This is a genomic window from Zavarzinia compransoris, from assembly GCF_003173055.1.
Taxonomy (GTDB): domain Bacteria; phylum Pseudomonadota; class Alphaproteobacteria; order Zavarziniales; family Zavarziniaceae; genus Zavarzinia; species Zavarzinia compransoris.
The window spans coordinates 1-56,455 of record NZ_QGLF01000003.1 but is presented as its reverse complement, the minus strand read 5'-3'; the positions used below and the strand labels follow the sequence as shown (position 1 = coordinate 56,455).

Genomic DNA, 56,455 nt, shown 5'->3' with positions numbered 1-56,455 from the left:
CAGCATGAACAGCTTGTTCGGCGTGCCATAGGGTTCTTCCGGCAGGGCGACCTTCACCCCCTTGGGCCGGCCGGTGGTGCCGGAGGAATAGAGCATGTCCGCCCCTTCCGACGGATCGGCCAGCGCCGTCCGCGGCTGTTCCGCCACCGCGGCCTCATAGGCGGCGAAATCGGGCGCGGTCCCGTCCAGCATCAGGCGGTGGCGCAGCTTCGGCGCCTGCGCCGCCACCCTGGTGGCGAGATCCGCCATATAGCGCGAGGTGACCAGCACCTTGGCGCCGCAATCGTCGACGATATAGGCGGCTTCGGCCGCGGTCAGGCGGGTCGAGATCGCGGTGTAATAGAGCCCGGCGCGGAGCGCGGCCCAGGCGATCTCGAAGAAGCGCGGATGATTTTCGAGGATCAGGGCGATGCTGTCGCCGCGCACGAGGCCGAGCGAACGGAACAGATGGGCGCAGGCATTGGCCCGCGCCTCCAGTTCGGCATAGGTGACGGCGATGCCGCTGCCCGCCATCCGATAGGCGATCTTGTCCGGCGTGTTGGCGGCATGGATACCCGGGTGCATCTGTCTACTCCCTCTGCGCGGCCGGTTTTGCCCGGTCCTTACTGTTGTCGTCTGTTCTGGCGCTTATCGTTATGATGGGAGCCTAACCCAATGTTGACGCCTTCGTCATCCGGATAGCAGGGACCATGCCCGAGAAGCCCGCCCCCCCCAAGACCGATGCCGACATCAAGGCCGAGCGCCTGGCCCAGGCGCTGCGCGACAATCTGAAGAAGCGGAAAGCCCAGGCCCGCGGCCGCGAGGCCGAGGACAAGGAGCGGGGCTGATCACTCGACCTTGCGCGGGCGGTTGCGCACGGCCCAGCGCAGCAGCAGGCCGAGGCTGGCCAGGATCAGGATGCCCTTGATCCATAGATCGGCGGTCACGGCGGCGCCGGTGACGTCGAGGATATAGAGCAGGAAGGCGAAGGCGATGACGACCAGCCCCAGCTGCCCCAGGTAGGACGGCCAGGTCATGCCGGCCTGGAGGCCGGCCTTGGGGTTGGCGGCCCGCACCAGATCGGTCAGGGCGGCGGCGAAAGGGTAGAAACTGCTGCCCCGGTCCTCGAAATCGGCGAAGCCCCGGTAATGGGTCGAGGGGATGGCGATGCGCCAGCCGCCCTTCGCCCGGATCACCAGATGGTGGCGCTCGGCATCGATGCGGGTCGGATCGAAGCGGACCTGGATCCCCGTGATCTCGGCATAGGGCAGGCAGCGCGGCAGGTGCTCGCGCTTCGGGCCGCTTTCCGGGGCCTCCGACGCGAGCAGCAGGGCGTCGGGCCCGAGGGACCAGCGGCGCAAGGGATCAAGCACGCTGTTGCGCACCGCATGGGTGATCGTCGGCTGTTCGTCCATGGCGGTCCTCAGGCGCCCCAGCGGCGCAATTGGCCGCGCGCCAGCTCGCGCAGCCGGTCGCGGCCGAAGCTGGGGTCGTGGCCGGCGTGGACGATGCTGACCGGCAGCTCCAGCAGCCGTTCCATGGTGCGGATATAGTCGGCGACATTGGAATGGGGCAGGGTGTCCAGCAGGGGCCCGTCATAGACCGCATCGCCGGAGAACAGGGTCCCGCTCGCCTGTTCGTAAAGGCCGATGCTGCCCGGGGAATGGCCGGGCAGGTGGAAGACCTGGAACTGCCGGTCGCCCAGGTCGATGATGTCGCCGTCCTCGACCAGGCTCAGGTTGCGGGCCGGGCGGATGCGGTATTCGGCCAGATCGAAGCCGGCGTGCGGGAGGGCGGTGACCATGGCGCCGTCCAGGTCGTAGCCGCCGATCTGGTCCGCCAGCGTCGACAGGTCGGCGGGGTCGAAACGCCCGCCCGCCAGGGTCGAGGCCGGCGCCGCCTCGGCCAGGCCCGGCGCTTCCAGCCGGTGGCACAGGCAATGGTCGAATTCGTGATGCCCGCCGATATGATCGAGATGGGCATGGGTGGCGACGGCGCTGACCGCGCCGCCCAGGATGTCGCGGGCGAAATCGCGCAAGGGTGCCAGCCCCATGCCGGTATCGACGACGAGATCGCGCTCCCGCCCCTTCACATGCCAGATGTTGCAGCGGAGAAACGGCACCACATGGGGTTCCCAGATCAGGGTGATGGCGGCATCCACCCTGCGCCGTTCGAACCAGCGATCCGCGATCTTGAAGCCCATGCCACCGTTCTCCGCCTGCCGTCGTAACGCTATGGTGCCCCGTGCCGCGCCGCCGGGAAAGACTGCCGCCGTTCGCGGTTGATCGGGGGCCGGCGACAGGGCTTTATGGACGGGCAACCGACCGGAGCCCTGCCCCCCATGTTCGCCCGCCTGCTGTTTGCCCGCCTGCTGTTCGCCAGCCTGCTGTTCGCCGCCCCCGCCCTGGCGGAAGAGACCAAGCCCGACGCCGAAACCAGCACCTTCGGCACCTGGACCATGCGCTGCATCGCCCCGGCGCGGGAAGACCTGCCGCCCTGCGACATCCTGCAGACCGTGACCAACCGGGACAACGGCCAGACCATCATGCAGGCATCCTTCGCCTATTCCCCGCCGCAGGACAAATATGCGGTGCAGCTGGTCCTGCCCCTCGGCTTTCTCATTCCCGCCGGCGTCCTGGTCCGGGTCGAGGGCGGCAAGGATATCACCGACTGGCCGGTGACCCGCTGCGAAGCCGTCGGCTGCCTGGTCGAGCGCCTGCTGACCGCGGCCGATTTCCAGGAATTCCGCAGCCACGACAAGGGCATGGTGGTCGTCCTCGATCCCCAGGGCAAGCCGCTGGCGCTGCCCCTCGAATTCAAGGGGTTCGCCGCGGCGCTGGATGCCATGACCGCGCGCAACAAGGCCGCCCACAAGCCGAAATGAGCGGCAGAATTCACCTTAAAAACCATGTAAATAATATATTTCAACCATCCTTCATTGACAATATAAGGTAATCAGCGATAGACCGGTGAGTATGAGATCGTCGGGGTTCATAGGGGTTGTTCATGTTCGGAGCAAGAGGGGCCTTGGTGCCGGGGCCAAGCCTTTCCGAAGGGGCAAGGCATTGCCCCGGCCCCGCCCGGTTTCCTGACGGCCGGGGGCGGTGATGGCGCGCGGCATTTCGCGGCTGCGGGCCCATAGCGTCATTCCCGGCTTCGGGCTGACGCTCGGCTATACGCTGATCTATCTCGCGGTGATCGTGCTCATCCCGCTGGCCGCCCTGTTTCTCAAGGCGTTCGAGATCGGCCTCGGCGGCATCTGGACCATTGCCACCACGCCGCAGGTGGTCGCCGCCCTGAAGCTGTCGTTCGGGGCGTCCTTCATCGCCGCCGTGATCAACGGGGTCTTCGGCCTGCTGCTCGCCTGGGTCCTGGTCCGCTACGAATTTCCGGGCAAGCGGGTGGTCGATGCCATCGTCGACCTGCCCTTCGCCCTGCCCACCGCGGTGGCCGGCATCGTGCTGGCGACGCTCTACGCCAAGAACGGCTGGATCGGCGCGCTGTTCGGGCCCGAGACCTGGGTCGGCGGCTGGTTCGGGCCGAAGGGCCTGCTGATCGCCTATACCCCGCTCGGCGTCGTCGTCGCGCTCACTTTCGTCGGCCTGCCCTTCGTCGTGCGCACGGTGCAGCCGGTGCTCGAGGATTTCGACGCCGAGACGGAAGAGGCGGCGGCCAGCCTCGGCGCCTCGCGCTTCGCCACCTTCTCGCGGGTGATCCTGCCGGCGATCCTGCCCTCGCTGGTCACCGGCTTCACCCTGGCCTTCGCCCGGGCGGTCGGGGAATACGGCTCGGTCATCTTCATCGCCGGCAATATCCCGATGGTGTCGGAAATCGCGCCGCTGCTGATCGTGACCAAGCTCGAGGAATTCAACTACGCGGGGGCTGCCGCGATCGCCGTGGTGATGCTGGTGATTTCCTTCGCGCTGCTGCTCGTCATCAACCTGCTCCAGCGCTGGAACCACGCGCGGAAGCAGGCCTGACCGGAGGGACGGAACGATGGATGGCGCACCCCGCAGCAACGACGCGGTGACCGAAAGCCCCTTCACCCGCTTCGGCCTCTCGGCCCTCGGCCTGTTCTACCTCGTGCTGTTCCTGGTCCTGCCGCTGGCGACCGTGTTCATCGAGGCGTTCGCCAAGGGCTGGGGCACCTATTTCTCGTCGCTGGCCGAGCGTGACGCCCTGGCCGCCGTGCGCCTGACCCTGACGGTCGCGGCCATCGCGGTGCCGCTGAACATCGTCTTCGGCCTGGCCGCGTCCTGGGCCATCGCGAAATACGAATTCTGGGGCAAGAGCTTCCTGATCACCCTGATCGACCTGCCGTTCTCGGTCTCGCCGGTCATCTCGGGCCTCGTCTACGTCCTGCTGTTCGGGGCCCAGGGCTATCTGGGGCCCTGGCTGGCGGAACACGACCTCAAGGTCATCTTCGCCGTGCCGGGCATCACGCTCGCCACCATCTTCGTGACCTTCCCCTTCATCGCCCGGGAACTCATTCCCCTGATGCAGGAACAGGGCACCTCGGAGGAAGAGGCGGCGCTTTCGCTCGGCGCTTCCGGCTGGCAGACCTTCTGGCATGTCACCCTGCCCAACATCCGCTGGGGCCTGCTCTACGGCGTCCTGCTGTGCAATGCCCGGGCGATGGGGGAATTCGGCGCGGTTTCGGTCGTCTCGGGTCACATCCGCGGCCTGACCAACACCATGCCGCTGCATGTCGAGATCCTCTACAACGAATATAATTTCACCGCCTCTTTCGCGGTGGCGTCGCTGCTTGCGCTGCTGGCGCTGCTCACCCTGGTCGTCAAGGCGCTGCTCGAATGGCGCTATGGCGACGAACTTTCCTCGGCGAAGCGCCACTGACAGTCTCGGGATGTCTCGGATGGGTATCGAAGTCAGCTCCGTCACCAAGCGCTTCAAGGATTTCACCGCGCTCGACGATGTCAGCCTGAATGTCCAGCAGGGCGAGTTCCTCGCCCTGCTCGGGCCGTCCGGCTCGGGCAAGACCACCTTGCTGCGCATCATCGCCGGCCTCGAATTCCCGAATGCGGGGCGGATCCTGTTCCAGGGCCAGGATGTCTCGGACCGTTCGGTACGCGAGCGCCACGTCGGCTTCGTGTTCCAGCATTACGCCCTGTTCAAGCACATGACCGTGGCGCGCAACATCGCCTTCGGCCTCAGCGTGCGGCCGGCGCGGCGCCGCCCCGCCCGCGCCGAGATCGAGAAGCGGGTCGACAGCCTGCTGCACCTCGTCCAGCTCGGCGGGCTCGGCGGGCGCTACCCGTCCCAGCTTTCGGGCGGGCAGCGGCAGCGCGTGGCGCTGGCCCGGGCCCTGGCGATCGAGCCCCGGGTGCTGCTGCTCGACGAACCCTTCGGTGCCCTGGACGCCAAGGTGCGCAAGGAATTGCGCCGCTGGCTGCGCAAGCTGCACGACGACATGGGCATCACCACCGTCTTCGTCACCCACGACCAGGAAGAGGCGCTGGAAATCGCCGACCGCGTGGTGGTGATGAACAAGGGCCTGATCGAACAGGTGGGCCCGGCGCAGGAGGTTTACGACGCCCCCGCCACGCCCTTCGTCTACGACTTCCTCGGCAATACCAACCGCCTGCCGGCCGCGGTGCGCGGCGGCGTCGCCAATGTCGTCGGCCTCCTGGTGCCGGCGCCGGACGTGCCCGACGGCGCGGGCGTCGCCTTCGTCCGGCCCCATGAATTCGAGCTTCGCCCCTCGGGCGCCCATGGCGGCATCGAGGGCACCATCGCCCATGTCTTCGCCAGCGGCCCGATCCTGCGCATCGAGGTCAATGTCCCGGCGGTGGAACTGGCCATCGGCCTGCAGATCGAGGTCGAGGCCATGCGCCAGGTCCTCGACGGCATCATCCTGGAACGCGGCGCCCGCGTCGCCCTGGCGCCGCGCAATATCAAGGTCTTCAAAAAGCAGGATTGAGCCGCCCCTCCGCCGGCCCTGCCCGGCCGGCCCGGGGTTCCCTTCACGGTTGAAGGTGCCGGGCCGTATCGTCGCACAATAGGCAGCCGTTTCCTTATCTTGGAATGCGGCCGCTTCGTCCGGCGCCGCCGTCGATCTCAGGCGACAGTATTTGTCGGCGACAGCATCGGGCGGCGATGATCTTCGCTCTCCTCTTCGGACTAGTTCAGTTGTAGCCTTGTTAAGGTTTCACGTGGCTATAATGGGTGATTCGTCGTCCCCGACGGCGTTCCCCGCCGGGTGAAGTTTCGAGACGCGGAAGGACTGAATGGCCAGCTCCGATGAGACATCCCGCCTGTTCAAGGCCGTCGGTCTCGGCGATGCCGGGGACGGCTACAAGACGCTCGGGGTGCTGGCCCATCAACAATCGCCGGAAGATCTGCCGCCCCTGATGGCGGCGGTCGACCGCTCGCTGGCCCGGCGGGCCGCGGTTCCGGGGGCGCCCGCCGCCCCGGCCCCGCCGCCGGCCGCCGTTCAGCCGCCGCCGTCCTTCCTGTCGGCCGATCGCCGCCTCCAGGCGCCGGCTTCGCAGCTTCCCGTGTTTCAGGCCCCGCCTCCCCAGGCGCCGGTCCATCCGGCGGCCCCGTTCCCCCCGGCCCCGTTCTCCCCGGCCTATGCGCCCGCCGTGCCGGTGCAGCCAGCCCCGGTTTCGCCAGCCCTCGTTCCCCCAGCCCTTGTTCCGGCGCCTGCGGTTCCGGCGCCCGGCCCGGCCCAGGGGCTCGGGCGGATGTTCCAGCGCCTGCATCAGCCGGAAGCTGCCCGGGACGCCGCCGACCCCGGCCGGGAGACGAGGTTGCGGCCCCTGTTCGACAGGCTGCGTTGATGCCTGTGGTGGCATTCTCATCGCCCAAGGGGGGCGTCGGGAAGACGACCCTGGCCGCCCATGTCGCCATCGGGCTGCACGGCCTCGGCTGGGGTGTGGTCGCCATGGATTTCGACAGCCAGAACAGCCTGCGCCTGCCCTTCGGCGTCGCCCTCGAAGACGGGCACGGCTATGTCGCCGCCTGGGACCGGCCCGAAACCTGGCCGAGCCTGGCCCGCCAGACCGGGAGCGGCGCCCATATCCTGCCCTATGGCGACGTCGGCGAGGCGGAGCGGATGCAGTTCGAGCGCTGCCTGCTGGAAGAACCGCATTATCTCGCTGCCGGCCTCGGCCCGATCCTGGAACAGCCGGACTGGGTCATCGTCGCCGACCTGCCGCCCGGCCCCGCGCCGGCGCTGCGGGCCCTCGACCGGGTAAGCGCCCTGCATGTCGCCGTGCTGCTGGCCGATGCGACTTCGCTGTCGCTGCTGCCCCAGGTCGAGCGCGGCGCGCTCTATGGCGAGCATCCGCCCTTCGTCGTCCTCAACCAGGTCGATCCGCGGCGGCGCCTGTCCCGCTCGGTCAGCGAATTCGTCGCCAGCCGCGTCCCGGACCAGCTGATCGGCCAGATCTGCCGCGACGAGGCGGTGGCCGAGGCGGTGGGCTGGCAGCGGCCGGTCTACGACCATGCCCCCGCCAGCGCCGCGGCGCGCGATTTCCGCGCGCTTGCCGAACGCATTTCCGACCTCCTGCGGCAGAGCGCCCTGGCCGGCCAGGCCGGCGCCCGGGGAGGCGAGGCATGAGGCCGCCGCCGAAGGGGCGCCCCGCCCCCGGGATCGACCTCTCGGCGGCCGATGCGCCCGGCTTCCGCCGCTGGCTCGGCACGCTCGAGGCGCTGCCGGCCTGGGGCGTCTGGGCGCTGCTGCTGCTCGGGGTCCTGACCCTGTTTCCGGTCGTCGTCGCGCCGCTCGATCTCTATTGGCAGATCGGCTTCGGCGTCCTGATCTATGCCGTCGCGATGGTGCTGAACCGGTCGGCGTCGCCGGTGGTCACGGTCGTTCTCTGCGTGCTCTCGGTGGTCGCCTCCACCCGCTATCTCTACTGGCGGATGACCGAGACCCTGGTCTTCGACAATCTGCCCGGCGCCGTGCTGGGCCTCGGCCTGCTGCTGGCCGAGATCTATGCCTGGTTGATCCTGGTGCTCGGCTATTTCCAGACCGCCGCCCCCCTCGACCGGCCGGCGACGCCCCTGCCCGAGGACGGCAGCCTGTGGCCGACGGTCGACGTCTATATCCCGACCTACAACGAAAGCCTGGAGATCGTCGCCGATACGATCCTCGCCGCCGCCAACCTGGACTATCCGGCGGACAAGCTGCGCGTCTACGTGCTGGACGACGGGCGGCGCCAGGAATTCCGCGAATTCTGCGAAAAGGCCGGGATCGGCTATATCATCCGCCCGGACAATGCCCATGCCAAGGCGGGCAACCTGAACCATGCCCTGACCAAGACCGACGGCGAACTGATCTGCGTCTTCGATGCGGACCACGTCTCGACCCGGGCCTTCCTGCAGGTGACGGTGGGCGGCTTCCTGGTCGATCCCCGCCTCGCCCTGGTGCAGACCCCGCACCATTTCTTCACCCCCGATCCCTTCGAGCGGAACATCAGCGGCGGCCAGCGGATCCCGAACGAGGGCGAACTGTTCTACGGCCCGGTGCAGAAGGGCAACGACTTCTGGAATGCCGCCTTCTTCTGTGGCTCCTGCGCCGTGATCCGGCGCGCCGCGGTCGAGGACGTGGGCGGCTTCGCGGTCGAGACCGTGACCGAGGACGCCCATACCGCGCTGAAGATGCAGAAGAAGGGCTGGAACACGTCCTATCTGGACGTGCCCCTGGCGGCCGGCCGGGCGACGGAGCGCTTCGTGCTCCACGTCGGCCAGCGGGTGCGCTGGGCGCGCGGCATGACCCAGATCCTGCGCCGCGACAATCCCCTGATCGGCGGCAAGCTGACCCTGGCGCAGCGGCTCTGCTACCTGAATGCGATGCTGCATTTCCAGTTCGCCCTGCCGCGCATCGTGTTCCTGACCGCGCCGATCGCCTTCCTGATCCTGGACCAGAACATCATCGCCTCGACCGCGTCGATGGTCCTCGCCTATGCCGGGCCTCACCTCGTGCATGCGACCTTGACCAATGCCCGCATCCACGGGCAGCACCGCCTGAACTTCTGGGGCGAGCTTTATGAAACCGCCCTGTCCTTCCATCTCGTCTGGCCCGTGATGGCGACCATGATCAATCCCCGCCTCGGCAAGTTCAACGTGACGGACAAGGGCGGCCTGCTCGACCGTGACTATTTCGATTTCCGCATCGCCCGGTTTCACCTGCTGACCCTGTTCCTGATCCTCGTCGCCTGCGGCATCGGCTTCTATCGCCTGGTCTTCAACTGGGACGATGCCAGCCTGCGCGGGGTTCTGGTGATGAACATCGGCTGGGCGATCTATAATTCCATCGTTCTGCTCGGCGCCATGGCGGCGGCTTTCGAGACCCGGCAGATCCGCCGCACCGTGCGCCTGCCGATCACCCTGCCGGTCACGGTCTATGCCGGGACCGGCCATGTCGTCTGCGGCGAGACCGCCAATATTTCCACCGGCGGCGCCTTGATCCGCCTGCCCGAAGACGCCGAAGTCAATGCCGAGGATGTCGAAGTGATCGAATTGCCGGCGGCCGGGCGGTCGCACCTGTTCCCGGTCACGGGGATCGAGGTGAAGGGCGGGATCATGCGTGTGCGTTTCGGCGAAATGCCCGTCGAGGATTACCGCTATCTGATCGATATCGTGTTCGGGCGCCTCGATGCCTGGGTCGATCGCGGCCATGCGGAAAACGAGCCGCGGCCCTCGGCCCTGCTGTCGCTGCTGCGCGCGGCGGCGGGCCTGTTCCTGCGCCCCCGCCGGGCCGCCGGGCCCCCGGCACCGGCCGCCGCCCCGGCCGAGACGGCCAAGCCCGAGGATCTGCGGGCCCTGGTGCCCGGCGCCCGGCCGACGGCGACGACCATCGTCGCCCTCGGCCTGCTGGCCGGCCTCGGCGCCGGATTCGTCGGCACCGGCGGGGCCCATGCCCAGGCCATGCCGGAACCGCCCGCGGCCGTCGCGCCGGCCCCCGTGCCCAGCCCCTTGCCCGTGCCCAGCCCCTTGCCCGTGCCGGCGATGCCTGCGCCCGAGGCGCCGGCCCCCGCCTTTCCCGGGGTCTCGGCCGTGCCCGCGGCGCCTGCGCTGCCCGCCGCCCCCCTGCCGCCCGGCACGCGCGCCCTGGCCATCAGCCTCAAGGATCTCGGCGCGCGGGAAGCGCTGCGGCTGATGGGCACCGAGGCCGAGGTCGGCTTTCCCGTCGACATCCGCCAGGACGAGGTGGTGACGGCGGCCAAGATCACCCTGACCCTGGCCTATTCGCCGTCGCTGCTGTCCGAATTGTCCCATCTGTCCGCCCTGGTCAACGGCGAGGTGGTGGGGACGCTGCGTCTCGAACCCAACAATGCCGGCGGCCTGACGGTGGAGATCCCGGTCAATCCGGCGCTCTTCGTCCGCTTCAACCGAATCGGCGTCCGGCTGTCCCAGCACTATACCCGCGAATGCGAGGACCCGCTGCACAGCAGCCTCTGGACCATCCTCAGCAACCAGTCGTCCCTGCAACTCACCCTGCAATCGGTGCCGTCGCGGACGGACCTCGGCGCCCTGCCCGCGCCCTTCTTCGATTCCGCCGACCGGGAAAAGCCGTCGGTCCAGGTCGCCCTGCCGCCCAATCCGACCCCCGGCCTGCTGCATGCGGCCGCGATCGCGACGGCCTATTTCGCGACCGAGGCTTCCTATCGCGGCATCGATTTTCCGGTCAGCCTGGGCCAGCTGCCGGCCGGCAACGCCGTGGTGCTGGCGACGCCGACCGCGCTGCCCGCCGGCCTGACCCTGCCCACCCTGGCCGGGCCGTCACTGATCACCGCCGCCAATCCGGCGGGCGGGCGGCTTCTGGTGATCGCCGGCCGGAACGAGGAGGAGTTGCGCGCGGCCGCGACCACCCTGGCACTGGGCGCCGCCACCCTGTCGGGGGCGAGCATGACCGTGGGTGCGCCGGTGGTGCCGGTGCGCCAGCCCTATGACGCGCCGCGCTGGATTCCGAGCGACCGGCCGGTGCGCTTCGGCGAACTGGTGGATGCGGATGCCTTGCAGGGCGTCGGCCTCATCGCCGGGGCGATCGCCGTGCCCTTCCGCACCGCCCCCGACCTGTTTCTCTGGGGCGACCGGGGGGTGCCGGTCGACGTCCGCTACCGCTATCCGCGCGGGGACTGGCTCGATCTGGACGAATCCCGCCTCGATGTGGCGATCAACAGCCGCTATCTGAAGACCCTGCCGATCCGCCATCCCAATGTGGTCGACGAAGTGCGCGATTTCGTCGCCAGCGATTTCGGCCTGGCCGCGGGCGCGGTGAAAGTGCCGCCCTATGCGGTCTTCGGCAAGAACCAGCTCGAATTCTCGTTCAGCCTGCGGCCGAAGGGCATGAATTACTGCCAGGGCGGCGTGCCGGGGACGGTGCGGGTCGCGGTCGACCCGGATTCGACCATCGACCTTTCCAGCGTCGAGCGCTTCGCGGTGCTGCCCAATCTCGGCCATGTCGTCGGCGCGGGCTTCCCCTTCACCCGTCTCGCCGATCTCGGCGAGACCGCGGTCGTCCTGCCCCAGCGCCCCAATGCCCAGGAAATCCAGGCCTTCCTGGCGCTGCTCGGGCGCTTCTCGGAATTCACCGGGTTTCCGCCCCTGCGCCTGCTGGTCCTGCACGGCACCGAAAACCTGCCGGCCGGCGCCGGCCGCGACCTTCTCGTCATCGGCACGCTGGACGACCGGTTGCAGGCGGCCCGGCTGATGGCGGACGGGCCGGTCCAGGCCGCGGGCGGCCGTCTCGCCATCCGCCAGGGCGACCTGATCGAACGCGCCTTCGCCGTGTTCGACGGCCTGGGCAACGGCGAGGACCGCAGCCAGGCGGCGCAGATCCTGCTTACCGGCGGCGATTTCGCCGGCATGGTCGGCCAGCGCCTGCCGGATGCGGGCGGCGACCGCTCGCTGGTGCTGGTGCTTGCGACCAAGTCGGAACAATTGCCGAAACTCGTGGCCAGCCTGGACGAACTGGCGATCAGCGCCGCGGTCAAGGGCGACCTCGCCATCTTCGGCGAGGACCGCGCCACCAGTTTCCGTGTCGGGCCGACCTATACGGCCGGGGAACTGTCGCCCTACAGCCGCCTGCGGTGGGAATTCCGGGCTCATCCCTGGATGTTGGTCGGCAGCGTCCTGCTTGGCGCCTTCGTTCTGGCCACGATCTTCTATATGCTGCTGAAGCGTCGGACCAAGGCGAGACTGCGCCACCAGAAGGGGGCGTGACATGAGGCATGCGGATTGGCGATCCCCGGTTTCCCGCGCGGCCCTGGCGGCCGTGCTCGGGACCTTCGGCCTGTCCGCCGCCGAGGCCCAGCAGGCACCGGCGGGCGGCCCGGCGCCGCAGGCCGTGGCGGGCCAGGGGGCAACGGGCGTCCATGCCCTGCTCGAACAGGCCGTGTTCTGGCACGAGCGCGGCCGCACCGATCTCGCCGCCCAGTCGATGCAGCGGGCCTATGCCATCGCGCCGAACGATCCGGACGTGATCTTCCGTCTCGGGCTTTTCGCCGTGCAGGACGGCAAGACGGCGACGGCGGAAGCCTGGCTTCAGCAGTTGCGCCGGGTCACCGCGCCCGGCGACCAGCGCCTGGCGCGGCTGGAGCAGGCGGCGCGCCAGGGTGCCATTCCGGCCGACGGCATCGCGGCGGCCCGGGCCCTGGCCCAGGCCGGCCGCACGGCCGAGGCGGTGGCCACCTATCGCCGCCTGTTCGGCGCAGCACCGCCGCCGGACAGCTATGCCCTCGAATATTACCAGACCCTGGCCGGCCAGCCGGAAAGCCTGAACGAGGCGCTTGCCGGCCTGGCCCAATTGGCCCAGCGCGACCCCATGGGCCCGGCGGCCGTCGCCTACGGCAAGGCGCTGACCTATAACGAACAGTCGCGCCGCCAGGGCATCGCCCTGCTCGCCGCCCGCGGCGCGGAACCGGACGCCCGCGCCGCCTGGCGCCAGGCCCTGCTGTGGCTGGGGGCGACGGCGGCGGACAAGCCGCTCTACGATGCCTATCTCGCCGCCTATCCGGACGATCAGGCAGTGCTGGCCCGGTTCCGCGAAGGCACCCAGCCCCAGGCGCGGACGGACGGTTTCGCCGCCCTCGACGGCGGCGACAGCCGCCTGGCCGAACAGCGCTTCCGCCAGCGCCTCCAGGAACGGCCGGACGATGCCGAGGCGCTTGGTGGGCTCGGCATCCTGCGCCTGCGCGCCGGCGACCATGCCGGCGCCCGCGACTATCTCGAACGGGCGACCAGGGCCGATCCCGCCCGCCGCGGCCAATGGGCCGAGGCGCTGGCCAGCGCCCGCTTCCTGGGCGAGATGGCGGCGGCGCGCCGGGCGCGCGACGCCGGCCGCCTGCAGGAAGCGGAAACCAAGGCCCGGGCCCTGGCCGGCGGCGCCGGGCAGCGGGGGCGCGACGCCCGCCTGCTGCTGGCCGACATCCTGGTCCGCCGGGGCCAGGCGGCAGCGGCAGAAGCGGAATACCGCGCCGTCCTGGCCGCCGAACCGGCCAACGGCCCCGCCCTGTCCGGCCTTTACGAACTTCTGGTGCGCCAGCGGCGCACGGGCGAGGCGGAAGCCCTGGCCGCCCGCCTGCCGCCCGGCCGGACCCGCAGCCTTGAGGGCCTGCACCGGGCGGAAAGCGATGCCCTGCGCGCCCGCGCCAAGGATTCGCTGGCGGCCGGCGACGTGCTCTCGGCCCGGGCCGACCTCGAAACCGCTCTGGCCGGCGATCCGAACAATGCCTGGCTGCGCCTCGATCTCGCCCGGCTGCTGGCCGGCCAGGGCGAGGGCGAGCGTGCCCGCGCCCTGATCGACGGCATGACCGCGCCCGCCAATGCCGGCGCCGAGGCGCTGCATGCCGGCGCTCTCTTCGCCGGCGAACAGGGCCGCTACGATGTCGCCGCCGCCCTGATCGAGCGGATCCCGGCGCGGGCCCGCACGCCCGAAATGCGCGCCCTGTCCACCCGCTCGGCGACCGAAGCGGCGGTCGGCCGGGCCCGCACCGCGCTGGCCGGCGGCGATGCCGCCGGGGCCCAGGGCATCCTGCGCGGGCTCTATGCCTCGGCCGCATCGCTGTCGATCGCGGAGCGGGGCACGATCGCCGCCGCCCTGGTCGATGCCGGGGATCCGGCCCTGGCCCTGTCCCTCGTCCGCCAGGACCTGGAGGCGGTGCCGAAGCCGCCCGCCGCCCGCTATGCCGGCCACCTGAACATTCTCGCCGGTCTCGGCATGGATGCGGAGGCGCAGAGCTTCCTGGCCCGCCTGGCCCAGGTCCGGGGCGTCGACGGCGGCGAATTGGCCGGCCTCGGCGCCCGCTTCGCCTCCGGCCGCGGCGACCGCCTGCGCGAAGCCGGCCAATATGCCGATGCCTATGACGTCCTGGCCCTGGCGCTGGCCCAGTCGCCGGGGGATATCGGCCTGATCAACGCGCTCGGCCGGCTCTACGACAGCGGCGGCATGCCCGATCAGGCGCTGGCGGCCTTCCGCCGGGCGCTGGCCCTCGACCCCGGCAACCGGGAGGCGACCCGGGGCGCGATCGGTGCCGCCATCGCCGCCGGCGATACGGAGACCGCGGACCGCCTGCTGCGGTCGGCCCTGGCTGGCGCGCCGGGCGATGTCGACCTGCATGTCATGGCCGCCAATCTGGCCCGGGCGCGCGGCGATACCCGCGCCGCGGTCGAGGCGCTGGAAACGGCGCAAAGCCTGCGCGCCCAGCAATTGGGCACGGCCGCGGCCCTGCCGCCGGCCGCTGCCACCACCTTGCCGGGGCGGACGGTGCCGGCCGGCGTGCCGGGCAACCCGTTCCGGCGCTCATCGACCGGCGGCGCGCCGGCGATCTCGACCGCCCTGCCCGAGACGGCGCGCCCCTATGCCGAGGCGCTGCCGGTCCCGCACGACATGGTCCCGCACGACATGGCCCCGCGCGATATGGCCATGCTCTCCGCCGCCTCGGGCGAGACGGCGGGGGATATCTATCTGCCGGGCGGCCGGCCGCTCGAAATCCTGCCCCGGGCCTATGACGCGCCGACGGTGATCACCCCCCGGACGGAGACGCTGCAGCCGCCCGCGACCGTGACCCCGGCAAGGCCGATCCCGATCCCGCCGGCCCCGGTGCTGACGATGCCGCCGACCCCGGTTCCGACCGCCCCCACCCTGGTTACCCCGACCCTGACCGCGCCGGCCCCGGCCCCGGCTGCCCCGGCGCCGGTGCGCTATCCGTCGCCGTCCCGGCCGCGCCCGGCGCTGCCGGTCGGCCCGGCGGTGGCCGACAGCAGCCTGCTGGTGCCGGCGCTGCCGTCCGCGGCCCTGGCGGGGGACCCGATGTCCCAGGAAATCGCCCGCCAGCTGGCCGAGCTGAAGGATCAGGCGGCCGGTTTCGTCCGCGGCGACATTTCGATCCGCAACCGCAGCGGCGACGAGGGCTTGAGCGCCCTGACCGAGGTCGGCGCCAATGTCGGCGTCTCGGTCTCGCCGCTCGGCACCGGCCGGCTGACGGTGACGGCCAATCCGGTCAACGTGAATGCCGGCACGCCCAGCGGCGACGCTTCGCGCCGGTTCGGCGCCAATCCGCTGATCCCGACCACGGTCACCAGCAGCAACTACCAGGAACTGGCGGCGATCGTCCGTGAGAACGACGGCGTCTGGTCGCTGCTGACGCCGGCGCAGCGAACCATCCTCGGCGCGGCCGTCACCACGCCGACGCCGACCCTGCTGGCCGAATTCGTCACCGCCAATCCGGCCCTGGTGGCGGGCCTGCCGACGGAAATCCGCACCAATATCCAGGCTGCGGCGACGGGCACCCTGCTCAGCGCCTTCGTCGGCGCCAATCCGACCATCTGGAACGGCCTGACCGCGGCCCAGCAATCCCTGCTCGGGGCGGCGCTGGCGTCCGACACCTATAGTTTCGACACCACCCGCATGGCGGCGCTGCGCCGTTCGCCCAAGCAGGAAACCTCCGGCGTCGGGCTGAGCGCCGCCTATGAACTCGGCAGCTTCAAGGCGGATGTCGGCACCACCCCGCTCGGCTTCGAGGTGACCAATCTGGTCGGCGGCGTGACCTGGCGGCCGCGGCTGGGCAACGACACCGAATTGTCGGTGACCGGCGAGCGGCGCGCGGTGACCGACAGCATGCTGTCCTATGCCGGCACGGTCGAGCCCTTCTCGGGGCAGAGCTGGGGCGGCGTCACCCGGACCGGCGGCCGGGTCATGCTCTCGACCGACGACGGCGCGGTCGGCCTTTACGGCGGTGGCGGCTATTACCGGCTCGAAGGCGAGAATGTCGCCGACAACAGCCAGATCGAGGCGACGGTCGGGGCCTATTTCCGCCCCTACCGCACCGAGCGGTCCGAGCTGAAGGCGGGCATCAACCTGTCCTATATGGCCTTCGACGAGAATCTCGGCGAATTCTCCTTCGGCCACGGCGGCTATTTCAGCCCGCAGACCTTCTATTCCGTCGCCTTCCCGGTCGAATACACGGGCACCAGCGAAAGCGGGAAATGGAAGTATAATGTCGGCGGCGCGGTCGGCTACCAGAGTTACGACAAGGATGCCGCGCCCTATTTCCCGACCGATCCGGAAATGCAGGCGATCCTCGACCGCGAGTCGGCCAGCGGCCTGATCGCCACGTCCTTCTATCCCGCGAGCAGCGCCAACGGCTTCGGCGCCAGCCTGAAGGGCAGCGTGGACTATAGTTTCGATCGCCTGACCACGGTGGGGGCGGCCGCGTCCTACAACGGCTTCGGCGATTATTCCGAAACCTCGGCCTTGATCTACATGAAGCGTGCGCTGGAGTTGGAACCGTGATTTTGCCCGGCCGTGCCGCCGCCCCTGCCGCCGAAGGGCCCGAAGCGCGCTATCGCGACGCCTTGTTCACCGAAGGCGCGCTCGATCCCTTCTTCGCCGCCCTGGCGGACGAGGTTCTGGTCCTGGCCGGGACCGAGGATGCGGTCGCCTTCATGCGCCAGGTCGGGCGCCGGCTGGCCTCGGTCATGCCGCTCGGCCCCTGCGATACGCTGGAGGCGCTGGAGACGGCGGCCAACCAGGCCCTGCGCGGCCGGCGCTGGGGCTGGGTCCGCCTGGCCGAGGTCGAGGCCGGCATCCGCATTTCCCACGGCGCCCTGCCGGTCGTGGTGACGATCCGCACCCAATCGGCGCTTGCGGCCCTCCTCGAAGGGCTTTACAGCACCTGGATGCACCGGGCGGGCGGGGCCGATCACCTCCAGGCCCGGCATATCGCCCCGGGCGAGGCCGGCACCATCGATCTCCTTTACGGGCGTTGAGCCCATGGCCCGGGTGCTGGCGTTCCTGCTCGGCCTGATGCTGCTGCCGGGCTTGGCCCCGGCGCAGGCGACGGGCATTTCGCCCTGGGACGATTTCAAGGCCCGCTTCCTGGCGGACGACGGCCGGGTGATCGACACCGGCAACGACAATGTCAGCCATTCGGAAGGCCAGGGCTATGCCATGCTGCTGGCCGTGATCGCCGGCGACCGCCCGGCCTTCGACCGGCTGTGGACCTGGACCCAGGCCAACCTCCGGCGCAAGAACGATGCCCTGTTCGTCTGGCGCTACAAGGCGGGCGCCGCCGATCCGGTGGCCGACAAGAACAATGCGACCGACGGCGATATTTTCATCGCCTGGGCCCTGCTGCGGGCGGCCGAACTGTGGCGCGAGCCGGCGTTTGCCGCCGCCGCCGCCGAGATCCGCGCGGCGGTCCGCGACAAGCTGACGGTCGAACAGGGCGGGCGCCTGCTGCTCCTGCCCGGGGTCGAAGGCTTCCGCCGCCCGGCCGGGACCGAGGGGGCGGCGGCAGATTATGTCGTCAACCTGTCCTATCTCGTGCTGCCGGCGTTTCGCGCCTTCGCCGCCGCCGCCCCGGGCGAAGGCTGGGACCGGCTGGCGGCGGACAGTCTCGCCCTGCTGCGCGATGCCCGCTTCGGCCGCTACGGCCTGCCGCCGGACTGGCTGCTGGTGACGGCGGACGGCCGGCTCGCCCCGGCCGGGGGCTGGCCGCCGCGCTTCGGCTTCGATGCCCTGCGCGTGCCGCTCTATCTCGCCTGGGGGCGGGCGGGGGCGGACCAGTTCGATGCCCTGCACCGCTATTTCGCGGCCTTCGCCGCCGGCCTGCCGGCCTGGGTCGACCTCAGCACCGGGGCGGTGGCGGATTTCGCCGGCCGCCGCTCGCTCTATGCCATTGCCGGCCTGGTGCTCGGGGCCCGCAACCCCCTGCTCGAAGTGCCGCGGCCGGACGACGACTATTATACCGCCATCGTCGCCCTGCTGGCCGGCGCGGCCTGGACGGACCTGCAGGCTCCCTGATGCTTGAGCCCTCCTGACGTCGGAGGGTGCCGTATTTCGTGATCCGGGTTCTGCAACTGGCGCTGAACGGGGGCGGCCCGTTCAGCCTTTCGTGCATCGGGGCCTGTTCTGGTGACCGGGCGATTGTCCGCCCGGCGGCGCGGGGCCAGGGTGAGGCGGTTTTCGAGGTCCGGGGGGCAAGGCGCCGGGCGGGGGATGGGCATGGTCAGGTTGAACGAGATCCGCCTCAATGAAGTGGCGGTCGACGCGCCGGCCCCGGTCGATGCCGGGCTGGTCTTCATCGGCCGGATCCGCACGCCCTGGACTTCGCGGCTGGAGTGCCCGCGCCAGGGCCGGGCCGACGGCCCGCTGTGCCGGATCGAGGTGGCGCCGCCCTGGGACGCCGCGCTCGACGGGATCGAGGCCTTCGAGCGGATCGAGGTGCTTTACTGGCTGCACCAGTCGCGCCGCGACCTCGTGCGCCAAAGCCCGGCGGACGACGGCGCGACCAGGGGCACTTTCGCCATCCGCTCTCCCGTCCGGCCCAATCCGATCGGCACGTCGATCGCGAGCCTTGCCGGGCGCGAGGGGTCCGTCCTTCTGGTCCGGGGGCTCGACTGCCTCGACGGCACGCCGCTTCTCGACCTGAAGCCCGACCGGTGTCTGTTCACGCCGATCGCCCCGCCCCAGCCCGGCGATTTCGAGACGGGCTGAGGCGCAACCAAAGCAAACAGGAGACTTGAATGAGAATCAGCGCCCGCAACTTGCTGAAAGGCAAGATCGTCGAGATCGTGAAGGGGGCGACGACGGCCCATGTCCGGCTCGATGTTGCCGGCACCGTCGTCACCGCCTCGATCACCAACCAGGCGGTGGACGAGCTTGGCCTCGTCGTCGGCGCCGAGGCCTACGGCGTGGTCAAGGCCTCGGACGTGATGATCGCCGTCGACTGAGCGGCAAGACACAGCCTGCGCCCGGCGACCTCGACCACCCTGACCGGGGTGCCGTAGAGTTCGCCGAGCGCAGCCTCGCTCAGGACGTCGCCGACCGGGCCCTGGCCGATCAGGCGGCCGTCCCGCAGCAGGGCGGCGCGGTCGGCGACGGCGAAGGCATGGTCGGGGTGATGGGTGGTGAAGACGACCGCCAGCCCGTCGTGCTTCAGCCCGGCGATGACGGCGAGCACCCGTTCCTGGTTGGCGAAATCGAGGCTGGCGGTCGGCTCGTCCAGAAGGATGGCGTCGGCTTCCTGGGCCAGGGCCCGGGCGATCAGCACCAATTGCCGCTCGCCGCCGCTGAGGCCGGTGAAGGCGCGGCCGGCCAGCGCCGCGATGCCCAGCCGTTCGAGCGCCCGGGCGGCCAGCGCCCGGTCGTGCGTGCCCGGATGGCCGAACGGGCCGAGCCGCGCCGTCCGCCCCATCAGCACCATGTCGAGCACGGAAAAGGCGAAGCCGTCCGGGGCGCTTTGGGGCACATGGGCCAGGGCGCGGGCCCGGCGCGCCGGCGGCCAGCCGCGGGCATCCTCGCCGCCGATCAGGACCCGGCCGGCCAGGGGCGGCAGCAGGCCGAGCACGGTCTTCAGCAGGCTGGTCTTGCCGCTGCCGTTCGGCCCCAGCAGGCACAGGACCTCGCCGGCGGCCAGCGACAGGGCGATGCCGGTGCCGACGGCGCGGCCGCCATGGCCGAAGGCGAGGCCGTCGAGGGCGATCAGGGCCATGGGCGTCACGCCTCCGCCGAGCGCGCGGCCAGCAGCCAGACGAAGATCGGCGTGCCGACCAGCGCGGTCAGGATGCCGAGCGGGATCTCGACGTCGGCGGCGCTGCGGGCAAGCGTATCGACGGCGAGAAGGAAGCCCGCCCCGATCGCGGCCGAAGCCGGGCCGAGCCGGGCGAAGCGCGGCCCGACCGCCAGGCGGGCGAGATGGGGCACCACCAGCCCGACCCAGCCGATGATGCCGCTGAAGGCGACCGCCGCCGCGGTCAGCAGGGTGGCGGCGGCGATGACGGCCAGGCGCAGCCGCCCGGTGGCGACGCCGAGCGCCCGCGCCTCGTCCTCGCCCAAGGTCATGACGTCGATGCGCCAATGCAGGACGAGAAGCACGGCCATGCCGGCCAGCGCCGCCGGCAGCAGCAGCAGAACCTCGTCGGCGCGGATCCCGGCAAGGCTGCCCAGCAGCCAGAAGGTGATCGCCGGCAACTGGTTGTAGGGATCGGCCAGCACTTTCAGGATGGACAGGCCGGCGCCGAACAGGGTGCCGATGACGATCCCCGCCAGCACCAGCACCAGCAGGGGATCGCGCGCCGCGACCGCCCGCGCCAGAAGATAGACGAGGCCGACGGCGACGAGCCCCCCGGCGAAGGAAAGCCCCTGGATGCCCGCCGCCGGCAGCGACAGGAAAATGCCGAGCACGGCGCCCAGTGCCGCCCCGGCCGAGACGCCGAGCAGGTCGGGCGAGACCAGCGGGTTGCGGAACAGGCTCTGATAGGCGGCGCCGGCCAGCGACAGGCCGGCGCCGATCAGCAGGGCGGCGGCAATGCGCGGGCCCCGGATGCCCTCGATCACCGAAACGACGGCCGGCGGCGGCGGCGGCCCGTCGCCGAGCCGCCACCACAGCCATTGCAGCATCTCGCCCGGCACCACCGGATAGGCGCCGAAGGCCAGCGCCCCCGCCGCCAGGACGAGCAGGATCACCGGGACCAGGGACCAGGGCAGGGCGCGCATCAGGGCCAGGCGGCGGCGGCGAGCAGCGCGTCCAATTCGGTCTCGCTCGGCGTGCGGTGGTAGAACAGGCGGTGGAAATCCCGCACCTCGGCCCGCAGGTCCTCGGGGAAGAGATCCGGGTGGAACAGGGCGGCCAGCCACAGCACGCCCAGCACCCGGTTCACGGACGGCGGATAATCGACCCAGGGGAAAGGCGATTGGGGCGCCAGCACCGCCCGTCCCACGCCGACGGCGCGCAATTGGCGCCACAGGGGATCGCCGTTCAGGGCGGCATGAAAGGCGGGCTCCATGGCGATGATGATATCGGGGTCGAAGGCCAGCACCTGTTCGAGCGACACGGTGACGAGACTGCCGCCGCCCAGCGCCTCGCCCGCGACATTGCGCCCGCCGGCATAATCGATCGCCTCGACGTTGATCGAGCCCGCCCGCGCCGTCTCCAGGCCCTCGGGCCCGCGGGCGAAATAGACGCGCGGCCGCCGCTCGGGCGGCAGGTCGCGCAGCCGGTCGCGCACGCGGGCAAGGCGGCTCTCGATCCAGGCGGCCCGGATCTCGGCCTCGGCCGCAAGGCCGAGGATCCCGCCCAGCCGGCGGTAGGTGGCGGCCAGCGCGTCGAGCCGGCCGTCGAACAGCAGGACCGGCACGCCGGTCTGCTCCTGCACCCGCGTCGCCAGCGAGACATAGGTGGGGCCGATGCTGCCGACATCGACGATCAGATCGGGCTTCAGCTTCAGGATGGTTTCGAGGTTGGCTTCGTCGCCCTTGCCGGTCAGCCGGCCATAGGCGGGCTTTGCCGCATCCGCCGGCAACAGGGCCAGGCTTTCCGGCGCCAGCGGCCGGGGCCAGCCCAGCAGGCGGTCCGGCGCCAGGGAGTAGAGGATCAGGCCGGCCGGCGGCCCGGCGGCAAAGACGCGGGCGACGGTATCGGGGACGGCAAGGATACGCCCCGTCGCATCCCCCGTATCGCGGGCCACGGCGGGCGGCCCGGCCAGCGCCAGCACCAGCGCCGAGGCGAAACCGAGCAGGCGCAGTATCGTCATTTCGATGATTTCCTTCCCTCCCCACGTGCGGAATGACTTGCGCCACCCGCCCACACGATATATTCGGAAAAACATATCGTCGACCGGATAAGGTCGGGAACGGGCATGGACAGGGGGGAACCGGCATGCGCTATATCCATACGAATATTACGATGGCCGCCTTGGCGGCCGCCCTGGGCGGTGGCACCGCCCTTGCCCAATCCGCCGACGAGCCCGGCCGCGTGTTCGAATTGGGCGAGATCGTCGTGATCGGCGAGGCCCCCGGCGGCCAGACCGCCGGCGAAGCCCCGTCGCAGGACGCGATCGGCGACGAGGAGATCTATCGCTTCAACCGCAATTCGCTGGATGATGCCCTGACCCTGGTCCCGGGCGTCCATGTCGACGGCTTCGGCGGTAGCCGCAACGAGAAGATCGCCTTCGTGCGCGGCTTCGACCTGTTCCAGGTGCCGTTGTCGATCGACGGCGTCCGGGTCTATCTGCCCTATGACAACCGTCTCGACCTCGGCCGCTTCCTCACCCCCGACCTTGCCGAGGTGCAGGTGCAGAAGGGCTATGTCTCGGTGCTGAACGGGCCGGGCGGCATGGGCGGCGCCATCAACCTGGTGACGCGGAAGCCGGCCAAGGATTTCGAGGGCGACGCCCGCTTCGGCATCGAGATGGGCAATACCGGCTCGGTGACCAGTTTCACCAGCGCCGGCTCGATCGGCGTGCTGCGCGAGCGTTTCTATCTCCAGGCCGGCGCCGCCGTGCGCGACAGCGACGGCTGGTACCTGCCCGACTCCTACCGCGCGCCGGCGGTCGGCAACGGCCCGCCGGTCGAGGACGGGGGCCTGCGCGACCATTCGGCGACGGTGGATTGGCGCATGAACCTGAAGGCCGGTTTCACGCCGAATGCGACCGACGAATATTCGCTCAGCTTCACCCATCAGGAAGGCGAGAAGGAAGCGCCGCTGGACGTGACGCAGCGCGTTCGCGGCATCACCCCGACCATCGGCGCCGGCCAGGCCCAGCGCCTGTGGACATGGCCGACCTGGGATTATGAAAGCATCTACTTCCTGTCGCACACGGCGCTCGGCGCCAAGTCCTATGTCGACACCAAGCTGTTCTACAACGAACTCAGCAATCTCCTGAGTTCCTTCGACGACGCCACCTATTCGACCCAGGCCCGCACCGGCAATCCCTTCGCCTTCGACAGCTATTACGACGAATACGGTTACGGCGGCAGCATCGAGGTGGGCACCGAACTGATCGAGCGCAACCTCCTGAAGGCGGCGGTGCACTACCGCCGCGATGCGCATGAGAGCCGCAATATCGACGCGCCGGGCGCTGCCGGCGCCGCCTTCGATCCGACCATCCGGCAGGTCGAGGACGTCTGGTCCTTCGGCCTCGAGAATACCTTCCATGTGACCGACCGGCTCGATTTCGTCGCCGGCCTTTCCTACGACCGGCGCAGCCTCGAGAAGGCCGAGGATTTCAACGGCGTCGGCGTCTTCACCTATCCGCTGACGACGGACGATGCGATCAACTGGCAGGGGGCGCTGCTCTACGATCTCGGCGCCCAGGGCCGGCTGCATGCCAGCGTTTCCAGCCGCACCCGGTTCCCGACCCTGTGGGAGCGTTTCAGCACCCGCTTCAGCACCTCGCAGCCGAATCCGGATCTTCAGGCCGAGCGCGCGACCAATTACGAGATCGGCTGGTCGGGCAGCGTCGGCGGTACCCTCGATGTCGGCGCCTCGATCTTCTACAGCGACGTCGAGGACGTCATCCAGGCGATCGCGCTGACCACGGCGCCAGTGCTGTGGCAGAATCAGAATGTCGGCGACGGCGAATATTACGGCGCCGAACTGAAGCTCGAATGGGCGGCGCTGGAAAGCCTGCGCCTCGGCGCCAACTACACGTTCCTGGAGCGCGAGGTCAACGCGCCCTCGTTCCCCGGGCTGAAGCCGGTGGGCACGCCGCGCCACTATGCCTTCGTCTATGCCGACTGGCAGCCTTGCGAGGAGTTCACCCTGACCCCCAGCGCCGAACTGTCGAGCAGCCGCTATTCGAGCAGCCGCTTCGAGGATGCGGTGTTCCGGCAGGACGGCTTCGCCCTGGTCAATCTCGCCGCCGAATATCGGCTGAACGCCAATGTCAGCCTGCTGGCCGGGGCGCGCAACCTCTTCGATGAAACCTATCAGGTGCAGGAAGGCTATCCCGAGGCCGGGCGCAGCTTCTACATGACCGGCCGCATCAGCTTCTGAGGTCTTTGCCCTAGCCGGCGGGCTCGCGCCGCCGGTACGACAGGGCTTCGGCGACGTCGATGCGGGCGACGCCGGCCCGGCCGGCGAGGTCGGCGACGGTGCGCGCCACCCGCAGCACCCGGTGATAGCCGCGGGCGGACAGGCGCAGGCGCTGGGCCGCCTCGATCAGCAGGGCGCGGCCGGCGGCGTCGGGCGTCGCATGGCGGTCGAGGACCTCGCCCTCCATTTCCGCATTGGTCGCGATCCCGGTGCCGGTGAAGCGGGCGGCCTGGGCGGCGCGGGCCGCCGCCACCCGCGCCGCGACCTCGGCACTGCCCTCCGCCGGCGGCGGCAGGGCGAGGTCGCCGACCGACACCGCCGGCACCTCGACCGCGAGATCGAAACGGTCGAGCAGGGGGCCGGACAGGCGGCTCTGATAGTCGGCGGCGCATTTGGGGGCCTTGGCGCAGGCCAGCCCCGCATCCGCGAGATGGCCGCAGCGGCAGGGGTTCATGGCCGCCACCAGTTGGAAGCGGGCGGGATAGGCGACATGGGCATTGGCGCGGGCGACCACCGCGCGCCCGGTCTCGACCGGCTGGCGCAGCGCGTCCAGGGCGCCGCGCTGGAATTCCGGCAATTCGTCGAGGAAGAGCACGCCGCGATGGGCCAGGCTGACCTCGCCCGGCTTCGCCCGCTGGCCGCCGCCGACCAGGGCGGCTTGGCTGGCCGAATGATGGGGATCGCGAAAGGGCCGGCGGCGGCTGACGGTGCCCCCGGCCAATTGCCCGGCGACCGACTGGATGAGCGAAAGCTCCAGCGCCTCGGCCGGTTCGAGCGGCGGCAGCAGGCCGGGCAGGCGCGCCGCCAGCATCGATTTACCCGAGCCCGGCGGCCCGATCATCAAGAGGTGATGACCGCCGGCGGCCGCGATCTCGAGCGCGCGTTTGGCGCTTTCCTGGCCCTTGACGTCGCGAAGGTCGGGGCCCTGTCCGGCTGCGGCGGGCGGCCGGGCCCGCGGCGGGGCCAGGATCTGGGTGCCCTTGAAATGATTGACCAGGGCGATCAGCGAGGCCGGGGCCAGGATTTCCAGCCCGCCGGCCCAGGCCGCCTCGGGGCCCGAGACTTCGGGGCAGATCAGGCCCCGGTCGTCGCCGGCGGCGAAGACGGCGGCATTCAGCACCCCGGCCACCGGGTTGACCCGCCCGTCCAGCGACAATTCGCCGAGTGCGACATAGCCGTCCAACTCATCGACCGGCAGCACGGCCATGGCCGCCATCAGGCCGAGGGCGATGGCGAGATCGAAATGGCTGCCTTCCTTCGGCAGGTCGGCGGGCGAGAGATTGACCGTGATCCGCTTCGGCGGCAGGCCGAGGCCGATGGCGCCGATCGCCGCCCGCACCCGTTCCCGGCTTTCCGCCACCGCCTTGTCCGGCAGGCCGACGATGGTGAAGGCCGGCAGGCCCGAGGTCAGGGCAACCTCGACATCGACGGGAACGACTTCGATCCCCTCGAAGGCGACGGTGTGGATACGGACAACCATAAGGCCCCGGGCAAGCTGATCTTTCGTCCGCCGAAGGTAGACCGGCGGCCGGGAACAAGGCCAGGGTTGTTTTGTGGCGATGGATCAGTCGAAGACGGCGAGCACGACCACGGCGGCGGCGAGGGCGATCACCGCCCACCACAGGCGGCGCTGGGTGACGGCCTGGCCTTCGGCGATGGCGCGGGCGGTTTCGGGGTGCAGGCGGAGGCCGTTCTCGGTCACCTGGGCGCCCAGCCGGTCGAGCTTGTCGATAAGGCCGGGCAGGCGGCGCATGATGCCGGCGGCGCCTTCCGCCGCATCGAGCAGGCGGTGTTCGGGCGAGAAGGTGGCGACCAGCCATTTCTCGACCACGGGGCGCGAGACTTCCCAGATGTTCATGTCCGGATCGAGGGTGCCGCACACGCCCTCGACCACCACCATGGTCTTCTGCAGCAGGAGCAGGTCCGGCTGGGTTTCCATGGCGAAGGTTTCGGTGACCATGAACAATTGCTGGAGCAGGCGGGCGATCGAAATGTCCCGCGTCGACTTGCCGAGAATGGGTTCGCCGATCGAGCGCAGGGCCTGGGCGAAGAGTTCGACCGATTTCGAGGCAGGCAGGATCCCCGCCTCGGCATGGACCCGGGCGACGCGCAGGTAGTCGGCGGTGATGAAGCCGATCAGGGTTTCCGCCATGAAGCGGCGCATGGCCTTGGACAGCCGGCCCATGATGCCGAAGTCGATGACGACGATCGCCCCGTCTTCCCCGACGAAGAGATTGCCCTGGTGCAGGTCGGCGTGGAAGAAGCCGTGGCCCAGCGCCTGGTCCAGGAAGCTCTGCATCAGCCGTGTCGCCAATGCCTTGGGGTCGTGGCCGGCGGCGACCAGGGCGGCGCGGTCGCCGATCGGCAGGCCCGTCACCCGGTCGACGGTGAGCACCCGGCGCGCGGTGCGGGTCCAGTCGACCGCGGGCGCCCGCACCTTGCCGTCCCCGGGCAGGGAGAGGGCGAGTTCGGACGCCGCCGCCGCCTCGAGCCGGAGATCCATCTCGAGGAAGGAAACTTCGGCCAGCGTGCGCACCACGTCCCGCGGGCGCAGGCGTTTCAGGGGCGGGATGTGCCGGTCGGCAAAGCCGGCGGCCCAGGCCAGCGCATCGAGGTCGCGGCGGAAGGCGGCCTCGATCCCCGGGCGCAGCACCTTGACCGCCACGGCCTTGCCCTCGCGGGTCACGGCGAAATGGACCTGGGCGATGGAGGCGGCGGCGACGGGGACATCGTCGATCGACTGGAACATCTCGCCGAGCGGATGCATCAGTTCGTATTCGATGATGCGTTTCGCCTCCTCGGCCGGGAAGGGCGGGACGCGGTCCTGCAATTGGGCCAGCGCCCGGGCCACCGGCTCGCCCACCAGGTCGGGGCGGGCGGCCAGGCTCTGGCCGAGCTTGATATAGGTCGGGCCCAGGCTGCCGAGGGCCAGCGCCAGGCGTTCCCCCGGGCTCTTGCCCTCCAGTTCCGGGCGGCGGCGGGGCAGCAGCTGGAGCGCCATCAGGCGCCGGCCCAGGCGCGCGAAGGCGGGCAGTTCGGCTTCGATATCGGCGGGGAACAGGGCGTCGTGGACGGCCAGCCGGCGGGCGACCCGGAACAGGCGGAAACCGTGACGCAGGGCTTCGAACATGCCCTAGAGCCGCCAGCCGCTGTGGATGGCGGCCACGCCCCCGGTGAGATTGCGGTATTGCACCTGTTCGAAGCCGGCCTCGCGCAGCATGGCGGCGAACGTATCCTGGTCGGGGAAGCGGCGGATGCTTTCGACCAGATAGCGGTAGGCATCCGCATTGCCGGCGACGAGGCCGCCGATGCGCGGGATGACCTTGAAGGAATAATCCTCGTAGACCCGGTCCATGCCCGGCACCACGACCTTCGAGAATTCGAGGCACATGAAGCGCCCGCCCGGCTTCAGCACCCGGCGCATGTCCTTCAGCGCCACCGGGATGCGGGTGACGTTGCGGATGCCGAAGGCGATGGTCACATAGTCGAAGCTGCGGTCCGCGAAGGGCAGGCGCTCGGCATCGCCCACGGTCCAGTCCAGCGCCAGGCGGCCCTGGTCGAGAGCGCGGTCGCGGCCGACCACGATCATTTCCGCATTGATGTCGGCGACGGTGACATGGGCGCCGTCGCCCGCCTTGTCGAGAAAGCGGAAGGCGATGTCGCCGGTGCCGCCCGCGACGTCCAGCAGGCGGCTGCGCGGGGCGGGGTTCAGCCAGTCGATCATGGCCGTCTTCCACAGCCGGTGGACGCCGCCCGACATGAAATCGTTCATCACGTCGTAGCGCTTGGCGACCGCGTCGAAGACGCCGCGCACGCGGCGCGCCTTGTCCTGCTCGGCGACGGTCTCGAAGCCGAAATGGGTGGTGGAATCGGCCCCGGCGGGGTGCTGGCTGTCCTGGCTCATGGCGCGACACCATAGCGCCCCGCGTGGCGACCCGCTAGGCTTCGCGCATGCCTGAGCTACCTGAAGTCGAAACCGTCTGCCGCGGCCTCGCCCGCGCCCTCGAAGGCCGCCGCCTGAGCCGGGTCGAGCTGCGCCGGCCCGACCTGCGCGTGCCCTTCTCCCCCCGATTCGCCGAGCGCCTGACCGGGCGGCGTATCGTCGCGATCCGCCGGCGGGCGAAATACATGCTGTGGGAAATGGACGACGGCACGGTGCTGATCGGCCATCTCGGCATGTCGGGGCGGATGAACATCGGCGCGGGGGAGCCGGGGCCGGCGGGCCGCCACGACCATGTCCTGTTCGTCACCGAGGACGGGCCCCATGTCGTCTTCAACGACCATCGCCGCTTCGGGCTGATGGTGCTCGACCATGTCGAGACGCTGGCGGCGCATCCGCTGATCGCCGGCATCGGGCCGGAACCGCTCGGCAATGAATTCGACGGGCCGACGCTCAGCCGTGCCCTGGACGGCCGGCGGACGCCGATCAAGGCGGCGCTGCTGGATCAGAAGGTCGTCGCCGGCCTCGGCAATATCTATGTCTCGGAAGCGCTGTTCCGGGCGCAGATCTCGCCCGAGCGGGCGGCGGCGACGGTGGCTGGCGCCCGGGCCGAGCGCCTGGTGCCGGCGATCCGCGACGTCCTGGCCGAGGCGATCGCCGCCGGCGGCTCGACCTTGCGGGACTATGTCCAGGCGGACGGCGAACTCGGCTATTTCCAGCATAATTTCAAGGTCTACGACCGGGCGGACCAGCCCTGCCCGGCTTGCGGCAAGGGCGTGATCCGGCGCATCGTGCAAAGCAACCGTTCGACCTATTTCTGTCCCCGCTGCCAGAAATGACGTCTATCATGCCCGCCATGCGCGGTTTCCTCGCCCTCATCCTGGTGCTTGCCGTCGCCCCGGCCCTGGCGGGGGCGACCCGCTTTCTCACCGGCTCGGAGGATGTCCCCCTGATGGAGGGGCTGACCGAGCGGGGCGAGACTCGGACCGTGTTCGACACCCCGGGCGGGCGCATCGTCGATGTCGAGACCGAAGGCGGCGTCAGCGCCGAGGCGGTGCGCCGCTATTACGAGGCCAGCCTGCCGGCGCTCGGCTGGCGGCGCGATCCGGCCGGGCCGGCGGACGGCACGGCCTGGCGCCGGGCGTCGGAAGTCCTGGTCATCACCATTCGGCCGGGGCATGGGGGCGGCGCAAATGTGCGCTTCAACCTGCGGCCGGTTTCGCTCTAACCTCCCCCCGCTAAACAACCATCAACGGAAACGTACCGGAGTGCGCCATGGCCTATGCCACCATCCTGACCGAGATCCGCGGCGCGGTCGGCCTCATCACCCTGAACCGGCCCCAGGCGCTGAACGCCCTGAATGCCGAACTGCTCGGCGAGCTTTGCAGCGCGCTCGAAGCCTTTGACGGCGACGAGGCGGTCGGCTGCATCGTCGTCACCGGCAGCACCAAGGCGTTCGCCGCCGGCGCCGACATCAAGGAAATGGCGCCCCAGTCCTATATGGATATGTATAAGGCCGATTTCTTCGCCGAGCCGCACGACCGCATCACCGCGATCCGGAAGCCGATTGTCGCCGCGGTCTCGGGCTATGCCCTCGGCGGCGGCTGCGAACTGGCCATGCTGTTCGACTTCATCATCGCCTCCGACACGGCGAAATTCGGCCAGCCCGAGATCAACCTCGGCGTCATTCCCGGCATCGGCGGCTCGCAGCGCCTGACCCGCTTCGTCGGCAAGTCCAAGGCGATGGACATGTGCCTGACCGGCCGCATGATGGATGCCGCCGAGGCCGAGCGCTCGGGCCTCGTCTCGCGCGTGTTCCCGGTGGCCGACCTGCTGGCCGAAGTGCTGAAGATCGCCGATACGATCGCCGAGAAGTCCCAGCCGATCGCCCGCATGGCCAAGCAGGCGGTGAACCGGTCCTACGAGACGACGCTCGCCGAGGGCGTGCTGTTCGAGCGCCGCCTGTTCCATTCGGCCTTCGCCACCGAAGACCAGAAGGAAGGCATGGCCGCCTTCGTCGAGAAGCGGAAGCCGGCGTTCAAGCAGCGCTGAAGCGGCCAGAATCCGCTTTACTCTCCCCGGGGGCGGTGCTAAACGTCCGCCCTCGTTTTCTAGGTTATCCACATCAGGTCTGAACACAATGGCGAACACGGAATCGGCAAAGAAGCGCGTGCGCGTTACCGAACGGCGCACCGCGGTCAACCGCGCCCGCGTCTCGCGCATCCGCACCTTCATCAAGAAGGTCGAGGCGGCGCTTGAGGCTGGCGACGCGGCCGGCGCGAAGGCGGCCTTCGCGGCGGCCGAGCCGGAAATCGCGCGCGGCGTCTCCAAGGGCGTGCTCGAGAAGAACACCGCCTCGCGCAAGATCTCGCGCCTGTCGGCCCGGGTGAAGGCGCTCGGCGCCAACTGAGCGGTCGCCCCCGCCCCAGCGCGGGCGGTCGATCGTCTCTGATCCCGATCGCGACCGGGGCGACCCGGCGTTTGCGGCCCGCTGAACGGCGGGCCGTTCGCGTTTTGGCGCCCCGGCGCCGGCGCTGCGGTACCGGGGTCCGAAGGTCCGCTTTGGAGTCGGAATCTTTGTCGTTCGTGCTTCGGTCCGGTTGCCTCCCCCGGTGACGGTTGATATGGTGATGGTCCTCGCAGGGCTGGCGAGGACGTCAAAGAGCGCAAGTAAAAACACCCGGCTTTCCAGTAAATATGGAGGTCGGGGCAAGTCTTTCTTTCGCTCTTCTGAATTGAATGGCGGGGCAACCGTTGTTGTTTACGGGAATCCGGCTGCGATCCTTTTGCGGGGATCCTTTGCTGGCGGGTTCCTTCGATCTTCTGTTCGGTGTGATCGGTCGATCAGCTGCCGGCAACCGTATCGGGGATTGCGCCGAGTAATGGAGAGGAGTTGGAGTCGTGGCGGATTACGCGGGTGATATCGCGCCTGGTGACGCGTGGCGTATCCTGGCCCAGGACTCCGGCGCCGTACTGGTCGACGTCCGTTCCGAGGCGGAATGGAATTTCGTCGGCCTGCCCGATCTGTCGGCGGTGGGGCGCAAGCCCCTGCTGGTAGCCTGGGCCCATTTCCCCGGCATGGTGGCGAACAAGAATTTCGTGGCCGACGTGAAAGCGGCGCTGGCCCAGGGCGGTTATCGTCCGGGCGCGCCGGTGCTGTTTCTCTGTCGGTCCGGCGTGCGGTCCAAGGCCGCGGCGCAGGCGGTATCGGCGGTCGGCATTGCGCCGGCCTACAATATCACTGGCGGTTTCGAGGGCGATCTCGATACCGGCCGGCAGCGGGGCAAGGTGGGCGGCTGGAAGGTCGCGGGCCTGCCCTGGCAGCAAGGGTGAAGGGAACGGTTCCGACGCCGTGGGCCATGGGCCCCGTCGTGAACGGGCATCAGACCCGAGGAGCGGTTGGTTGCGGCGATCGTAAGTGTCGGGCGGGTTCAGCGGGCATGGTCAACCACCAACAATTCGAGGCGGCCTGGACGGCGGTGAAGAAGCGCCTGCGGCTGGAACTCGGCGACAACACCTTCCAGAGCTGGATCCGTCCGCTCAGCCTGCTCGAACTGCGTGCGCCGGGCACGGTGGTTCTGGGCGTGCCCACCAGCTTCATGCGCGATTACGTGCGCAGCCATTTCGCCGACCGTCTCACCGCCCTCTGGCGGACCGAGGAGCCTGAGGTCGGCCTCGTCGATTTCATGGTGACGCCGCGCATGGCCGCGACCGCCGCCGCCGCGGCGACCGCCGTGCCGGTGCCGCCGCCGGCCGCGGCCAACGGCAGCCTGCCGCTCGCGGCGCGGGCGGCCCTGCCGCTTGCCGGCGCGGCCCGGCCGGCCGCCGCCTATGCCCCGGCGCCGATCGGCGCGACGGCCGCGGTTTCCGCCGCCGTCAGCGTGCCGGCCGCGGCGATCCGCGAGGATGTGGGGGTGGGCGCGCCGCTCGACCCGCGCTTCACCTTCGATAATTTCGTCGTCGGCAAATCCAACGAGCTTGCCCATGCCGCCGCCCGCCGGGTGGCCGAGGGCGAGGCGGTGAAATTCAATCCCCTGTTCCTTTACGGCGGCGTCGGCCTCGGCAAGACCCACCTGATGCATGCGATCGCCTGGGCCCTGCGCGAGAAGGCGCCCGAGAAGAAGGTGATCTATCTCTCGGCCGAGAAATTCATGTATCAGTTCATCCGGGCGCTGCGCTTCAAGGACACGATGGCCTTCAAGGAACAGTTCCGCTCGGTCGATATCCTGATGATCGACGATGTCCAGTTCATCTCGGGCAAGGACAGCACCCAGGAAGAATTCTTCCACACCTTCAATGCCCTGGTCGATCACAACCGCCAGGTGATCATTTCCGCCGACCGCAGCCCGACCGACCTCGAAGGCATCGAGGAGCGGATCCGCTCGCGCCTCGGCTGGGGCCTGGTCGCCGATATCCATCCGACCGACTACGAGCTGCGCCTCGGCATTCTCGAACAGAAGATCGAGGGGCTGGGCCCGATCGACGTGCCGCGCCGGGTGCTGGAATTCCTGGCCCATCGCATCACCTCGAACGTGCGCGAACTCGAAGGGGCGCTGAACCGGGTCGTCGCCTTCGCCGAACTGGTGGGCCGCCCGGTCACCATCGACATGGCGCAGGAAGTGCTGCAGGACTTGCTGCGCGCCAACGACCGCCGGGTGACGATCGAGGAAATCCAGCGGAAGGTCGCCGATTATTACGGCGTCCGCCTGAACGACCTGCTGTCGGCCCGGCGCGCCCGGGTGGTGGCAAGGCCGCGCCAGGTCGCCATGTATCTGGCCAAGCAGCTCACCTCCCGCTCCCTGCCCGAGATCGGGCGGAAATTCGGCGGCCGCGACCATACGACCGTGATCCACGCGGTGCGCAAGATCGAGGAGCTTTGCGCCGCCGACAGCAGCTTCCACGACGATATCGACAGCCTGCGCCGCATGCTGGAAGCCTGATCCGGGCGCGGCGCGAATCACTGTCAAGGCGCGATCGCGCCCGCGGTTCCCGTGCGGTCGCCGGCTGAGGGGAATTTCCCTTTCCGGTCAAGGGGATGGCGCTCGAAAAATAGGGCTGGCGGGCGCTTGCCCATTTGCTACTCTCATTCCCCGTGTCGCCGGTCGGGATGGTCGATCCGCCGGCTCTCGATTTGGCGGTGCGTGGCCGGTTCCCGCCGGTTTGGCCGGTCCTTCAGGACCGGCCGGAAACGCCTTCACCATCGACGACGGATCGAGACCGACGTATGCAGCTGATCATCGAACGCGGCGCCCTTCTGCGCACCCTCGGCCACATCCACAGCGTCGTCGAGCGTCGGAACACGATTCCCATCCTGTCCAACGTGCTGATCGAGGCGCGGGACGGCCATCTTCACCTGACCGCGACCGATCTCGACCTCGCCATCGTCGAAAGCGTGCCCTGCAATGTGGTGCGCGCCGGGGCGACCACGGCCTCGGCCCATACGCTGTTCGACATCGTGCGCAAACTGGCCGACGGCACCGACGTCGAACTGACCTACAAGGCCGACGACGGCGGGCGCATGACGCTGGCCGCCGGCCGCTCGCGCTTCCAGCTGCAATGCCTCCCGCGGGAGGATTTTCCGGTCATCGCCGATGCCGGCCTGCCGCATCAGTTCACCCTGGCGGCGGAAGCGCTGCGCGACCTGATCGACAAGACCCGCTTCGCCATCTCGACCGAGGAAACCCGCTACTACCTGAACGGCATCTATGTCCATGCCACGGAATCGGCGGGGCAGCCGGTGCTGCGCGGCGTCGCCACCGACGGCCACCGCCTGGCCCGCTTCGAAGTGCCGCTGCCGCCCGGCGCTGCCGGCCTGCCCGGCGCCATCGTGCCGCGGAAGACCGTGAACGAGGTCCGCAAGCTGATCGACGAGACCGAGGGCGAGGTCGAAGTGTCCCTGTCGGACACCAAGATCCGCTTCGCCTTCGACGATGTGGTGCTGACCTCGAAGCTGATCGACGGCAGTTTCCCGGAATATTCCCGCGTCATCCCGACCGCGAACGACAAGCTGCTGGAAGTCGATCCCCGGCTGTTCGCCGCCGCCGTCGACCGCGTCTCGACGATCTCGACCGACAAGACCCGGGCGGTCAAACTCATCCTCGACCAGGACCGCATCACCCTGTCGGTGACCAGCCCGGACAATGGCAGCGCGGTCGAGGAAGTCGCCGCCTCCTATCGGTCCAGCCCGATGGAGATCGGCTTCAACGCCAAATACCTGCTCGACATCACCCAGCAGATCGAATCCGACGTGGCGCGCTTCGTGCTGGCGGATTCCCTGGCGCCGACCCTGGTGCGCGACGAGGGCGACGACGCCACCCTCTATGTCCTCATGCCCATGCGCGTCTGAGGTCCGGGGGATGCTCGCGGTCAGGCCGGAGTCCTTTGACCGAGGCGCAACGGCGGGGCATCCCGGCGCGGCGGGCGGGCGCTTCCTCGCCCGCCTGGTGCTGACCGACTTTCGCTGCTACGGCCGCGCCGAATTGCGCCTGGGGCGCGGCGCGGTGGTCCTGTCCGGCCCGAACGGCGCGGGCAAGACCAATGTCCTCGAAGCGGTCTCCCTGCTCTCGCCCGGGCGGGGGCTGCGGCTGGCCAAGCCGGGCGATATCGCCCGCCAGGGCGGCAGCGGCGGTTTCGCGGTCGCCGCCAGCCTGGAGGGCGGCGACCTGCCGGCCGCGCTCGACCTCGGCACGGCGGTGCAGCCGGGCAGCGAGCGCCGGGCGGTGAAGCGCGACGGCGCCGCCGCGACCCAGGCCAGCCTTGCCCGCGACCTGTCCCTGCTGTGGCTGACCCCGGCCATGGACCGGCTGTGGACCGAGGGCGCGGCCGGGCGCCGGCGCTTCCTCGACCGGCTGGTGATGGCGCGCCGGCCCGACCATGCGGAGGCCCATGTCGCCTATGACAAAGCGCGCGAGGAACGCATCCGCCTGCTTACCCTGGGGCCGCGGGACGGGCAATGGCTGTCGGGCCTCGAAGCGCGGATCGCCCGCGCCGGGGCGGCCATCGCGCTGAACCGGCGCGATGCCGTCGCCGCCCTGAATGCGGCCATGGCCGAGGCCGACAACGGCTTTCCCGTCGCCCGTCTCGCCCTGACCGGCGAGGTGGAGAATTGGCCGGAACCGGCGGCGGACGAGATCGCGGCGCGGCTTCAGGCCGGGCTTGCCGCCGCGCGCGGCCGCGATGCCGAGGCGGGCGCCCAGACCCTGGGGCCCCATCGCGGCGATCTGGCCGCCCTCCATGCCGGCAAGGCGCTGCCGGCACCGCAATGTTCGACCGGGGAACAGAAGGCGCTGCTGATCTCGATCGTGCTGGCCCAGGCGGCCCTGGTCGGGGCGGACAGCGGGCGGGCGCCGGTCCTGCTGCTCGACGAGGTGGCGGCCCATCTCGATCCCGGCCGGCGCGGCCTGCTCTACGACCAGATCGTGGCGCGCGGCGGCCAGGCCTTTCTGACCGGCACCGAGCGGTCGCTTTTCGACGGCCTCGACGGCCGGGCCCAGTTTCTCGACGTCCGCGACGGTCTCGTCGCCCCGGCGTCGCCACAGTGAAGGTAAGGACATGAGCAGCAACGAGTCCCATCGCCGCGATACGGCCGAAGGCGCCGCCCATTACGGCGCCGAGGCGATCCAGGTCCTGAAGGGCCTGGATGCGGTGCGCAAGCGCCCGGGCATGTATATCGGCGATACGGACGACGGCTCGGGCCTGCACCACATGGTCTATGAAGTCGTCGACAATGCGATCGACGAGGCGCTGGCCGGCTATTGCGACCGGGTGATCGTGGCGCTGAACCCGGACGGTTCCTGCACGGTCGAGGACAACGGCCGCGGCATCCCGACCCAGATCCACGAAGGCGAGGGGGTCTCGGCCGCCGAAGTGATCATGACCCAGCTCCACGCCGGGGGTAAGTTCAACCAGGATACCTACAAGGTCTCGGGCGGGCTGCACGGCGTCGGCGTCTCGGTGGTCAATGCGCTGTCCACCTGGCTCGACCTCCGCATCTGGCGCGGCGGCCAGGAATATTACATGCGCTTTCGCCACGGCGTGCCGGAAGCGCCGCTTGCCGTGGTCGGCCCGGCGGGGGAAAAGACCGGCACCCAGGTCACCTTCGTGCCCTCGACCGAGACTTTCACCAAGGTCGGCTTCGATTACGACACGCTGGAACACCGGCTGCGCGAACTGGCCTTCCTGAATTCGGGCGTGCGCGTGGTGCTGGAAGACCGCCGCGGCGCCGAACTGCGCACCACCGATCTCTTCTACGAGGGCGGGGTGGAGGCTTTCGCCCGCTACCTCGACCGCAACAAGAAGCCGCTGATCGATACCCCGATCGTGATCCGGGGCGAGAAGGACGGCATCGTGGTCGATGTCGCGCTGCAATGGAACGACAGCTATCACGAGAATGTGCTCTGCTTCACCAACAACATCCCGCAGCGTGACGGCGGCACCCATCTCGCCGGCTTCCGCGGCGCGCTGACCCGCACCGTCAACGGCTATGCCAATGAATCCGGCATCGCCAAGAAGGAAAAGGTGACCCTGACCGGCGACGATGCCCGCGAAGGGCTGACCTGCGTGCTCTCGGTCAAGGTGCCGGATCCCAAATTCTCCAGCCAGACCAAGGACAAGCTGGTGTCCTCGGAAGTGCGGCCGGCGGTCGAAAGCCTGATCAACGAAAAGCTCCAGCAATGGTTCGAGGAGCACCCGGGCCCGGCCCGGACCCTGGTCTCCAAGGTCTGCGAGGCGGCCGCCGCGCGCGAGGCGGCGCGGAAGGCGCGCGAAATGACCCGGCGGAAAGGCGCCTACGACGTCTCCAACCTGCCGGGCAAGCTGGCGGACTGCCAGGAGCGCGACCCGGCCAAGTCCGAACTCTTCATCGTCGAGGGCGATTCGGCGGGCGGCTCGGCCAAGCAGGGGCGCAACCGCGCCTTCCAGGCCGTGCTGCCGCTGCGCGGCAAGATCCTGAACGTGGAACGGGCGCGCTTCGACAAGATGCTGTCCAGCCAGGAGATCGGCACGCTGATCACCGCGCTCGGCACCGGCATCGGGCGCGACGATTTCAACGCCGACAAGATCCGCTACCACCGGATCATCATCATGACCGACGCGGATGTGGACGGCGCCCATATCCGCACCCTGCTGCTGACTTTCTTCTACCGGCAGATGCCGGAACTGATCGAGCGCGGCTACCTCTATATCGCCCAGCCGCCGCTCTACAAGATCAAGCGCGGCTCGTCCGAGGTCTATCTGAAGGACGAACGCGCGCTCGAGGAAAACCTCATCGATGTCGGCATCGAGGGCGCGGTGCTGGTGCTCGGCGACGGCACCCAGCGCGCCGGCAACGACCTGCGCGCCGTGGTGCAGCAGGCGCGCCAGGTGCGCAACCTGCTGGCGGCGCCGGCCCGGCGCTATGCCCTGCCGGTGGTCGAGCATGCGGCGATCGCCGGCGCGCTGAGCCCGACCGTGCTGGCGGAGGCGGCGGCGACGGCGGCGGCGGCCGCGCGCCTGGCCGCGCGTCTCGATCTCCTGGCGGCGGAGGGCGAGGGCGGCTGGCACGGCGAGGCGGGCAGCGACGGCACCCTGGTGGTGGCGCGCGAGGTGCGCGGCGTGCGCGAGGCCCATACGCTCGACATGGGCCTGATGCGGTCCGCCGAGGCGATCCGCCTCGACGAATTGGGCGCGGAACTGCGCGCGATCTATGGCCAGCCGGCGAAACTGGTGCGCAAGGACCAGGAAACCCGGGTCCATAGCCCGACCGCGCTGTTCGATGCCGTGCTCGCCACCGGGCGCAAGGGCCTCAGCATCCAGCGCTACAAGGGTCTCGGCGAGATGAACCCGGACCAATTGTGGGAAACCACCCTCGATACCGAGGCGCGCACCCTGCTTCAGGTCAAAGTCACCCACGGCGATACGGCGGACGAGATCTTCGCCAAGCTGATGGGCGATGTGGTCGAGCCGCGGCGCGACTTCATCCAGGAAAACGCCCTGGCCGTCGCCAACCTGGACGTCTGAGGGCGGGGGCGGCGCGCGATGGCCCGGCACCGCCGGCTCCTCCATCGCCTGACCCTGGGGCGGCCGCGCTTCGCGGCTGCCGCCCTGGTGGTCGCCGGGGCGTTCCTCGGGCTGCCGGCGGGGATGGATGCGTCGCTGCGCCCGGTGATCGCCTGGGACCTCGGCCTTGCCGCCTATCTGGCCGCGACCTGGGCGATGATGCTGCGCTCGGACGAGGCGGCCCTGCGCCGCCGCGCCCGGCGCCAGGATGTCGGGCAATGGCTGATCATCGCCCTGGCGCTGGCCGGGGCGGCGGCGACCATGGCCGCGCTGATCGGCTTCCTGCGGGAGTCTTCGGGCGGGCACGGCAGCCTCGGGCTGGCGCTGGTGTTCTGGACCATCCTCTCCGCCTTCGCCATGATCCATACGCTGTTCGCGGTCCATTACGCCCATGCCTATTTCGCCGCGCCGCACGACCGGCCGCCCCTGATCTTTCCGGGCGGCGAGGTACCGGACTACGGCGATTTCCTCTATTTCGCCTTCGTCCTCGGGGTTGCTGCCCAGGTTTCCGATGTCGCGGTGGCGGACCGGCGCCTGCGGCGCGGCGTGCTGCTCCATGGCGTCGCCGCTTTCCTGTTCAACACGGTGGTGCTGGCCCTGGTGGTCAATATCGCCGCCAGCCTGTTGCAGCCGGCGGGGGGACCATGAGCATCGGCCGCCTCGTGCTGCGCCTGATCGCACTGGTGGTCGGCCTGCCGGCGGCGGTGGCGGCGCTTTACGGCACCCTGGCGGTGGTGGGCGCCATGCCCTTCACCGTGCCCGAGCCGCCGGACGGCAGGACGGTGACGATCTTCGTCCATTCCAACGGCGCCCATGTCGATATCGTTGTGCCCTTGCGGGCGTTCGGCGTCGATTGGGCGGCCGAATTCGGGCCGGCGGCCTTTCCCTTCGTCGATCCTGCCGCGGCCTCTCATGTCGGGATCGGCTGGGGCGACCGGGAATTCTACCTGAACACGCCGACCTGGGCCGAACTCACGCCCGGGCGGGCGCTGACCGCGCTGTTCGCCTCGAAGGGCGCGTTGATCCATGCCACCCTCTGGGCCGAGGCGCCGCGCCCGGGCCCGGATACGCGGCCGGTCACCCTGGGCGAGGCGCAGTACCGCCGCCTCGTCCGCGACCTGAAGGCCGGCTTCGCCCGCGACGGCGCGGGGGCGGCGCGGCTGATCGCCGGCTATCGCTATGGTCCCGCCGATGCCTTCTTCGAAGGGGTGGGGACTTATTCCGCCGTCCTGACCTGCAACGAATGGGCGGCGGCGCGGCTGCGCAAGGCCGGGGTGCCGGTTGGCATCTGGAGCCCCTTTCCCTTCGGCATCATGTGGAACCTGTAACGGCCCGCGCCAGGAAGGCGGCGGCAAGATCGGCGATGGCCGCATTGAAGCCGGGCAGCAGGGAATAATGGCCCCAGTCGATCTCGGCATAGGCGACGGGCCCGCCGAGGCGCGCGAAACAGGCCCTGGTCAGGGCGGGCGAGACCATGCGGTCGCGCAACTGGTTGATGACGAGGACGGGCAGGAGATTGTCTTCGAGGGCGATCGCCGGCGGCGTCGCGGTGAGGCTGGCCATGTAGCGGGCGGTGACCGTGGTCATGACCAGGGGATCGTGCCGCCAGATCTCGAGAAAGCCGCGGGCGCGGTCGCGCGCGTCGGTCATCTCGGGAAAGCGGGCAAGCGGCCGATAGGGCAGGCGCAGGCGCGGCGCGGCGCGGGCCAGCAGGCCGAGGCCGGCGCCCATGAGGCGCGCCAGCCCGGGCAGCTTGGCCAGGGCGGCGACACGGGTCAGGGCCAGGGCCGTCTCCGGCCGGCCGAAATCGAACAGGTTCAGGCAGACGACGGCGGCCGGCGGCGCCCCCGCCCGGGCCAACGCGGCGGCGGCATAATAGGTCAGGCCACCGCCGATGCTGCCCCCGGCCAGGACCAGGGGCCCGGCAAAGCGCCGCCGGGCGAAACACGCGGCATCGGCGATATTGGCCACCGCTTCCGCCAGGGTGAAATCGCCCCTTGCGCCCCCCGACCGGCCCTGGCCCTTCTGGTCCGGCACCACCACCGTGCAGCCCCGGTCGTGAAGGGCAAGGGCGAGCCCGGCCAGCAGGCCGGCATGGCCGCCGCCGCCATGGTTGAGAACGACCACCGGCGCCGCCGGATCGCCCTGCGGGTAGAGGTCGAGATGAAGCTCCACCCCGGTCGAGGGCAGGCGGACGACCTCGACCAGGGCCGCGAGGCGGGCCAGGGTCGCGGCGTCGTGGTAGCGGTGCCAATAGGGGGCGGCGGTGGTCATGGGCGGTCGCTTTCGGTGGCGGGCCGCCCATGATATGAAGAATTCGTCACATTTCCGCAGTCGCATTCCCGGCAGGGGGAGGCCATGGCCCGCAAGGCGCGAAACCCGCAGCGACAGCCGGTCCAGGACCGTTCGCGCCAGACCGTGGGCTTCATCCTGGAAGCGGCGGTTCAGGTTTTCGAGGCCCATGGCCTTGCCGGCGGCACCACGGCGCGGATCGCCGAACGGGCGGGAGTCTCGGTCGGGTCGCTCTATCAATATTTCCCGGACAAGCAGGCGGTGCTGAATGCCCTGGGCGAGGCCCATGTCGCCGATGCCGGGGCGCGGATCGCCGATCTCCTGGCCCGGATCGGCACGGCGGCGCCGGACCTGCCCGCCCTGCTGCGGGCCGTGGTCGAGACCGCGCTCGACCTCCACGCCGACAACCCGGTGCTGCACCGCCTGCTCTATGAGGAAGGCCTGCTGACCCCGGACCTGCGGGCGCGGGTGGAGGCGATGGCGGCGGATCTCGTCGCGGTGGTCGCCGCGCTTCTGGACCGGCAGCCGGAGGTCCGCCCGGGCGACCGCCGCCTGATGGCCTGGTTCGTGGTCCAGACGGTCGAACATTTCGCCCATCGCCTGGTGATCCGTCCCCCGGCCGCGGACATCGGCGCCGCCGGGGCGGGCGAGCTGGTGCATCTGCTGCACCGCTATCTGACCGGCTGACGGCGCAGAAAGCGGATTCACGACTCGGCCTTTCGCCACTATGGTGGCGCCATGGCAGGAGAGAACCAAAAAGGAACAGGCGGGCGCAAGCGGCGGAAGCCCGCGTCCCCGGCGGCGGCCCCCGGCGACCGGGCGGCAAGGCCGGACCGGCTGGATCGCCGCGCCCTGCCGCCCCTGCCGGCCAACCGGCCGCATCCGCCGAAATCGCCCCCGCCGCCGCCGCCGCCGCGGCGCCCGGGCGGCGGGCGGCGGCGGGGCCTTGCCTATTGGCTGGCGGTGGTCGGCCTTTGGGGGGCGATCGCCACCGGCATCCTGGTGGCGTGGTTCGCCTGGGACCTGCCGTCCATGAGCCGGCTGGACGAGATCGACCGCCGCCCGGCGGTGCGCCTAGTCTCGGCCGACGGCACCGTCTTCGCGACCGTGGGCGATCTCTACGGCGAGGCCATGGCGCTGGCCGATTATCCGGACGTCCTGGTCAAGGCGGTGCTGGCGATCGAGGACCGGCGCTTCTTCGACCATGGCGGCTTCGATCCGATCGGGATCCTGCGCGCGCTCTATCATAATGTGGTGACCGGCAGCGTCTCGCAGGGCGGCTCGACCATCAGCCAGCAGACGGTGAAGACCATCTTCCTCACCCCCGAGCGCTCTATCCGCCGCAAGGTCCAGGAAGCGATCCTGACCGTGCAGCTGGAACGCCGGCTGACCAAGCCGCAGATCCTGTCGCTCTATATGAACCGGGTCTATCTCGGGTCCGGCGCCTATGGCATGGACGGCGCCGCCCGGCGTTACTTCGGCCATCCGGCGCGCCGGATGTCGCTGGCCGAGGCGGCGATGCTGGCCGGGCTGATGAAGGCGCCGTCGCGCTATTCGCCGCTGGCCGACTATGAAGCGGCGAAGGCGCGGGCGGCGGTGGTGCTCGATGCCATGGCCGATGCCGAATTCATCACGGCCGATCAGGCGGCGGCGGCCAAGGCGCTGCCGGCCCGGCTGGCGGCGCGGCCGGTCTCGAACGATGCGCGTTACTTCGTCGACTGGGTGGTGGAACAGGTGGCGGATTTCGCCGGGCCCGAGATCGGCGACATCACGGTCTATACCACCCTCGACCTCCGGCTTCAGCGGGCGGCGGAAGGGGCCCTCGATGCCGGTCTCGACGGCGAGGGCCTGCGCCTCGACGCCGGCCAGGGCGCGCTGGTCGCCCTGGCGCCGGACGGTGCCGTCCGCGCCCTGGTGGGCGGGCGGGATTACGGCGCCTCGCCCTTCAACCGGGCGGTGCGGGCGCTGCGCCAGCCGGGCTCGGCGTTCAAGCTGTTCGTCTATCTGGCGGCGCTCGAAGCCGGGTTCGAGCCCGGCACCCTGGTCAACGACGCGCCGGTCGATGTCGCCGGCTATCGCCCGACCAATTTCGAGCCGGGCTATGCCGGCGAGATTTCCCTGGTCAATGCCTTCGCCCGCTCGCTGAACACGGTCTCGGTGCGGCTGCTCGTCCGGGTCGGGGCGCGCAAGGTGGTGGCGATGGCGAAGCGCCTGGGCATCACCTCCGCCATCCCGGCCAATGCCTCGATCGCGCTGGGCAGCGCCGAGGTGACACCGCTGGAATTGACCGGCGCCTATGCGGTGCTGGCCAACGGCGGGCGGCGGGCCGATCCCTATGCCATCCGCGAGGTGCGCAGCGCCGACGGCGACATCGTCTTCCGGCGCGACACGGGCGGCGGCGAGCGCCTGCTGTCGGAACAGGTGGTCGGGCGCATGAACCGCCTGCTGGCCGCCGTCATCGACTACGGCAGCGGCAAGGCGGCCCGCCTCGGCCGGCCGGCGGGCGGCAAGACCGGCACCAGCCAGGATTACCGCAATGCCTGGTTCGTCGGCATCACCGGGCAATTGGTGGCGACGGTCTGGATCGGCAATGACGACGGCACCCCCATGATCAAGGCGACCGGCGGCGGCCTGCCGGCCCAGATCTGGAAAGCCTTCATGACCGAGGCCCTGACCGGCACCGCGGCCTTGCCCCTGCCCGATGCCCCGTCCGACGAGGACCGCGGCCTGCTCGACGATCTGGTCGAATTCCTGGGCGGCGGCCCGGGGGGGCTGGTGGTGGAAGACCCGATGGCGGGGGGGCCGCCCGCCCGCTATCGCTGAAGCTACCGATGCAGGATCTCCGGCCCGATGGCGGCAAGATCGCGGCAGCCGGTCAGGACCATGGCGGCTTCAAGCTCCGCCCGCAGGATATTGAGGACATGGGCGACGCCCGCCGCCCCGGCCGCGGCCAGGCCGTGGATATAGGGCCGGCCGATCAGCACCGCAGCGGCGCCGAGCGCCAGGGCTTTCAGGACATCGGTGCCGCGCCGGATGCCGCCGTCGAGCAGCAGGGGCACCCGCCCGGCGACTGCGGCGGCGACGGCGGGCAGCAGGTCGATGGTCGCGGGCTGGCTGTCCAGCACCCGGCCGCCGTGATTGGAGACGATGATGCCGTCGATGCCGGCGGCGAGCGCTGCCGCCGCATCCTCCGCCGTGGTGATGCCCTTGGCGAGGACGGGCAGGCGGGTCCAGGATTTCAGCCGGGCCAGATCGTCGAAGGTCGGGGCGGCGGCCAGCAGGGGCGAGCCGAAGAGCACCGGTTCCCCCGGCCGGGCCTGATGCGGCGGCGCCGGGCGCATGCCGTCGAGATTGACCGCGCGGATCTCGGGCGGCAGGGCGAAGCCGGCGCGCTGTTCCCGGTTGCGGATGCCGCTGACCGGCGCATCCACGGTGACCACCAGGGCGCCATAGCCCGCCGCCTCGGCCCGCTGCACCAGGGCGCGGGTGAAGTCGCGGTCGGGCTGGATGTAGAGCTGGAACCACAGGGGTGTCGGGGCGGCGCGGGCGACGGTATCGAGGTCGATGCTGGCCTGGGTGCTGACCACCATGGCGGTGCCCATGGCGGCGGCGGCCCGGGCGGCGGCGATCTCGCCCTCGCCATGGAACAGGCGCTGGAAGGCGACGGGGGCGAGCAGGATGGGAAAGGCCAGCGGCTGCCCGAACAGGGTAAGATGGGTGCCGCCGCCGGCCATGTCGCGGAGGACGCGGTTGCGCAGCAGCAGGCGGCGGTAACCGTCCAGGTTCTGGCGCAGCGTCGATTCGTCGCCGGCGCCGCCCTGGAGATAGGCGGCGGCCCCGGCAGTCATGCGCGCCAGGGCATAGGGTTCGTAATCGCCGGCGGCGACGATGTCGGGCGGGATGCGGGCCAGCTTGCCCAGGGGTTCGGTCATCGGCTTGTTCCGCTCAATTGCCAGCCTCGCCCTGGGGGGCGAGGCTCAGGTATCCGCCCATTGCCGCAGCAGGTTGTGATAGACCCCGGTCAGGGGCGTGACCGCGGCATGGTCGGGCGCATCGGTGCGCAGGGCGCGGATGGCGTCGTCGAGGTCCAGCATGATCTGGCGGCGGTCGTTCTCGCGGATCAGGCTCTGCACCCAGAAGAAGGCGGCCAGCCGCGCCCCCCGGGTCACCGGGGTGACGTGGTGGACGGTATTGCCGCCGTAAAGCACCATGTGGCCGGCCGGCAGCTTCACCCGATGCGCCCCGGTCTCGCCCCGGATCACCAGGTCGCCGCCGTCATATTCACCGGGGTCGGAAAAGAACAGGGTGGCGGAAAGATCGCTGCGGACGCGGTGCGACGTGCCGGGGATGCTGAAGACCGCATTGTCGACATGGTCGCCATAGGTGCCGGCGTCGGCATAGCGATTGAAGCGCGGCGGCACCACTTTCAGCGGCAGGGCGGCGGCGATGAAGCGTTCCGCCCGGGGCAGGCGTTCGAGGATGAAATCGCCGAGCTGGCGGCCGAGCGGATCGTCGGCGCCCAATTGCTGGTTGGCCTTGACCCGCGCCGCCAGTTCGCCGGCGGTATGGCGGCCGTCGCGCCAGTCCGCCCGGTCGAGCAGGGCGCGGCAGTGCCGGACCTCGTCCGGCGTCAGGACATTCGCGATTTCCACCAGCATCTCGGGCCCCTTCCGGTCGGTCGGATGCCGGCACTATAGGGAGGCAGCCCCGGGGCACGCAATGGCGCGCCCCGGGGGGCTCCCGGCTCAGAACGAGAAGCCGGTGGTCAGCAGGAAGCTGCGCGGGGCGCCCAGGGTGGCGCGGCTGCCGTTCCAATTGGTCGTCGTCGCATAGGTTTCATCGAAGATATTGTCGATGTTCAGGCGGACGTTCACGTTTTCCGTCACGTCATAGGCGATCAGGGCGTGATAGGTGGTGAAGGCCGGCAGCTTGCCGTAGCGCCCGTTCGGGATGATGCGCAGCGCATCGTCCGGCCGGCCGAGGAAGACCGAGCCGGTATGCCGCGCCCCGGCGCCCACGGTCAGGCCGAAGGGGAAGCGGTAGGTGGTCCAGAGATTGCCCGAAATATTGGGCGTGAAGGCCAGTTCGTCGCCGTCGGTGCTGGTGAATGTGTCGTAGTCGGCGGTATTGGCGCGGCGGCGGACGCTGTCGAGATAGGCGCTGTGCTCGCGGGCGCTGTCCATCAGCAGGACGCCGCCGAAGACGTTCCAGCCTTCCAGGATCTCGCCGGCGACGCCGATCTCCAGCCCTTCGACCACCTGCTTGCCATAGCCCTTCAGGCTGTCGACGGTCTCGCCGACGTCGCGGCCGGTGATCGGCACGTCATGCTTTTCGGTGCGGAACAGGGCACCGGTAACCTGGAGCTTGCCGTCGTTGAAGCTCCACTTGGTGCCCAGCTCGTAATTGTAGTTCGTCACCCCTTCGGCATTGGGCACGAAGCCGGGGAAGGCATTGTCGCCGGTGCGCGAGATATCCGGGTTCGACAGATAGGAGCCCGGCGGCTGGGCCGAGACGCCGTAGGAAATATAGATGCTGCCGTTGTCGACCGGCTTGTAGACCAGGCCGATGCGGCCGCCGAGTTCGAATTCCTCGTCGTTATAGCCGTTGGCCGTGCCGGCCGGGGCGCCGGCCGCGGTCCGGCTGTCGATATCGACCTCGTACCATTCGGCACGCAGGCCGCCCGTGATCTCCCAATGGCGGGACAGTTCGATCGTGTCGTAGGCATCGAGGGCGACGGTCGAGATATCGATCTCGTTCACTTCCGTCGGGGCGAGGCGGGCGCTCGCCGCCCGGTCCGGGTTCGGATTGTCGAGGCCGGTCGCCGGCGGCGTCTGGGTGCCGTAGCGGTTGGCTTCGGACCGCTCCCGGGTCAGTTCGAGGCCGAGGGCCGCGCGGTGCTTCAGGCCGGCGGTGTCGAAGGCGAGGGCGAGACTGGTCAGGTTGCTGAAGCTGGTGTTCGAGCGGTCGTAGAACTGGGTCTGGCCGGTCACCGTGTTGGTGGCGGCGGTGTAACCGGTCGGGACCGTGTAGCGGGCATTGCGATCGACATGGTTCCAGCGGGTCTGGTTGCTGAGGGTGACGCCGGTGTCGATGTCCCATTCGAAGCGGGCGAGCAGGCTGTCGCTGACGACATCGTCGAAATCGGTGGCGAGGCCGTAGAAATTGTCGCGCTCGAAGCCGCGGGTGGCGGGGTTGAAGGCATCGGTGTTCGCGATCACGGCGCCGGGCACGCCCCAGTCCGGCAGGTCGTTGTGCTCGACATGCTCATAGGCGATCGTGGTGCGGAACGAGGTGCCGAGGCCGAGGCTGAGCGAAGGCGCGACGCCCCAGGCATTCTGTTCCGCCTCTTCCCGGCCGGCGACGCCGCCGCCCTCCGCCATCACGTTGAGGCGCAGCGCGGCGGTCTCGCCGATCTGGTGGTTGGCGTCGATCGAGGCGCGAGTGCGCAGCTCGGAATCATATTCGTCGAAGCCGAGGCCGACATTGCCCGAATAGGCATTGCCGAGGTGCGGCGTCTTGGTCTGCAGGTTGATGTAGCCGCCGGCGCCGCCGCGGCCGCTGTCGCCGGTGGCGCCCTTGAACACTTCGACCTGTTCGAGGTTGAAGACGTCGCGGGTATAGCTGCCGGACGAGCGGGCGCCGTCGACGAAGATATTGCCGCTGGTGTCGAAGCCGCGCAGGGTGAAGTTGTTGGTCGAGGTGGAGAAGCCGTTCTCGCCCGCGTCGAAGCTGATGCCCGGGGTCGAGCGCAGCACTTCGGTCAGGTCGGTAGCGCCCTGCTCCTCGATCAGGCGGCGGGGGATCACGTTGATGGTCTGGGGCGCATCCAGGATCGGCGCGGTCTGGCGCGGGGATTCGACCGTATCCGCCTTGTAGCTGTCGTCCGCCGCGCCTTCGACGCGCACGGTGGGCAGGGGCACGGCCTGGCCGGCGGCCGGCTGCTGCGCCTGTGCCGCGGGCACGAAGCCGAGGCCGGCGGCAACCGCCGCAAGCGCTGCGCGGGATACGAGCGGCGACATCTTGCGCCGGCTCTTGGTGGTGGTGACGGTGTGGTGCATCTGCCCTTCCCCCTGACATCGATTCGTCGTGCCCTGCGGCACGCGCCGGCCCCTTGGCGCCGGCGGGGCCGGCACGGTGCGGGGCGAGGCGATCTGGATCTGTCGATGGCGAACCCGGCGCCGGGTGCGGGTGCAAGGGGCCAGCGACGTGCGGCCCGCGTCGGCAGGGCGGCGCATCGGCCATCGACGAACCGCTCCCCCTCGGAGCGGCGCAGTGACGTTAGGAAAGGCCGGCCACAATATGCAAGTCATTATCAGAACTAATCGCAGGATTTTCCGGGGGCGCAGAAATCCATTGTTTATGAGAATTATTTTCAAGAATTGCGCATCATCCTGATCAAGCGGGATTTTCAGTATCGGATGGGCGGAAGGCCGGCCCCCGGGGTACAACCGGCATCGTGCCGGACGTGTCACAAGGCGGCAGAAAGCGCGAAGCCGCGTCGATTTTCTGGGATTAAAGTGCCAAGCCCCCCCCAAGGCGCGGCGGCGGCGCAATGGTGGCCAGGGCGCGGCGGCGCCGTAACGATTGGCCAGGGCGCGGCGGCGCCGTAACGATGGCCAGGGCGCGGCGGCGCCGTAACGATGGCCAGGGCGTTCAGGCGCCGTAGCGATGCAGGGCGGCGCCTTCGACCTTCAGCCAGCGCCGGGCCTCGTCCATCCTGGGCACCAGCTGGTCGACCAGGGCCCAGAAGCGCGGGGCATGGCTGAACACCGACAGATGCGCCACCTCATGGGCGACGACATAGTCGAGCACGAATTCGGGCGCCATGATCAGGCGCCAGGAAAAGGACAATTCCCCCCGCGGCGAGCAACTGCCCCAGCGGCTGGAGGGATCGCGCAGGGTCAGGCCGCGCACCTCCTTCTCGGTCTGGGCGGCGAAGCGCTCGGCCCGGTGGCGGATTTCGGTGCGGGCGCGGGTGCGCAGGAAATCCTGCACCCGGCGGGCGAAATGGGCGGGGTCGCCGGCGATCTGGATTTCCTCGCCCTGGATTTCGTCACCCTGGATCCAGGCGGCGCCGCGCCGTGCCGTGCTTCCCGGCGGGACATGGACCAGGCGATGCGGCCGGCCCAGCAGGGGCACGCGTTCTCCCGGGCCGAAGGGGATGCGCGGCGGCAGGCTGGCCAGCCGCTCCGCGATCCAGGCCCGGTTGCCCTGGGCAAAGCGCAGGCCCTCGCGCCGCGACACCCGGTTCGGCAGGGTTAGCACCACCACCTCGCGGCGCTGGTCGACGCGCAGCAGCAGGCGCCGGGCCCGGTCGGACTTGCGCAATTCCAGCGGCACATTGGTGCCGTCGATATCGAGGAACAGGTCGTCCAAGACCGCCGATCTCCGTTGCCGTGACGGGACGGGGGCCGCCCGTGACCGGATGCGGCCATTTTAATGCGCCGCCCGGCCGGGGGCCAGAGGGCAATGAGCGCATGTGCCGTTCCGGCCGCCTGTCCGGGCTCGGCCTTGCACCCGGCCGATCGTTCCACAGCCCCGGCAAGAGAGCGGAATGAATGTTCATTCCGCTCTTGAGGCGAGGAGCTTGAGCGGTGGCGGGCCCGGTGTTTCTGGTTAATTCGGCCTTGATAACGCCGAAATATGAGCAATATGGCCGAATATTCGATCAGATCGGTCTTGAACGTCTGGGTAACCGTGCTAGCGTGAAAAGCGGAATGAACGTTCATTCCGATATAATGGGGCCGATGCGGACGGTTGCTTGTGCGGCCGCCGGGCGAAACGAGGTGCGGCATGGCTGACCCCGAGGCGGGCGAAGGGCGCGCAGAAGCGGAAGCCGCGGCGGGCCGGCCCGGGGATGCGGCAGCCCCCCTGGGGGCGGCGGCGGTCGCGGCCGGCATCCTGGCGGGGGAGGCGGTGGCCGGCCTCGCCCTGCCGGCGCGGGGCGCCCGCATCATCGAGGCGGCGCTGGCCCTTTTCGCCGAGCGCGGCTTCGATGCCACCACGATTCCGGAAATCGCCGCGGCGGCCGGTGTCGGCTCGGGCACCATCTATCGCTATTTCGAGACCAAGGAAGCCCTGGGCAATGCCGCCTGGCAGGCGGCGAAGCGGGCCCTGGCGGCGGCGATCGCCCCGGTCTTCCTGGCGCCGGCGCCGTCGCCGGACGATCTGCCCCCAAACCTGCCCGATCCCCTGCCCGCCGGCCTGCCGGCGGAGGCGCGGCTGGCCCTTGCCTATCGCGCCCGCTTCCTGGCGCTCTGGGCCGCGGGCTGCGGCTTCGCCCGGGAGTGGCCGGCGGCTTTCCGCTTTCTCGAATTCCATCACGAGCCCCGGTTCCTCGACCGGACCAGCCTTCGCCTGTCGGAACAGGTGATGGCGCCGATCCTCGGCTTCATTGCCGAAGGCCAGGCGCGCGGCGTGCTGGCCCCCCTGGCGCCCCAGGCGGTGGCGGCCCTGGTCTGGGGCGCGCTGACCGGCCTGGTGCGCGAGGCGGCGGCGATGAGCCGGCCGATCCCGCCCGATCTTCTGGCTGCGACCGGGGCGACCATGTGGCGGGCGCTGGTGGTGCCCGCCCTGGCCGGCCTGGCGCCTCTCCCCGTTTCGTCCCCCGCTCGCCCCCGAGCCGCAGGAACCTGAGCCGAAGGAAACAGTCATGAGCCCCAGCGCATCCCGTCCCCTTGCCCTGATCACCGGCGCCTCCAGCGGGATCGGCGCCGATCTTGCCCGTGAATATGCCCGCGACGGCCACGATCTCGTGCTCACCGCGCGCAGCGAAAAGGCGTTGCAGGATCTGGCCGCCGAACTGGGCGCCGCCCATGGCGTCGCGGTCACCGTGATCCCGGCCGATCTGGCCGATCCCGCCGGCCCTGCCCAATTGCTGGCGGCGGTGGCGGCGCGCGGCCTCGCCATCGACGTTCTGGTCAATAATGCCGGCTTCGGCGACGGCAAGCCCTTCGCCGAGGCGGCCGCCGAGCGCGTGCTCGGCATGGTGCAGGTGAATATCACCGCGCTGACCGAATTGATGCACGGCGTGCTGCCCGCCATGGTCGCGCGCGGCCGCGGCCGGGTGCTCAATGTCGCTTCGACCGCCGCCTTCCAGCCCGGGCCGACCATGGCGGTCTATTGCGCGACCAAGGCCTATGTCCTCTCCCTGTCCGAGGCGGTGGCGGAGGAACTGAAGGGGACCGGTGTCACCGTCACCGCCCTTTGCCCCGGCCCGACCCGGACCAATTTCATGGAAACCGCCGATGTCGCCGGCAATGCCCTGTTCAGCAAGGGCCTGGTGCCGGTCATGACCTCGGCCGAGGTCGCGCGCATCGGCCATGATGCCGCCCGGCGCGGCCAGGTCATCGCCATCGCCGGCCTGATGAACCAGATCGGTGCCTTCGTGCCGCGCCTGGCGCCGCGTTTCCTCACCCGGAAGCTGACCGGCCGCCTGCTCTCGTCCGGCCGGCACTGACGGGATCCGCCCGATTACAGGGGGCGAACCGGGCCGCCGGGGATAAAAATTGCGCCGGCGCCGTGGCGGAGGCTTGCGGAACATCGCCTCCACCCCCCATCATAGAAGAAAACAATCATGGTCCGGGGGAGGTGTCATGACCGTTGAGTCGATACTGAAGCATAAGGGCGGTGACGTCGTTACCGTGCGCCCCGAAGATTCGATCGAGGCGACCGCAAGCCTGCTGCATTCGCGCCGGATCGGCGCGGTGATCGTCAAGGACGAGGCGGGGGCCGTCGTCGGCGTCCTGTCCGAACGCGACATCGTCCGCGGCATCGCCCAGGGCGGCGCCGGCGCCCTGTCGCGCCAGGTGAAGGAATTGATGTCCGGCAATGTCGTCTCGTGCCGGCTGCATGACTCGATCATCGAGGTCATGGGCCGCATGACCGACCGGCGCATCCGCCACCTGCCGGTGATCGAGGACGGCCGGCTGGTCGGCATGATCTCGATCGGCGACGTGGTCAAGCGCCGCATCGACGAAGCCCTGCTCGAAGCCGACGAACTGCGCCGCTACATCGCCACGGGCTGAGCGCTTGCGCCGATGTCGGGCCGGGGCGATCCGGCGGGTCTTCTCGCGCCCCGCGGCGGCGTCGGTCTTGCCGATATCGGCTGCGATCGCCGCCTTGGGGGACGGGAGGATTCCTCGCCGGCCCTCAAACGCCGTCTGTCCAAACGGACACCGGGGGCCTGCCTGGAACCCGGAGGGGCATCCTTTCGTGCCCTGCGGCGTTGTCGGTCCTGCGGATATCACCGGATATCGGCTGCGATTCTGCCCTGGGCGCACGAGGGCTTCTTCCCGGTCCTCAATGCTGGACGCCCAAACGGTCGCCGAGGGCGTGCCTGGAGCCCGGCGTGGCCGATCCGGCGGATCTTTCTGTGCCTCGCGGCGGCGGCGATCTTGCCGATATCATCGGCTGTCGGCGGCGATCGTCGCCATGGGCGCGCGAGGCCTGGTTGCCGGTCGTCGAAACAGGGCTTGAGGGGACGGGGGCGCAAGGCTCGGGGGTTTCTGGGGGTATCGTCAGATCATCATGTCCGTGTTTTCCCGCTGGCGCCGCGATGTTGAGGGCGGATTGCGCCTCGGTCTCGACGGGGTCGATCGCCTGATCGCCCTGACCGAGGAAACCCATGTCGGCATCGCCGAGGCGATGCAGCCCTTCTGGCTGCGCGGCTGGCTGCCGCCCGCCGCCTTCGCCCGCCCGGTCTATCGGGCGGCGCGGCTGGCCAATGGCGCCGTCGCCCGCGGGCTGGGCGGTTCCCTGGCCCTTCTGCCGGCCCCGGCCCCCGCGGCGGGCGAGCCCGGCAGCCGCGATGCCCCCGGCCGCGAAATCTGGCTGGCGGCGCTGAACGGCGTCATCGGCGACCATCTGGAGGCGAGCGACAATCCCCTCGCCCTGGCCATGGCGCCGCGCTACAAGGGCCGGCTGCTGCTGCCGGAGGATCCGCATCTGGCGGCGCGCCTGGGCGGGGCCACGGATCACCTGCTGCTGCTGGTCCACGGCCTGTGCATGGCCGATGTCTTCTGGCATCGCGACGGCCATCACCACGGCCGCTATCTGGCCGGGGCGGCCGGGGTCACGCCCGTCGGCATCGCCTATAACACCGGGCGCCACATCGCCGCCAACGGCCGCGACCTTGCCGCCCTGACCGGCCGCCTCGCCGCCCATTGGCCGGGGCCCCTGCGGCGGATTTCGCTGATCGGCTACAGCATGGGCGGGCTGGTGGTGCGCGCCGCGCTCGACCAGGCCCGGCGCGAACGGATGCCGTGGCTGGCCCAGGCCGCCCATGCGGTCTATCTGGGCGCGCCCCATCACGGTGCGCCGCTGGAACGGGGCGGGCATCAATTGCAGGCGCTGGCGGATCTCAATCCCTTTCTCGCCCCGCTCGGCCGCCTGGCGCGGGTGCGTTCCGCCGGCATCACCGACCTTCGCCACGGCAGCATCGCGGAAGAGGACCGGGCGGCAAGCCCGGACCGTTTCGGGCGCGAGGCGGGCATCGTCCGGAAGCCGGTGCCCCTCGATCCCGCCTTCCGCCATCATGCGGTCGCCGCCACCTTGGGGGTGACCCCGGGCGACGCCGCCGACCGCCTGCTCGGCGACGGCCTGGTGCCGGTCGACAGCGCCTTCGGCCGCCACCCGGATCCAGCCTATGATCTCGGCATCGGGGCGCGCGACCGGCTGCTGGTGACGCGCAGCGGACATCTCGACCTGCTCGCTTCCCGCCCGGTGGCGCAGCAGCTGGCCAAATGGATCGCCTCGTGAAGGTTACCCTCGATCTCGACGCCTTGGTCGCCGGCGGCCAGTTGACCCTGGAGGAGGCGGAGCGGCTCGCCCGTCTCGGCAAGCAATCGACCGGCATGCTCGCCTTCAACCTGCTGGTCGGCTTCGGCGTGATCGCGGTGGCGACCGGGGTCCTCGCCCTGGTGCCGGAAACCGGCGCCGCCATCGCCATCGGCCTGGTGCTGGCGCTGGTCGGCATCGGGATCGGGGCATTCGCGGGCGACGACTGGGGCCTGCTCGGCCAGATGTGCATCGTGGTCGGCGCCCTGATCGGCGGCGGCGGCGTGCTCACGGTCGGGGATTTCACCGCCTGGGCCTTCGTGCTGGTCGCGGCGGCCTATGCCGCCGGTGCCGCGCTGTCGCGCAACGGCCTGCTGGCCGGCCTGGCGGTGATCGCGGTTTCCGGCGCCGTCGGGGCCGAGACCGGCTATATCGGGGAAGACGGCTATGCCGCCGCCGTCCCGGATTCGACGCTGGCCATCGTCGTCATGCTGGTGCTGACGGCTGCGCTGGCCGGGGGCGCGCGCCTGGTCGGCGGGGAGGCTGCCCGCCTGTTCCGGCTCGGGGCGGGGACGGCGCTGGTGGTGGCGAATTTCGGTTTCTGGGTCGGCTCGCTGTGGGGCGACCGGATCCAGCTCGGCGACGGCCGGGTGCTGGAGGTGCCGGACTATCTCTTCGCCCTGGCCTGGGCCGCGCTGCTGATCGCGGCCGGGGTCGGGGCGGCCCGGCGCGGGGCGCGCTGGACTTTGAACTGCGCCGCCGTCTTCGGCGCCGTCCATCTTTTCTCCCAATGGTTCGACCGGCTGGAGGCGACGCCCGAATCGGTGCTGGCGGCGGGTATCGTCGCCCTGGGGCTGGCGCTGGCGCTGACCTTCCTCAACAAGCGCCTGCCTCAATAGAGGGCGGCCAGGGCCTCGTCCAGGTCGGGCCACGCCCGCTCGACCGCGGCGGTGCCGAGCGCGATCATGTCCGCCGCGCGGTCGAAGTCGAGAAAGCCATAGGGGTTCAGGCGCGGGGCGATGGTCACGTCCGGCGGTTCCCCGGCCAGGCGGCTGCGGGTGAGGCGGTCCTGTACGATATCGAAGGCGGAAGCGACGACGCTCAGCATGCCCGGCACTTCCCGCTTCGGGGCCGGCGGCGCCTTGGCCCGGCCCCGGCCGAGCGCCTTCGGCAAGGCCCGCCACAGGCGGCGCGGCTTTTCCGGGTCGTGGGCTTCAGCCTCGGCCTCCGCCGCCTCGATGTCGCGGATGACCTCTTCCGCTTCCGGCGCCGGCGCGGTGACCCGGGCCCGGCCGAAACTGTCCGCGTTCAGGTTGACGGCGATGACGAGCCGGGCCTCCAGCGCCCGGCACACGGAAATCGGCACCGGGTTGACCATGGCGCCGTCGACCAGCCAGCGCCCCTGGCGTTCCACCGGCGGAAAGATTCCCGGCAAGGCATAGGAGGCGCGCACCGCCTCGACCACCGGGCCGTGGCGCAGCCAGACTTCATGGCCCGAGGCGAGATCGGTCGCGACGGCAATGAAGGGCAGCGCCAGATCGTCGATCTCGAGATCGCCCAGATGGCTGGCCAATTGGTCCGACAGGCGCTGGCCGCCGAACAGGCTGCCGCCCGAAACCCGGGGGTCGAGATAGCGCCAGAATTTCTTCTTGGCCAGGCTGAGCGCCCAATCCTCCAGCGCGTCCAGCTTGCCCGCGGCATGGGCGGCGCCGACCAGCGCGCCGATCGACGTGCCGGCGACGACATCCGCCGCGATGCCGCGGGCCGTCAGCGCCCGGATCACGCCGATATGGGCAAAGCCGCGGGCGACGCCGGAGCCCAGCGCCAAGCCTATACGGGGAAGATTGCTCGCCATGTCTCTCGCCACTAGCGCATCTTCAGGCGAAGTGGAAACCGGTTCGCCGTCCGAAGATGCGTAAAATCAAAGCAATAGAGCATGTTTGGAATGACGGTCATTCCGAACGTGCTCTAGGTTACGCCCATCGTCCTGAAGGAAAACCCCGCATCGGGTCCGGGTTCCAGGACAGGAGGCATCATGCCCGAGAGAATCGCCGCCCTGATCCGCGAGGTCGCCCGGGCCGAACTGCTGCCCCGGTTTCGCGCCCTTGCCGCCCACGAGATCATCGAGAAGGAGCCGGGCGATCTCGTCACCGTCGCCGATCGTGCGGCGGAAGACCGGCTGACCCCGGGGCTGCGCGCCCTCGTTCCCGGCTGTCTGGTGATCGGGGAAGAGGCGGCCCATGCCGCCCCCGACCTGTTGCACCGGGTCGGCGAGGACGGCCCGGTCTTCGTCGTCGATCCCCTGGACGGCACCGCCAATTTCGCCGCCGGCCGGCCGTTCTTCGCCACCATGGTCGCCCGGCTGGACAAGGGCCGCCCGGTGGCGGGCTGGATCTACGATCCCCTGGGCGACCGGATGCTGGTGGCGGAGGCCGGCGCCGGCGCCTGGCTGAACGGCCGCCGGCTGCAGTTGGCCGCGGGGCCGGGCCTCGGCCAGGCCCGGGGCTCCGCCCAGGTGCGTCTGCTGGACGCGCCCTATAAGAGCGTGCTCGATCACCGGCGCGACCGGTTCGTCGACAAGGGGTCGACCCTCTGCGCCGGGCACGATTACCTGCGCCTCGTCTCGGGCGAGATGGATTTCCTGCTCTATTGGCGCACCCTGCCCTGGGACCATGCCCCCGGCGCCGTCATCGTCGAGGAGGCGGGCGGTACGGTCGGGCGCCCGGACGGCCGCGGCTTCCGCTGTGACCCCATGAGTCGCGGGGTTCTCTCGGCGACGGACGCAGAACTGTGGCGGGCGGCTCGCGACACGCTCCTGCCCCACCTCGGAAACTAAGGGATTCCGCGGCTCTTCGCGGGGAGATCAAAAAAACTTCATTTAGGGCTTGCGACTCGTCCCGGGCGGGCATACAAACCGCGCCTCGCCGCAGAGCACCTGGAAGGGAGCGAAGTGGCGGGGGCGCTGCGGCGGACGATCCTGTGGGTTTATCCCACGGCGAAGACCCTGTTTAGCGGTGTTGCTTGTTGGTTTGGTTTTGATGCGTTGAGCTGAAAGAACTGGGTTGACAGGTTGTGGGTCGGGGGGTTAGAAGCCCGGCCTCGTGGTTGGCGGCGGTAACGTTGTTGATCACAGTGTTGGTTGGTG

At 70.0% G+C, this 56,455-nt stretch carries 48 protein-coding genes (1 of these 48 cut by a window edge); 33 read left to right on the top strand and 15 right to left on the bottom strand.

Annotated elements, in window-relative coordinates; all coding sequences use genetic code 11:
• Positions 1 to 564: the start of an AMP-binding protein gene (locus DKG75_RS10865; protein WP_109921145.1), read on the bottom strand. The gene continues 978 nt to the left of window position 1, outside the view; 564 of the gene's 1,542 nt are visible here — the first part of the coding sequence; the start codon lies at positions 562 to 564; its stop codon lies off the left edge, out of view.
• A gap of 125 nt (positions 565 to 689) precedes the next feature.
• Here DKG75_RS10865 and DKG75_RS23005 point away from each other — a divergent pair, with 125 nt between their 5' ends.
• Complete coding sequence (locus DKG75_RS23005) at positions 690 to 827, top strand: hypothetical protein (RefSeq protein WP_166646559.1); 138 nt, start codon at positions 690 to 692, stop codon at positions 825 to 827.
• Here the strand turns inward: DKG75_RS23005 and DKG75_RS10860 are convergent, their stop codons facing one another.
• Positions 828 to 1,394: a hypothetical protein gene (locus tag DKG75_RS10860; RefSeq protein ID WP_109921144.1), complete on the bottom strand. Its 567-nt coding sequence runs from the start codon at positions 1,392 to 1,394 to the stop codon at positions 828 to 830.
• Between the two features lie 8 nt (positions 1,395 to 1,402).
• Positions 1,403 to 2,182 (bottom strand): MBL fold metallo-hydrolase, encoded by a 780-nt coding sequence (locus DKG75_RS10855; protein ID WP_109921143.1) that lies wholly within the window; start codon positions 2,180 to 2,182, stop codon positions 1,403 to 1,405.
• Positions 2,183 to 2,320: 138 nt separating this feature from the next.
• Here DKG75_RS10855 and DKG75_RS10850 point away from each other — a divergent pair, with 138 nt between their 5' ends.
• The 12 genes from DKG75_RS10850 (at position 2,321) to DKG75_RS10795 (ending at position 19,182) form a co-directional block, all read left to right on the top strand.
• On the top strand, positions 2,321 to 2,863 hold the full coding sequence (locus DKG75_RS10850; RefSeq protein WP_166646560.1) for an invasion associated locus B family protein: 543 nt from the start codon (positions 2,321 to 2,323) through the stop codon (positions 2,861 to 2,863).
• Positions 2,864 to 3,086: 223 nt separating this feature from the next.
• Positions 3,087 to 3,959: a sulfate ABC transporter permease subunit CysT gene (cysT, locus tag DKG75_RS10845; protein WP_109921141.1), complete on the top strand. Its 873-nt coding sequence runs from the start codon at positions 3,087 to 3,089 to the stop codon at positions 3,957 to 3,959.
• Between the two features lie 16 nt (positions 3,960 to 3,975).
• On the top strand, positions 3,976 to 4,833 hold the full coding sequence (gene cysW, locus DKG75_RS10840; RefSeq protein WP_109921140.1) for a sulfate ABC transporter permease subunit CysW: 858 nt from the start codon (positions 3,976 to 3,978) through the stop codon (positions 4,831 to 4,833).
• Between the two features lie 19 nt (positions 4,834 to 4,852).
• Positions 4,853 to 5,917, top strand: a complete 1,065-nt coding sequence (locus tag DKG75_RS10835) for a sulfate/molybdate ABC transporter ATP-binding protein (protein ID WP_109921139.1) — start codon at positions 4,853 to 4,855, stop codon at positions 5,915 to 5,917.
• A gap of 307 nt (positions 5,918 to 6,224) precedes the next feature.
• Positions 6,225 to 6,779 carry a hypothetical protein gene (locus DKG75_RS23765; RefSeq protein WP_109921138.1) on the top strand — a complete coding sequence of 185 codons (555 nt, stop codon included), beginning with the start codon at positions 6,225 to 6,227 and terminating at the stop codon, positions 6,777 to 6,779.
• A gap of 8 nt (positions 6,780 to 6,787) precedes the next feature.
• Positions 6,788 to 7,561, top strand: coding sequence for a cellulose synthase operon protein YhjQ/BcsQ (locus DKG75_RS10825; protein ID WP_208112158.1), 774 nt, complete (start codon positions 6,788 to 6,790; stop codon positions 7,559 to 7,561).
• Positions 7,558 to 12,171, top strand: coding sequence for a UDP-forming cellulose synthase catalytic subunit (bcsA, locus tag DKG75_RS23760; protein ID WP_109921136.1), 4,614 nt, complete (start codon positions 7,558 to 7,560; stop codon positions 12,169 to 12,171). The genes DKG75_RS10825 and bcsA overlap by 4 nt, the downstream gene beginning before the upstream one ends.
• Before the next feature lies 1 nt (position 12,172).
• Positions 12,173 to 16,741, top strand: a complete 4,569-nt coding sequence (locus DKG75_RS23755; protein WP_109921135.1) for a cellulose biosynthesis protein BcsC — start codon at positions 12,173 to 12,175, stop codon at positions 16,739 to 16,741.
• Positions 16,738 to 17,217 (top strand): cellulose biosynthesis protein BcsD, encoded by a 480-nt coding sequence (bcsD, locus tag DKG75_RS10810; RefSeq protein ID WP_109921134.1) that lies wholly within the window; start codon positions 16,738 to 16,740, stop codon positions 17,215 to 17,217. The genes DKG75_RS23755 and bcsD overlap by 4 nt, the downstream gene beginning before the upstream one ends.
• A gap of 4 nt (positions 17,218 to 17,221) precedes the next feature.
• On the top strand, positions 17,222 to 18,253 hold the full coding sequence (locus DKG75_RS10805) for a family 8 glycosyl hydrolase (protein WP_109921133.1): 1,032 nt from the start codon (positions 17,222 to 17,224) through the stop codon (positions 18,251 to 18,253).
• Between the two features lie 201 nt (positions 18,254 to 18,454).
• Positions 18,455 to 18,946, top strand: a complete 492-nt coding sequence (gene tsaA, locus DKG75_RS10800) for a tRNA (N6-threonylcarbamoyladenosine(37)-N6)-methyltransferase TrmO (RefSeq protein ID WP_109921705.1) — start codon at positions 18,455 to 18,457, stop codon at positions 18,944 to 18,946.
• Between the two features lie 29 nt (positions 18,947 to 18,975).
• Complete coding sequence (locus tag DKG75_RS10795) at positions 18,976 to 19,182, top strand: TOBE domain-containing protein (RefSeq protein ID WP_109921132.1); 207 nt, start codon at positions 18,976 to 18,978, stop codon at positions 19,180 to 19,182.
• Here the strand turns inward: DKG75_RS10795 and DKG75_RS10790 are convergent.
• Genes DKG75_RS10790 through DKG75_RS10780 form a run of 3 tightly spaced genes read right to left on the bottom strand, consistent with a single transcriptional unit; the run spans position 19,137 to position 21,984 of the window.
• Positions 19,137 to 19,943, bottom strand: coding sequence for an ABC transporter ATP-binding protein (locus tag DKG75_RS10790; protein WP_109921131.1), 807 nt, complete (start codon positions 19,941 to 19,943; stop codon positions 19,137 to 19,139). The two genes, DKG75_RS10795 and DKG75_RS10790, sit on opposite strands and share 46 nt — an antisense overlap.
• Before the next feature lie 5 nt (positions 19,944 to 19,948).
• The gene (locus DKG75_RS10785; RefSeq protein WP_109921130.1) at positions 19,949 to 20,947 is read right to left on the bottom strand and encodes a FecCD family ABC transporter permease; all 999 of its coding nucleotides are present in this window, start codon (positions 20,945 to 20,947) and stop codon (positions 19,949 to 19,951) included.
• Positions 20,947 to 21,984, bottom strand: a complete 1,038-nt coding sequence (locus DKG75_RS10780) for an ABC transporter substrate-binding protein (protein WP_109921129.1) — start codon at positions 21,982 to 21,984, stop codon at positions 20,947 to 20,949. The genes DKG75_RS10785 and DKG75_RS10780 overlap by 1 nt, the downstream gene beginning before the upstream one ends.
• 152 nt (positions 21,985 to 22,136) lie before the next feature.
• Between DKG75_RS10780 and DKG75_RS10775 the strand changes: the two genes are divergently transcribed.
• Positions 22,137 to 24,227 (top strand): TonB-dependent receptor, encoded by a 2,091-nt coding sequence (locus tag DKG75_RS10775; RefSeq protein ID WP_109921704.1) that lies wholly within the window; start codon positions 22,137 to 22,139, stop codon positions 24,225 to 24,227.
• Between the two features lie 10 nt (positions 24,228 to 24,237).
• On the opposite strand, the gene DKG75_RS10770 is transcribed toward DKG75_RS10775, so the two are convergent.
• The 3 genes from DKG75_RS10770 to ubiE all read right to left on the bottom strand — a co-directional run bounded on the left by DKG75_RS10770 (position 24,238) and on the right by ubiE (position 28,170).
• The gene (locus DKG75_RS10770; protein WP_109921128.1) at positions 24,238 to 25,746 is read right to left on the bottom strand and encodes a YifB family Mg chelatase-like AAA ATPase; all 1,509 of its coding nucleotides are present in this window, start codon (positions 25,744 to 25,746) and stop codon (positions 24,238 to 24,240) included.
• A gap of 84 nt (positions 25,747 to 25,830) precedes the next feature.
• Positions 25,831 to 27,396, bottom strand: a complete 1,566-nt coding sequence (gene ubiB / locus DKG75_RS10765) for a 2-polyprenylphenol 6-hydroxylase (RefSeq protein ID WP_109921127.1) — start codon at positions 27,394 to 27,396, stop codon at positions 25,831 to 25,833.
• Positions 27,397 to 27,399: 3 nt separating this feature from the next.
• Positions 27,400 to 28,170, bottom strand: a complete 771-nt coding sequence (gene ubiE, locus DKG75_RS10760) for a bifunctional demethylmenaquinone methyltransferase/2-methoxy-6-polyprenyl-1,4-benzoquinol methylase UbiE (protein WP_109921126.1) — start codon at positions 28,168 to 28,170, stop codon at positions 27,400 to 27,402.
• 47 nt (positions 28,171 to 28,217) lie between these two features.
• Here ubiE and mutM point away from each other — a divergent pair, with 47 nt between their 5' ends.
• The 11 genes from mutM to DKG75_RS10705 all read left to right on the top strand — a co-directional run bounded on the left by mutM (position 28,218) and on the right by DKG75_RS10705 (position 39,569).
• Positions 28,218 to 29,045: a bifunctional DNA-formamidopyrimidine glycosylase/DNA-(apurinic or apyrimidinic site) lyase gene (gene mutM, locus DKG75_RS10755; protein WP_109921125.1), complete on the top strand. Its 828-nt coding sequence runs from the start codon at positions 28,218 to 28,220 to the stop codon at positions 29,043 to 29,045.
• Positions 29,046 to 29,053: 8 nt separating this feature from the next.
• Positions 29,054 to 29,434, top strand: a complete 381-nt coding sequence (locus DKG75_RS10750; protein WP_109921124.1) for a hypothetical protein — start codon at positions 29,054 to 29,056, stop codon at positions 29,432 to 29,434.
• A gap of 47 nt (positions 29,435 to 29,481) precedes the next feature.
• Positions 29,482 to 30,258: an enoyl-CoA hydratase gene (locus DKG75_RS10745; protein ID WP_109921123.1), complete on the top strand. Its 777-nt coding sequence runs from the start codon at positions 29,482 to 29,484 to the stop codon at positions 30,256 to 30,258.
• Positions 30,259 to 30,346: 88 nt separating this feature from the next.
• Positions 30,347 to 30,616, top strand: coding sequence for a 30S ribosomal protein S20 (rpsT, locus tag DKG75_RS10740; protein WP_109921122.1), 270 nt, complete (start codon positions 30,347 to 30,349; stop codon positions 30,614 to 30,616).
• A gap of 491 nt (positions 30,617 to 31,107) precedes the next feature.
• The gene (locus DKG75_RS10735) at positions 31,108 to 31,539 is read left to right on the top strand and encodes a rhodanese-like domain-containing protein (protein WP_109921121.1); all 432 of its coding nucleotides are present in this window, start codon (positions 31,108 to 31,110) and stop codon (positions 31,537 to 31,539) included.
• Positions 31,540 to 31,646: 107 nt separating this feature from the next.
• Positions 31,647 to 33,146, top strand: coding sequence for a chromosomal replication initiator protein DnaA (gene dnaA, locus DKG75_RS10730; RefSeq protein WP_109921120.1), 1,500 nt, complete (start codon positions 31,647 to 31,649; stop codon positions 33,144 to 33,146).
• 284 nt (positions 33,147 to 33,430) lie between these two features.
• Complete coding sequence (dnaN, locus tag DKG75_RS10725) at positions 33,431 to 34,552, top strand: DNA polymerase III subunit beta (RefSeq protein ID WP_109921119.1); 1,122 nt, start codon at positions 33,431 to 33,433, stop codon at positions 34,550 to 34,552.
• A 10-nt stretch (positions 34,553 to 34,562) separates the two neighbouring features.
• A complete protein-coding gene (gene recF / locus DKG75_RS10720; protein ID WP_109921118.1) occupies positions 34,563 to 35,747 on the top strand; it encodes a DNA replication/repair protein RecF in 1,185 nt (394 codons plus the stop codon).
• A gap of 10 nt (positions 35,748 to 35,757) precedes the next feature.
• On the top strand, positions 35,758 to 38,202 hold the full coding sequence (gyrB, locus tag DKG75_RS10715; RefSeq protein ID WP_109921117.1) for a DNA topoisomerase (ATP-hydrolyzing) subunit B: 2,445 nt from the start codon (positions 35,758 to 35,760) through the stop codon (positions 38,200 to 38,202).
• Between the two features lie 18 nt (positions 38,203 to 38,220).
• Complete coding sequence (locus tag DKG75_RS10710; RefSeq protein WP_109921116.1) at positions 38,221 to 38,889, top strand: DUF1345 domain-containing protein; 669 nt, start codon at positions 38,221 to 38,223, stop codon at positions 38,887 to 38,889.
• On the top strand, positions 38,886 to 39,569 hold the full coding sequence (locus DKG75_RS10705) for a TIGR02117 family protein (protein ID WP_109921115.1): 684 nt from the start codon (positions 38,886 to 38,888) through the stop codon (positions 39,567 to 39,569). The genes DKG75_RS10710 and DKG75_RS10705 overlap by 4 nt, the downstream gene beginning before the upstream one ends.
• On the opposite strand, the gene DKG75_RS10700 is transcribed toward DKG75_RS10705, so the two are convergent.
• Complete coding sequence (locus tag DKG75_RS10700; protein WP_166646561.1) at positions 39,553 to 40,515, bottom strand: alpha/beta fold hydrolase; 963 nt, start codon at positions 40,513 to 40,515, stop codon at positions 39,553 to 39,555. The genes DKG75_RS10705 and DKG75_RS10700 overlap by 17 nt on opposite strands.
• Before the next feature lie 84 nt (positions 40,516 to 40,599).
• Between DKG75_RS10700 and DKG75_RS22725 the strand changes: the two genes are divergently transcribed.
• Both DKG75_RS22725 and DKG75_RS10695 read left to right on the top strand, forming a co-directional pair.
• Positions 40,600 to 41,220: a TetR/AcrR family transcriptional regulator gene (locus tag DKG75_RS22725; protein WP_133637030.1), complete on the top strand. Its 621-nt coding sequence runs from the start codon at positions 40,600 to 40,602 to the stop codon at positions 41,218 to 41,220.
• Positions 41,221 to 41,271: 51 nt separating this feature from the next.
• Positions 41,272 to 43,356 carry a transglycosylase domain-containing protein gene (locus DKG75_RS10695; RefSeq protein ID WP_109921113.1) on the top strand — a complete coding sequence of 695 codons (2,085 nt, stop codon included), beginning with the start codon at positions 41,272 to 41,274 and terminating at the stop codon, positions 43,354 to 43,356.
• A 2-nt stretch (positions 43,357 to 43,358) separates the two neighbouring features.
• Here the strand turns inward: DKG75_RS10695 and DKG75_RS10690 are convergent, their stop codons facing one another.
• The 4 genes from DKG75_RS10690 to DKG75_RS10675 form a co-directional block, all read right to left on the bottom strand.
• A complete protein-coding gene (locus tag DKG75_RS10690) occupies positions 43,359 to 44,465 on the bottom strand; it encodes an alpha-hydroxy acid oxidase (RefSeq protein ID WP_109921112.1) in 1,107 nt (368 codons plus the stop codon).
• 45 nt (positions 44,466 to 44,510) lie between these two features.
• Entirely contained in the window at positions 44,511 to 45,191 is a 681-nt protein-coding gene (locus tag DKG75_RS10685) for a Fe2+-dependent dioxygenase (protein WP_109921111.1), read from the bottom strand.
• An 87-nt stretch (positions 45,192 to 45,278) separates the two neighbouring features.
• Positions 45,279 to 47,591: a TonB-dependent receptor gene (locus DKG75_RS10680; RefSeq protein ID WP_109921110.1), complete on the bottom strand. Its 2,313-nt coding sequence runs from the start codon at positions 47,589 to 47,591 to the stop codon at positions 45,279 to 45,281.
• Positions 47,592 to 48,186: 595 nt separating this feature from the next.
• Positions 48,187 to 48,909 (bottom strand): M48 family metallopeptidase, encoded by a 723-nt coding sequence (locus DKG75_RS10675; protein WP_166646562.1) that lies wholly within the window; start codon positions 48,907 to 48,909, stop codon positions 48,187 to 48,189.
• A 417-nt stretch (positions 48,910 to 49,326) separates the two neighbouring features.
• Between DKG75_RS10675 and DKG75_RS10670 the strand changes: the two genes are divergently transcribed.
• From DKG75_RS10670 to DKG75_RS10650, 5 genes are all read left to right on the top strand, one after another.
• Positions 49,327 to 50,169, top strand: a complete 843-nt coding sequence (locus tag DKG75_RS10670) for a TetR/AcrR family transcriptional regulator (protein WP_109921108.1) — start codon at positions 49,327 to 49,329, stop codon at positions 50,167 to 50,169.
• Positions 50,170 to 50,185: 16 nt separating this feature from the next.
• Positions 50,186 to 50,992, top strand: coding sequence for an SDR family NAD(P)-dependent oxidoreductase (locus tag DKG75_RS10665; RefSeq protein ID WP_109921107.1), 807 nt, complete (start codon positions 50,186 to 50,188; stop codon positions 50,990 to 50,992).
• 136 nt (positions 50,993 to 51,128) lie between these two features.
• Entirely contained in the window at positions 51,129 to 51,560 is a 432-nt protein-coding gene (locus DKG75_RS10660; protein ID WP_109921106.1) for a CBS domain-containing protein, read from the top strand.
• Between the two features lie 502 nt (positions 51,561 to 52,062).
• Positions 52,063 to 53,292, top strand: coding sequence for an alpha/beta hydrolase (locus DKG75_RS10655; RefSeq protein ID WP_109921105.1), 1,230 nt, complete (start codon positions 52,063 to 52,065; stop codon positions 53,290 to 53,292).
• Positions 53,277 to 54,209, top strand: a complete 933-nt coding sequence (locus DKG75_RS10650) for a hypothetical protein (protein WP_109921104.1) — start codon at positions 53,277 to 53,279, stop codon at positions 54,207 to 54,209. The genes DKG75_RS10655 and DKG75_RS10650 overlap by 16 nt, the downstream gene beginning before the upstream one ends.
• On the opposite strand, the gene DKG75_RS10645 is transcribed toward DKG75_RS10650, so the two are convergent.
• Complete coding sequence (locus tag DKG75_RS10645; protein WP_109921103.1) at positions 54,203 to 55,165, bottom strand: patatin-like phospholipase family protein; 963 nt, start codon at positions 55,163 to 55,165, stop codon at positions 54,203 to 54,205. The genes DKG75_RS10650 and DKG75_RS10645 overlap by 7 nt on opposite strands.
• Before the next feature lie 180 nt (positions 55,166 to 55,345).
• On the opposite strand from DKG75_RS10645, the gene DKG75_RS10640 reads away from it, so the two are divergent.
• Complete coding sequence (locus DKG75_RS10640; RefSeq protein WP_109921102.1) at positions 55,346 to 56,146, top strand: inositol monophosphatase family protein; 801 nt, start codon at positions 55,346 to 55,348, stop codon at positions 56,144 to 56,146.
• The last annotated feature ends 309 nt before the right edge of the window (positions 56,147 to 56,455 follow it).

What these genes read in the sequence shown, in the direction of transcription:
- DKG75_RS10685 (WP_109921111.1), bottom strand. Translation starts at nt 45,191, where the DNA reads ATGCTGGTGGAAATCGCGAATGTCCTGACGCCGGACGAGGTCCGGCAC.
- DKG75_RS10670 (WP_109921108.1), top strand. Translation starts at nt 49,327, where the DNA reads ATGGCTGACCCCGAGGCGGGCGAAGGGCGCGCAGAAGCGGAAGCCGCG.
- DKG75_RS10850 (WP_166646560.1), top strand. Translation starts at nt 2,321, where the DNA reads ATGTTCGCCCGCCTGCTGTTTGCCCGCCTGCTGTTCGCCAGCCTGCTG.
- rpsT (WP_109921122.1), top strand. Translation starts at nt 30,347, where the DNA reads ATGGCGAACACGGAATCGGCAAAGAAGCGCGTGCGCGTTACCGAACGG.
- DKG75_RS10640 (WP_109921102.1), top strand. Translation starts at nt 55,346, where the DNA reads ATGCCCGAGAGAATCGCCGCCCTGATCCGCGAGGTCGCCCGGGCCGAA.
- DKG75_RS10780 (WP_109921129.1), bottom strand. Translation starts at nt 21,984, where the DNA reads ATGACGATACTGCGCCTGCTCGGTTTCGCCTCGGCGCTGGTGCTGGCG.
- DKG75_RS10690 (WP_109921112.1), bottom strand. Translation starts at nt 44,465, where the DNA reads ATGACCGAACCCCTGGGCAAGCTGGCCCGCATCCCGCCCGACATCGTC.
- mutM (WP_109921125.1), top strand. Translation starts at nt 28,218, where the DNA reads ATGCCTGAGCTACCTGAAGTCGAAACCGTCTGCCGCGGCCTCGCCCGC.
- ubiB (WP_109921127.1), bottom strand. Translation starts at nt 27,396, where the DNA reads ATGTTCGAAGCCCTGCGTCACGGTTTCCGCCTGTTCCGGGTCGCCCGC.
- DKG75_RS22725 (WP_133637030.1), top strand. Translation starts at nt 40,600, where the DNA reads ATGGCCCGCAAGGCGCGAAACCCGCAGCGACAGCCGGTCCAGGACCGT.
- dnaN (WP_109921119.1), top strand. Translation starts at nt 33,431, where the DNA reads ATGCAGCTGATCATCGAACGCGGCGCCCTTCTGCGCACCCTCGGCCAC.
- DKG75_RS10660 (WP_109921106.1), top strand. Translation starts at nt 51,129, where the DNA reads ATGACCGTTGAGTCGATACTGAAGCATAAGGGCGGTGACGTCGTTACC.
- DKG75_RS10645 (WP_109921103.1), bottom strand. Translation starts at nt 55,165, where the DNA reads ATGGCGAGCAATCTTCCCCGTATAGGCTTGGCGCTGGGCTCCGGCGTC.
- DKG75_RS10665 (WP_109921107.1), top strand. Translation starts at nt 50,186, where the DNA reads ATGAGCCCCAGCGCATCCCGTCCCCTTGCCCTGATCACCGGCGCCTCC.
- ubiE (WP_109921126.1), bottom strand. Translation starts at nt 28,170, where the DNA reads ATGAGCCAGGACAGCCAGCACCCCGCCGGGGCCGATTCCACCACCCAT.
- DKG75_RS10705 (WP_109921115.1), top strand. Translation starts at nt 38,886, where the DNA reads ATGAGCATCGGCCGCCTCGTGCTGCGCCTGATCGCACTGGTGGTCGGC.
- DKG75_RS10745 (WP_109921123.1), top strand. Translation starts at nt 29,482, where the DNA reads ATGGCCTATGCCACCATCCTGACCGAGATCCGCGGCGCGGTCGGCCTC.
- DKG75_RS10805 (WP_109921133.1), top strand. Translation starts at nt 17,222, where the DNA reads ATGGCCCGGGTGCTGGCGTTCCTGCTCGGCCTGATGCTGCTGCCGGGC.
- DKG75_RS10700 (WP_166646561.1), bottom strand. Translation starts at nt 40,515, where the DNA reads ATGACCACCGCCGCCCCCTATTGGCACCGCTACCACGACGCCGCGACC.
- cysW (WP_109921140.1), top strand. Translation starts at nt 3,976, where the DNA reads ATGGATGGCGCACCCCGCAGCAACGACGCGGTGACCGAAAGCCCCTTC.
- DKG75_RS23755 (WP_109921135.1), top strand. Translation starts at nt 12,173, where the DNA reads ATGAGGCATGCGGATTGGCGATCCCCGGTTTCCCGCGCGGCCCTGGCG.
- recF (WP_109921118.1), top strand. Translation starts at nt 34,563, where the DNA reads ATGCTCGCGGTCAGGCCGGAGTCCTTTGACCGAGGCGCAACGGCGGGG.
- DKG75_RS10785 (WP_109921130.1), bottom strand. Translation starts at nt 20,947, where the DNA reads ATGCGCGCCCTGCCCTGGTCCCTGGTCCCGGTGATCCTGCTCGTCCTG.
- bcsA (WP_109921136.1), top strand. Translation starts at nt 7,558, where the DNA reads ATGAGGCCGCCGCCGAAGGGGCGCCCCGCCCCCGGGATCGACCTCTCG.
- DKG75_RS10655 (WP_109921105.1), top strand. Translation starts at nt 52,063, where the DNA reads ATGTCCGTGTTTTCCCGCTGGCGCCGCGATGTTGAGGGCGGATTGCGC.
- DKG75_RS23005 (WP_166646559.1), top strand. Translation starts at nt 690, where the DNA reads ATGCCCGAGAAGCCCGCCCCCCCCAAGACCGATGCCGACATCAAGGCC.
- DKG75_RS10710 (WP_109921116.1), top strand. Translation starts at nt 38,221, where the DNA reads ATGGCCCGGCACCGCCGGCTCCTCCATCGCCTGACCCTGGGGCGGCCG.
- DKG75_RS10695 (WP_109921113.1), top strand. Translation starts at nt 41,272, where the DNA reads ATGGCAGGAGAGAACCAAAAAGGAACAGGCGGGCGCAAGCGGCGGAAG.
- DKG75_RS10680 (WP_109921110.1), bottom strand. Translation starts at nt 47,591, where the DNA reads ATGCACCACACCGTCACCACCACCAAGAGCCGGCGCAAGATGTCGCCG.
- gyrB (WP_109921117.1), top strand. Translation starts at nt 35,758, where the DNA reads ATGAGCAGCAACGAGTCCCATCGCCGCGATACGGCCGAAGGCGCCGCC.
- DKG75_RS10770 (WP_109921128.1), bottom strand. Translation starts at nt 25,746, where the DNA reads ATGGTTGTCCGTATCCACACCGTCGCCTTCGAGGGGATCGAAGTCGTT.
- tsaA (WP_109921705.1), top strand. Translation starts at nt 18,455, where the DNA reads ATGGTCAGGTTGAACGAGATCCGCCTCAATGAAGTGGCGGTCGACGCG.
- dnaA (WP_109921120.1), top strand. Translation starts at nt 31,647, where the DNA reads ATGGTCAACCACCAACAATTCGAGGCGGCCTGGACGGCGGTGAAGAAG.
- cysT (WP_109921141.1), top strand. Translation starts at nt 3,087, where the DNA reads ATGGCGCGCGGCATTTCGCGGCTGCGGGCCCATAGCGTCATTCCCGGC.
- DKG75_RS10795 (WP_109921132.1), top strand. Translation starts at nt 18,976, where the DNA reads ATGAGAATCAGCGCCCGCAACTTGCTGAAAGGCAAGATCGTCGAGATC.
- DKG75_RS10775 (WP_109921704.1), top strand. Translation starts at nt 22,137, where the DNA reads ATGGCCGCCTTGGCGGCCGCCCTGGGCGGTGGCACCGCCCTTGCCCAA.
- DKG75_RS10855 (WP_109921143.1), bottom strand. Translation starts at nt 2,182, where the DNA reads ATGGGCTTCAAGATCGCGGATCGCTGGTTCGAACGGCGCAGGGTGGAT.
- DKG75_RS10860 (WP_109921144.1), bottom strand. Translation starts at nt 1,394, where the DNA reads ATGGACGAACAGCCGACGATCACCCATGCGGTGCGCAACAGCGTGCTT.
- DKG75_RS10650 (WP_109921104.1), top strand. Translation starts at nt 53,277, where the DNA reads ATGGATCGCCTCGTGAAGGTTACCCTCGATCTCGACGCCTTGGTCGCC.
- DKG75_RS10835 (WP_109921139.1), top strand. Translation starts at nt 4,853, where the DNA reads ATGGGTATCGAAGTCAGCTCCGTCACCAAGCGCTTCAAGGATTTCACC.
- DKG75_RS10750 (WP_109921124.1), top strand. Translation starts at nt 29,054, where the DNA reads ATGCCCGCCATGCGCGGTTTCCTCGCCCTCATCCTGGTGCTTGCCGTC.
- DKG75_RS10790 (WP_109921131.1), bottom strand. Translation starts at nt 19,943, where the DNA reads ATGGCCCTGATCGCCCTCGACGGCCTCGCCTTCGGCCATGGCGGCCGC.
- DKG75_RS23765 (WP_109921138.1), top strand. Translation starts at nt 6,225, where the DNA reads ATGGCCAGCTCCGATGAGACATCCCGCCTGTTCAAGGCCGTCGGTCTC.